This is a genomic window from Amycolatopsis keratiniphila subsp. keratiniphila (assembly GCF_001620365.2).
GTDB classification, from domain to species: Bacteria; Actinomycetota; Actinomycetes; order Mycobacteriales; family Pseudonocardiaceae; genus Amycolatopsis; species Amycolatopsis keratiniphila.
Genome location: NZ_LQMT02000012.1, coordinates 202060 through 246093, shown reverse-complemented (window position 1 = coordinate 246093; position 44034 = coordinate 202060). Strand labels below are relative to the sequence as shown.

General features: G+C 69.7%; 43 protein-coding genes and 1 tRNA gene. 19 read left to right on the top strand and 25 right to left on the bottom strand.

What is annotated here, in order from left to right; translation table 11 throughout:
- The first annotated feature begins 115 nt into the window (after positions 1-115).
- Positions 116-568 (top strand): hypothetical protein, encoded by a 453-nt coding sequence (locus AVR91_RS12815; protein WP_063275010.1) that lies wholly within the window; start codon positions 116-118, stop codon positions 566-568.
- Here AVR91_RS12815 and AVR91_RS12810 read toward each other — a convergent pair.
- On the bottom strand, positions 565-1026 hold the full coding sequence (locus AVR91_RS12810; RefSeq protein WP_063275009.1) for an Rv2732c family membrane protein: 462 nt from the start codon (positions 1024-1026) through the stop codon (positions 565-567). The genes AVR91_RS12815 and AVR91_RS12810 overlap by 4 nt on opposite strands.
- The gene (gene miaB / locus AVR91_RS12805; protein ID WP_016332724.1) at positions 1023-2537 is read right to left on the bottom strand and encodes a tRNA (N6-isopentenyl adenosine(37)-C2)-methylthiotransferase MiaB; all 1515 of its coding nucleotides are present in this window, start codon (positions 2535-2537) and stop codon (positions 1023-1025) included. Before miaB ends, AVR91_RS12810 begins: the two co-directional genes overlap by 4 nt.
- 16 nt (positions 2538-2553) lie before the next feature.
- On the opposite strand from miaB, the gene AVR91_RS12800 reads away from it, so the two are divergent.
- Positions 2554-3465, top strand: coding sequence for a TAXI family TRAP transporter solute-binding subunit (locus AVR91_RS12800; protein WP_063275008.1), 912 nt, complete (start codon positions 2554-2556; stop codon positions 3463-3465).
- On the opposite strand, the gene AVR91_RS12795 is transcribed toward AVR91_RS12800, so the two are convergent.
- Positions 3451-4851, bottom strand: a complete 1401-nt coding sequence (locus AVR91_RS12795; RefSeq protein WP_063275007.1) for a sensor histidine kinase — start codon at positions 4849-4851, stop codon at positions 3451-3453. The two genes, AVR91_RS12800 and AVR91_RS12795, sit on opposite strands and share 15 nt — an antisense overlap.
- 4 nt (positions 4852-4855) lie before the next feature.
- Positions 4856-5545 carry a response regulator transcription factor gene (locus AVR91_RS12790; RefSeq protein WP_063275006.1) on the bottom strand — a complete coding sequence of 230 codons (690 nt, stop codon included), beginning with the start codon at positions 5543-5545 and terminating at the stop codon, positions 4856-4858.
- A gap of 395 nt (positions 5546-5940) precedes the next feature.
- Here AVR91_RS12790 and AVR91_RS12785 point away from each other — a divergent pair, with 395 nt between their 5' ends.
- The 5 genes from AVR91_RS12785 to AVR91_RS12765 all read left to right on the top strand — a co-directional run bounded on the left by AVR91_RS12785 (position 5941) and on the right by AVR91_RS12765 (position 9829).
- Positions 5941-6669: an amino acid ABC transporter ATP-binding protein gene (locus AVR91_RS12785; protein WP_007029281.1), complete on the top strand. Its 729-nt coding sequence runs from the start codon at positions 5941-5943 to the stop codon at positions 6667-6669.
- 55 nt (positions 6670-6724) lie between these two features.
- A complete protein-coding gene (locus AVR91_RS12780; RefSeq protein WP_043847996.1) occupies positions 6725-7582 on the top strand; it encodes a glutamate ABC transporter substrate-binding protein in 858 nt (285 codons plus the stop codon).
- Positions 7583-7666: 84 nt separating this feature from the next.
- Positions 7667-8362: an amino acid ABC transporter permease gene (locus AVR91_RS12775; protein WP_016332719.1), complete on the top strand. Its 696-nt coding sequence runs from the start codon at positions 7667-7669 to the stop codon at positions 8360-8362.
- Positions 8359-9264, top strand: coding sequence for an amino acid ABC transporter permease (locus tag AVR91_RS12770; RefSeq protein WP_063275005.1), 906 nt, complete (start codon positions 8359-8361; stop codon positions 9262-9264). The genes AVR91_RS12775 and AVR91_RS12770 overlap by 4 nt, the downstream gene beginning before the upstream one ends.
- Positions 9265-9385: 121 nt before the next feature.
- Positions 9386-9829: a class I SAM-dependent methyltransferase gene (locus tag AVR91_RS12765; RefSeq protein ID WP_063275004.1), complete on the top strand. Its 444-nt coding sequence runs from the start codon at positions 9386-9388 to the stop codon at positions 9827-9829.
- A gap of 147 nt (positions 9830-9976) precedes the next feature.
- Here the strand turns inward: AVR91_RS12765 and AVR91_RS12760 are convergent.
- The 5 genes from AVR91_RS12760 to AVR91_RS12740 all read right to left on the bottom strand — a co-directional run bounded on the left by AVR91_RS12760 (position 9977) and on the right by AVR91_RS12740 (position 14206).
- Positions 9977-10048, bottom strand: a tRNA-Glu gene (locus tag AVR91_RS12760).
- A 326-nt stretch (positions 10049-10374) separates the two neighbouring features.
- Entirely contained in the window at positions 10375-11127 is a 753-nt protein-coding gene (locus tag AVR91_RS12755; RefSeq protein ID WP_005164720.1) for a succinate dehydrogenase/fumarate reductase iron-sulfur subunit, read from the bottom strand.
- On the bottom strand, positions 11124-13040 hold the full coding sequence (locus AVR91_RS12750) for a fumarate reductase/succinate dehydrogenase flavoprotein subunit (RefSeq protein ID WP_063275101.1): 1917 nt from the start codon (positions 13038-13040) through the stop codon (positions 11124-11126). Before AVR91_RS12750 ends, AVR91_RS12755 begins: the two co-directional genes overlap by 4 nt.
- 51 nt (positions 13041-13091) lie before the next feature.
- The gene (locus tag AVR91_RS12745; RefSeq protein WP_063275003.1) at positions 13092-13922 is read right to left on the bottom strand and encodes a hypothetical protein; all 831 of its coding nucleotides are present in this window, start codon (positions 13920-13922) and stop codon (positions 13092-13094) included.
- Positions 13919-14206, bottom strand: a complete 288-nt coding sequence (locus AVR91_RS12740; RefSeq protein ID WP_016332714.1) for a hypothetical protein — start codon at positions 14204-14206, stop codon at positions 13919-13921. The genes AVR91_RS12745 and AVR91_RS12740 overlap by 4 nt, the downstream gene beginning before the upstream one ends.
- A 264-nt stretch (positions 14207-14470) precedes the next feature.
- Between AVR91_RS12740 and edd the strand changes: the two genes are divergently transcribed.
- Positions 14471-16360, top strand: coding sequence for a phosphogluconate dehydratase (edd, locus tag AVR91_RS12735; RefSeq protein WP_063275002.1), 1890 nt, complete (start codon positions 14471-14473; stop codon positions 16358-16360).
- The gene (gene eda, locus AVR91_RS12730; protein WP_016332712.1) at positions 16357-16977 is read left to right on the top strand and encodes a bifunctional 4-hydroxy-2-oxoglutarate aldolase/2-dehydro-3-deoxy-phosphogluconate aldolase; all 621 of its coding nucleotides are present in this window, start codon (positions 16357-16359) and stop codon (positions 16975-16977) included. The genes edd and eda overlap by 4 nt, the downstream gene beginning before the upstream one ends.
- 45 nt (positions 16978-17022) lie before the next feature.
- Here the strand turns inward: eda and AVR91_RS12725 are convergent, their stop codons facing one another.
- From AVR91_RS12725 to AVR91_RS12695, 7 genes are all read right to left on the bottom strand, one after another.
- Complete coding sequence (locus AVR91_RS12725) at positions 17023-17460, bottom strand: GNAT family N-acetyltransferase (RefSeq protein ID WP_063275100.1); 438 nt, start codon at positions 17458-17460, stop codon at positions 17023-17025.
- 89 nt (positions 17461-17549) lie between these two features.
- Positions 17550-17990 (bottom strand): iron chaperone, encoded by a 441-nt coding sequence (locus AVR91_RS12720; protein ID WP_063275001.1) that lies wholly within the window; start codon positions 17988-17990, stop codon positions 17550-17552.
- 50 nt (positions 17991-18040) lie between these two features.
- A complete protein-coding gene (locus AVR91_RS12715) occupies positions 18041-18664 on the bottom strand; it encodes a VOC family protein (RefSeq protein ID WP_063275000.1) in 624 nt (207 codons plus the stop codon).
- 859 nt (positions 18665-19523) lie between these two features.
- Positions 19524-20051, bottom strand: a complete 528-nt coding sequence (locus tag AVR91_RS12710; RefSeq protein WP_143253998.1) for a regulatory protein RecX — start codon at positions 20049-20051, stop codon at positions 19524-19526.
- 79 nt (positions 20052-20130) lie between these two features.
- Positions 20131-21171, bottom strand: a complete 1041-nt coding sequence (recA, locus tag AVR91_RS12705) for a recombinase RecA (protein WP_005164741.1) — start codon at positions 21169-21171, stop codon at positions 20131-20133.
- 207 nt (positions 21172-21378) lie between these two features.
- Positions 21379-21573, bottom strand: coding sequence for a DUF3046 domain-containing protein (locus AVR91_RS12700; protein WP_016332706.1), 195 nt, complete (start codon positions 21571-21573; stop codon positions 21379-21381).
- Between the two features lie 96 nt (positions 21574-21669).
- Positions 21670-23580 carry an Hsp70 family protein gene (locus AVR91_RS12695; protein ID WP_063272633.1) on the bottom strand — a complete coding sequence of 637 codons (1911 nt, stop codon included), beginning with the start codon at positions 23578-23580 and terminating at the stop codon, positions 21670-21672.
- 172 nt (positions 23581-23752) lie between these two features.
- Between AVR91_RS12695 and AVR91_RS12690 the strand changes: the two genes are divergently transcribed.
- Positions 23753-28375 (top strand): ATP-dependent helicase, encoded by a 4623-nt coding sequence (locus tag AVR91_RS12690; RefSeq protein WP_211282705.1) that lies wholly within the window; start codon positions 23753-23755, stop codon positions 28373-28375.
- 37 nt (positions 28376-28412) lie between these two features.
- On the top strand, positions 28413-28916 hold the full coding sequence (gene def, locus AVR91_RS12685; protein ID WP_063272634.1) for a peptide deformylase: 504 nt from the start codon (positions 28413-28415) through the stop codon (positions 28914-28916).
- Between the two features lie 18 nt (positions 28917-28934).
- On the opposite strand, the gene AVR91_RS12680 is transcribed toward def, so the two are convergent.
- The 4 genes from AVR91_RS12680 to AVR91_RS12665 form a co-directional block, all read right to left on the bottom strand.
- Positions 28935-30020: a GNAT family N-acetyltransferase gene (locus AVR91_RS12680; RefSeq protein ID WP_063273796.1), complete on the bottom strand. Its 1086-nt coding sequence runs from the start codon at positions 30018-30020 to the stop codon at positions 28935-28937.
- A 95-nt stretch (positions 30021-30115) separates the two neighbouring features.
- Entirely contained in the window at positions 30116-30784 is a 669-nt protein-coding gene (locus AVR91_RS12675; RefSeq protein ID WP_063273795.1) for a VOC family protein, read from the bottom strand.
- A 153-nt stretch (positions 30785-30937) separates the two neighbouring features.
- On the bottom strand, positions 30938-31702 hold the full coding sequence (locus AVR91_RS12670; protein WP_063273794.1) for a maleylpyruvate isomerase family mycothiol-dependent enzyme: 765 nt from the start codon (positions 31700-31702) through the stop codon (positions 30938-30940).
- A gap of 24 nt (positions 31703-31726) precedes the next feature.
- Positions 31727-32209: an SAV_6107 family HEPN domain-containing protein gene (locus AVR91_RS12665; RefSeq protein WP_016332699.1), complete on the bottom strand. Its 483-nt coding sequence runs from the start codon at positions 32207-32209 to the stop codon at positions 31727-31729.
- 221 nt (positions 32210-32430) lie between these two features.
- On the opposite strand from AVR91_RS12665, the gene AVR91_RS12660 reads away from it, so the two are divergent.
- Complete coding sequence (locus tag AVR91_RS12660; protein WP_063273793.1) at positions 32431-32952, top strand: YbaK/EbsC family protein; 522 nt, start codon at positions 32431-32433, stop codon at positions 32950-32952.
- Entirely contained in the window at positions 32949-33512 is a 564-nt protein-coding gene (locus tag AVR91_RS12655; RefSeq protein ID WP_016332697.1) for a GNAT family N-acetyltransferase, read from the top strand. Before AVR91_RS12660 ends, AVR91_RS12655 begins: the two co-directional genes overlap by 4 nt.
- On the opposite strand, the gene AVR91_RS12650 is transcribed toward AVR91_RS12655, so the two are convergent.
- From AVR91_RS12650 to AVR91_RS12640, 3 genes are all read right to left on the bottom strand, one after another.
- On the bottom strand, positions 33509-34390 hold the full coding sequence (locus AVR91_RS12650) for a DMT family transporter (RefSeq protein WP_063273792.1): 882 nt from the start codon (positions 34388-34390) through the stop codon (positions 33509-33511). The two genes, AVR91_RS12655 and AVR91_RS12650, sit on opposite strands and share 4 nt — an antisense overlap.
- A gap of 291 nt (positions 34391-34681) precedes the next feature.
- Entirely contained in the window at positions 34682-36367 is a 1686-nt protein-coding gene (locus tag AVR91_RS12645; RefSeq protein ID WP_063273791.1) for a DUF885 domain-containing protein, read from the bottom strand.
- Between the two features lie 42 nt (positions 36368-36409).
- The gene (locus AVR91_RS12640) at positions 36410-37294 is read right to left on the bottom strand and encodes a methylenetetrahydrofolate reductase (protein WP_037343226.1); all 885 of its coding nucleotides are present in this window, start codon (positions 37292-37294) and stop codon (positions 36410-36412) included.
- Between the two features lie 136 nt (positions 37295-37430).
- Between AVR91_RS12640 and merB the strand changes: the two genes are divergently transcribed.
- Positions 37431-38108, top strand: coding sequence for an organomercurial lyase (gene merB, locus AVR91_RS12635; RefSeq protein ID WP_063273790.1), 678 nt, complete (start codon positions 37431-37433; stop codon positions 38106-38108).
- Here merB and AVR91_RS12630 read toward each other — a convergent pair.
- Both AVR91_RS12630 and AVR91_RS12625 read right to left on the bottom strand, forming a co-directional pair.
- Entirely contained in the window at positions 38105-38410 is a 306-nt protein-coding gene (locus AVR91_RS12630; protein ID WP_037343224.1) for an AzlD domain-containing protein, read from the bottom strand. The two genes, merB and AVR91_RS12630, sit on opposite strands and share 4 nt — an antisense overlap.
- Positions 38407-39075 (bottom strand): AzlC family ABC transporter permease, encoded by a 669-nt coding sequence (locus tag AVR91_RS12625; protein ID WP_063273789.1) that lies wholly within the window; start codon positions 39073-39075, stop codon positions 38407-38409. Before AVR91_RS12625 ends, AVR91_RS12630 begins: the two co-directional genes overlap by 4 nt.
- Positions 39076-39122: 47 nt before the next feature.
- On the opposite strand from AVR91_RS12625, the gene AVR91_RS12620 reads away from it, so the two are divergent.
- The 5 genes from AVR91_RS12620 to AVR91_RS12600 all read left to right on the top strand — a co-directional run bounded on the left by AVR91_RS12620 (position 39123) and on the right by AVR91_RS12600 (position 44017).
- Complete coding sequence (locus AVR91_RS12620) at positions 39123-39671, top strand: CGNR zinc finger domain-containing protein (protein ID WP_063273788.1); 549 nt, start codon at positions 39123-39125, stop codon at positions 39669-39671.
- A 68-nt stretch (positions 39672-39739) separates the two neighbouring features.
- The gene (locus tag AVR91_RS12615; RefSeq protein ID WP_063273787.1) at positions 39740-40831 is read left to right on the top strand and encodes a polyprenyl synthetase family protein; all 1092 of its coding nucleotides are present in this window, start codon (positions 39740-39742) and stop codon (positions 40829-40831) included.
- Positions 40831-42306, top strand: a complete 1476-nt coding sequence (gene crtI / locus AVR91_RS12610) for a phytoene desaturase family protein (protein ID WP_063273786.1) — start codon at positions 40831-40833, stop codon at positions 42304-42306. The genes AVR91_RS12615 and crtI overlap by 1 nt, the downstream gene beginning before the upstream one ends.
- Entirely contained in the window at positions 42303-43232 is a 930-nt protein-coding gene (locus AVR91_RS12605; RefSeq protein ID WP_063273785.1) for a phytoene/squalene synthase family protein, read from the top strand. Before crtI ends, AVR91_RS12605 begins: the two co-directional genes overlap by 4 nt.
- The gene (locus AVR91_RS12600) at positions 43229-44017 is read left to right on the top strand and encodes an LLM class F420-dependent oxidoreductase (RefSeq protein WP_063273784.1); all 789 of its coding nucleotides are present in this window, start codon (positions 43229-43231) and stop codon (positions 44015-44017) included. The genes AVR91_RS12605 and AVR91_RS12600 overlap by 4 nt, the downstream gene beginning before the upstream one ends.
- Positions 44018-44034: the final 17 nt, after the last annotated feature.

Genomic DNA, 44034 nt, shown 5'->3' with positions numbered 1-44034 from the left:
GGACCGTTCATGGCGTTCGGGGGCGGGCACGCGCGTCACTCCACTGTGGAGGGATGGCTAGCACCTTCGTGCGTATTCGAGCGCTCTCCGCGCTCGGCCGTGGTCGACTTCGATCATGAACCAGACACTGATTCCCCCAGTACGCCGGGCGTTCGCCGCCCTGGCGATCAGTTGTGCTCTGGTGGCCGGGCTCGCCCCGGCCGCGTCGGCGACGGCCGCACCGGCACCGGCCCCGGTCTCCGCCGAAGCGGGCAAGAAGAAGGTCAAACTCGACGCCTCGCTCAGCAAGAAGCAGGTCAAGGTCAACGAAAAGGTCACCCTCAAGGGGACTCTGCAGGCTCAAGAAGGCGGCGACGCGGCCGACAGCCTCGAAGCGATCATCGTGCAGCAGCTTCAGGGCAGCGTGTGGGTGAACATCGCCGACACGACCTGCCGGCCCAACTCGACGTTCTCCCTGAAGCTGAGCTTCTCCCTCAGCGCGGTGGTCACGCTGAGGGCCTACCACCCGGAAACGACGCTCTACGCGAGCGCGTACACGTCCAGCAACCTCACCCTGCGGGTCGGCTAGCTGCGGGAGAAGGCCGCACGCATCCAGTAGATGGCCAGCGCGACGGTGGCGATCCAGGCGACGATCAGCCCGAAGCCCGGACCGCCACCGGCCGCGCCGGTCGCGTTCGAGGACTGCTGTGACCAGATCGCGAGCATGCCGTCGACGGAGGCGAACCAGCCGCCCGCGGCGCAGACCCAGGCCAGCCACCAGCGCCGGGTCACCAGCGTGACGGCGCCGACGAACACCCCGATCCCGGTGGAGGTCGCGGCGAACAGCTGCGGGATCCCGCCGCCCCGGCCGAGCAGCACCTCCCAGCCGGCGTGCTCGCCGACCCAGGGCAGCAGCTGGGCGATCAGCAGCACGAACACCAGCACGGCGATGGTGAATCCACGCCTGCCGAGCTCGATCGTCTTGGCCGCGCGCTCACCGACCTCGTCGATCTCGGCGGCGAGTTCGTCGATCTTCGGTTCGGTCACAGTGCACACCCGCTCACCGGTTCCGGCGTGACGGCCGGGGCACCGAAGCCCGGCAGGCCCAGCGTCACGCCGTTGGTCTTCGGCCGCAGCCCGGCCTCGGAGTTGTCGCCCGCCTTGGTGCGGCGATGCGACAGCAGGTCGCCGTCGGCGACGAGATGGTGCGGAGCGCCGTAGGTCACCACGGTCTCGACGACGTCGCCGGGCCGCACCGACCGGTCCACGAGCGGTCCGGTCGGCGTGAAGTGGACGAGCCTGCCGTCCCGGGCGCGGCCGCTCATGCGCTGGGTCTCGGTGTCCTTGCGGCCTTCGCCGGAGGCCACCAGCAGCTCGACCCGCCGTCCGACGATCTTCTTGTTCTCGTCCCAGGAGATGTCGTTCTGCAGTTTCACGAGCCGCTCGTAGCGCTCCTGCACGACCTCCTTCGGCAGCTGCCCGTCCATCTCGGCGGCGGGCGTGCCCGGCCGGATCGAGTACTGGAAGGTGAACGCGCTGGAGAACCGCGCCTGCGCGACGACGTCGAGCGTCGCCTGGAAGTCTTCCTCGGTCTCACCGGGGAAGCCGACGATGATGTCGGTGGTGATCGCGGCGTCGGGCATGGACTCGCGCACGCGGTCGAGGAGCTTGAGGTAGCGCGCCGACCGGTACGACCGCTTCATCTCGCGCAGCACCCGGTCCGAACCGGACTGCAGCGGCATGTGCAGCTGGTGGCACACGTTCGGCGTCTCGGCCATCGCGTCGATGACGTCCTCGGTGAACGCCGCCGGATGCGGCGAGGTGAACCGGACGCGCTCCAGCCCGTCCACCGAACCGCAGGCGCGCAGCAGCTTCCCGAACGCGAGCCGGTCGCCGAATTCGACGCCGTAGGAGTTCACGTTCTGGCCGAGCAGGGTCACTTCCAGCACGCCTTCGGCGACGAGCGCCTCGACCTCGGCCAGGATCTCGCCGGGACGGCGGTCGCGTTCCTTGCCGCGCAGCGCCGGGACGATGCAGAAGGTGCAGGTGTTGTTGCAGCCGACCGAAATCGACACCCAGCCCGCGTACGCCGAGTCGCGTTTCGCCGGGAGCGTCGAAGGGAAGGTCTCGAGCGATTCGAGGATCTCGACCTCGGCCTCGGCGTTGTGCCGCGCGCGCTCGAGCAGCGTCGGCAGCGAACCGATGTTGTGCGTGCCGAAGACGACGTCCACCCAGGGCGCGCGCTTGACGATCTCGCCGCGGTCCTTCTGCGCGAGGCAGCCGCCGACGGCGATCTGCATGTCCGGCTTCGCGGTCTTCTGCGGGCGCAGATGGCCGAGGGTGCCGTACAGCTTGTTGTCCGCGTTCTCCCGCACCGCGCAGGTGTTGAACACGATCAGGTCGGGTGTGGCCTCGCCGTCACCCGGAACGTAGCCGGCGTCCTCGAGCTGCCCGGCAAGACGTTCGGAGTCATGCACGTTCATCTGGCAGCCGAAGGTGCGGATCTGGTAAGTGCGCGCGCTCATCTCGCCTTCGAGGGTACGCGGGCGGGGTTCCATGGCACGATCGACCCTCATGAGGAGACCAGGGGTGCTCGCGGCGGTGATCGCCGTGGTCTGTGCCCTGGTCACCGGGTGCGGGCCGGATCTGTCCGGGACGAAGGTGCGGATCGCGGCGGGCCTCAACGGGGGCGTCTACGACAAACTGGCCGAGGCGCTGGCCGACGCGTGGGCCGTGCAGCTGAACACCGAGCGGCCCGTGATCCAGGAGACCCAGGGCTCGCCGGACAACGTCGGACGGGTGCGGGCGGGGAAGGCCGACGTCGCGTTCGTGGCGGCCGACGTGGCCGCCGACGACACCGCCGGGCTGGCCGCGCTGGCCCGCGTGCACGACGACTACCTGCACGTCATCGTGCGGGCCGACTCGTCGATCAAGTCGTTCGCGCAGTTGCGCGGCCACAAGGTCGCGATCGGTTCGCCGGACTCGGGGGTCGAGTTCCTGTCGAAGCAGTTGCTGAAGGCGGCCGGGCTGACCGGCGCGATCGACCGGCGCAACCTGGGCCTTCCCGAGGCGCTGCCCGCGCTGGAGAACCGGCAGATCGACGCCGTCATCTGGTCGGGTGGCCTGCCGACGCCGTCGATCACCGAGAAGGTGCACACGGTCGGCCTGCGGCTGCTCGACATCACCGATCTCGCGGACGCGCTGCGGGCCACCAGCCCGGTGTACCGGACCGCGACCATCCCGGTGACCGCCTACAACCTGCCGTCGCCGGTGACGACGCTCGTGCTGCCGAACTTCCTGGTGGTGCCCACGTCGATGGGTGACGACGTCGCCGAGGCGCTGGTGCGCGGGCTGTTCGACGCGCGGGATCAGCTGGTCAAGGCGGCCGGGGCGGCGTTGTCGATCGACGTCCATCCCGCCATCGAGACCGCTCCACTGCCGCTGCACCCGGGCGCGTTGCGTTACTTCCGGTCACTCAAGGATTAGGGGCAGGGTCACGGTCACCTGAAGGCCGCCGCCTTCGGGTGAACCGAGCCGCAGCGAACCGTCCGACCGGGCCAGGATCTCGGTGACGATCGCCAGGCCGAGGCCGGAGCCGGGCACGTTCTGATGCGCGGTGCTGCGCCAGAACCGGTCCGCCGCGCGGTCCAGTTCGTCGTCACGCAGGCCGGGGCCGTGGTCGCGGACGGCGATGTCCACCTTCCCGTCCGCCGTGGTGACGTCGACCCGCACCTCGGTCCCCGGCTCGGTGAATTTGAGCGCGTTGTCCAGCAGCGCGTCGAGGACCACTTCGAGGCCGCGCGCGGGCGTGAGCACCCTCAGCCCGCCGCCCAGCCCGGACGCGACCAGCGTGATGTCGCGTGCCGCGCCGACGACGGTCCAGTCGGCGACCCGGGCGCCCACCATCTCGTCGAGGCCGACCGGGACCAGCTCGCCGCCCGAGGATTCGGCCCTGGCCAGCGAAAGGAGCTCGTCGAGGATCTGGTTGAGCCGTCGCGCGTCGACGAGGGCGGCTTCGAGATCCGCCGCGGCCAGGTCGTCGTCGACGTGCCCGTCGAGGTTGCCGAGCCGGATCTTCAACGCGGTCAACGGGTTCCGCAGCTGGTGGGAGGCGTCGGCGACGAACGCGCGCTGCGCCGACAGCGCCTCGTCGACGCTGGCGGCCATCCGGTCGAAGGAGCGTTCGAGCTGCCGCAGTTCCGGCGGGCCGCCCGTCTCCCCCACCCGTTTGACCTCGCGGCCGCTGACCACGGCGGCGACCAGCTCGCCGGTGGCGTCGTCGAGCCGCCGGACCGGGCGCAGGATCCAGCGCACCACCGGCACCGCGACCAGCAGCGCGAGGCCGAACGCCAGCACCGCGCCAGCCGCGATGAGCAGCCACCACCACAGCAGTTCGGTACGCGCCTTGTCCGTCGAGGACACGGTGATCACCGCGCCCCGCACCTCGCCGTCGATCAGGATCGGCTCGGCCAGCACCAGGGGCTCGGTGGCCCACGGCATCAGCAGCGGCCCGGGTTCCGAACGCCGCCCGGCCAGCGCCTGCTGCAGATGCGAGGCGATGACGGGATCCTTGAGGTCGATCCCGTCCGTTTCCCCCGGCCCCCTGGCGACGGATTCGCCGTCCTGGTCGACGATCGCCACCGGCACCCCGTACACCTCGGTGTAGCGGCGGAGCTCGTCCTCGATCAGGTCCGGCCGGTTCTCCACCAGCGGGCGCTGGGCCAGCGACGCGAACCGGGAGGTGTCGGTGAGCCGGTCGAGGAAGAGGTCGAGCTGCGCGCTGGCCGCCACGCTGAGCGAGAGCGGGATGCCGAGGCCGAACACGAGCGCCGCGACCAGCGTCAGCACGATCGCCTGGAGCCGGACGCGCACCGGCTCAGCCCTCCTCGGCCGGGCCGTAGGCGCCGCCGAGGCGGTACCCGACGCCGCGGACCGTCTCGATCAGCGCGGGCCTGCCCAGTTTGGTCCGCAGGGTGGCGACGTGGACGTCGAGCGACCGGCTCTCCGCCGGGCCGCGATGCCCCCAGACCTCGGTCAGCACGTGGTCACGGGCGCAGACCGCGCCGCGGGCGGTGACCACCAGCGCGAGCACCTGGAATTCCTTGCGGGACAACGAAACCGGCTGCCCGTCGACCTGCACCTCATGCCGCCCGATATCGACCGAGACGTCACCCGCCCGGATGACACCGGCCGGTTCGGGCGCGGCAGGCCGCTCCCCGCGGCGACGGCGCACGGCCTCGACGCGGGCGACCAGTTCGTCGACGTCGTAGGGCTTCACCAGATAGTCGTCGGCGCCGGACCGCAGCCCCTGGATCCGGTCGTCGACCTCGCCCCGCGCCGAAACGACGATCACCGCGACGTCGCTGACCGCGCGGATCCGGCGGCACAGCACGATCCCGTCGATATCGGGGAGCCCAAGGTCGAGCAGCACGACGTCGACCTCGTGCACCAGATCGAGCACCCCGGCGCCGGAGGCCAGGCGTTTGATCGTCAGGCCGCGCCGGGTCAGCGCGGGCGTCAAGGCGCCCGCGACCCGGTCGTCGTCCTCCACCAGCAGTACCCGCACCCGTGTTTTCCCTTTCACGCCGTCCCCGCACCGCGACGAGGTGAAGAACGACTCTATGGGGTGAGTCACCTCTCGCGCTGCCCGTACCGCTGGGCCGGATGGCCCTGTGAGCGACCGGCCGCAGGCGGTAATGGTCACGATGCGTCACAGATCTGCTGTGACCCCGGTTACGAGCCACCCCCGCTTTGTCTAGGCTGATCAGCGCCGGACGGCGGCGGATCGGGCCGTCCGGTGGCTTGAGAACGATACGGACTTGAAACCCTAAGTATTGGTCAAGCCGCCTTTACAAGCGGTCCGACGGGAGTAGGTTTCCGCCATCGCGTGGTGCCTGACCCCGCAGTCCCCTGCAAACGAACGCTCCTGGAGGCCAGATGACCGCGGAGGTGGCGGCGCCGATGATCAAGGCGGCCGCCGTGAACAAGTACTTCGGCGACCTGCACGTGCTCAAGGAGATCAACCTCGAGGTGCCGCGTGGGCAGGTCGTGGTCGTGCTCGGGCCGTCCGGGTCTGGCAAGTCGACGCTGTGCCGGGCGATCAACCGGCTGGAACCCATCAACTCGGGTGAGATCGCGGTGGACGGCGTTCCGCTGCCCGCCGAAGGAAAGGCGCTGGCCGCGCTGCGCGCCGACGTCGGCATGGTGTTCCAGTCGTTCAACCTGTTCGCGCACAAGACGATCGTCGAGAACGTCATGCTCGCGCCGATGAAGGTCCGCAAGGTCAACTCGGCCGAGGCCCGCAAGACCGCGATGGACCTGCTCGAACGTGTCGGCATCGCCAACCAGGCCGACAAGTACCCCGCCCAGCTCTCCGGCGGGCAGCAGCAGCGGGTGGCGATCGCCCGCGCGCTGGCCATGCGCCCCAAGGTGATGCTGTTCGACGAGCCGACCTCGGCGCTGGACCCGGAGATGGTCCAGGAGGTCCTCGACGTGATGACCACGCTCGCCAAGGACGGGATGACGATGCTCGTCGTCACCCACGAGATGGGCTTCGCGCGGCGCGCGGCGAACCGGGTGGTGTTCATGTCCGACGGCGAGATCGTCGAGGACTCCACCCCGGACGACTTCTTCACCAAGCCGAAGACGGATCGCGCCAAGGACTTCCTCGGCAAGATCCTGACCCACTGAGGTCTTCCCCGCCGGCCGGTATGGCTGGACAAGATTCGGAAGGAAACTGAGAACAATGCGGTTGAACCGAGTTCTGCGAATGAGCGCGGCCGTCGTGGCGGCCGGTCTCGCCCTCTCCGCCTGTGGCGGCGGCGGGTCGGACGCCGGCAGCGGCTCCAGCGGCGCCAAGAACGTGGTGGCGAAGGCCAAGAACGACAAGAAGCTGACCATCGGCATCAAGTTCGACCAGCCCGGTCTCGGCCAGAAGCAGGCGGACGGCACCTACGCCGGATTCGACGTCGACGTGGCGAAGTACATCGCCAAGGAGCTCGGCGTCGAAGAGTCGGGGATCACCTGGAAGGAAGCGCAGTCCGCGCAGCGCGAGGACCTGATCAAGAAGGGTGAGGTCGACTTCATCGTCGCCACCTACTCGATCACCGACAAGCGCAAGAACGAGGTCTCCTTCGCGGGCCCGTACTTCATCGCCCACCAGGACCTGCTGGTGCGCGCCGACTCCACCGACATCACCGGCCCGGAGTCGCTGACCGGCAACAAGAAGCTCTGCTCGGTCAAGGGTTCGACCCCGGCGCAGAACGTCAAGGAGAAGTACGCCAAGGACGTTCAGCTCCAGGAAGTCGGCAAGTACACCGACTGCGTCACCTCGCTGCTGAACAAGACCGTCGACGCGATGACCACCGACGACGTCATCCTCGGTGGCTACGCCGCGCAGCAGCCCGGCAAGCTGAAGCTGGTCGGCAAGGGCTTCACCGACGAGAAGTACGGTGTCGGCCTGAAGAAGGACGACGCCGAGAGCATCACCGCGATCAACAACGCGATCAAGAAGATGCAGCAGGACGGCGCCTGGAAGGCCGCCCTGGAGAAGAACGTCGGTCCGTCGGGCTACAAGATCCCGGAGCCCCCGGCCATCTCCTGACCCCAGGCTCGCTGAGCCGCTGAACTGAAGGAATCGAACGGTGCGCCGTGTACCGCGGCGCACCGTTCCCATACCGAGGCTGGGTTGAGCACCTTGTTCGATTTCCTCGACAATCCCAATTACGACTTGCTCGGCGCCTTCTGGATGACGATCAAGCTGACCTTCTTCTCCGCCATCGGTTCCCTGATCTGGGGCACCATCCTGGTGGGGATGCGGGTCAGCCCGGTTCCGATCATGCGGGCGTTCGGCACCGCCTACGTCAACATCTTCCGGAACACCCCGCTGACGGTGATCATCGTCTTCACGTCGCTGGGACTGTCCTCCACCCTGGGGATCAACCTGGCCTCGGCGGACTCGACGACGTCGTTGGACGACAACGCCTTCCGGCTCGCGATCCTCGGCTTCGTCGCCTACACCGCCACGTTCGTCTGTGAATCGCTGCGATCGGGTATCAACACCGTCCCGGTAGGCCAGGCGGAGGCGGCCCGCGCGCTGGGCCTCGGCTTCTTCCAGGTGCTGACGCTGATCGTGCTGCCGCAGGCGTTCCGATCGGTGATCGCACCGCTGACCAACGTGATGATCGCGTTGCTGAAGAACACCACGGTCGCGTCGATCATCGGTGTCGCCGAAGCGTCACTGCTGATGTCGGACATGGTAGAGAACGAGTCCGACTCTCTGCTGCTGGTCTTCCTCCTGTTCGCCGTCGGGTTCGTCGTCCTGGTCCTCCCCCTCGGCCTGCTGCTGGGCTGGGTCGCCAAGAAGGTCGAGGTCAAGCGATGAGCGCGCAGACCGTTCTCTATGACATCCCCGGGCCGAAGGCGCGGGCACGGAACTGGCTCTACACGGTTCTTTTCATCCTCGTCCTGGCACTGGCCGCGTACTACGTCTACGTGGGTTTCGACGAGAAGAACCAGTGGGCCGGCGCACTGTGGGATCCCTTCCTCAAGGGCTCCACCTGGTCCGAGTTCATCGTGCCCGGCCTGCTCAACACCCTGAAGGCCGCGGCGCTGTCGATCGTGATCGCGTTGCCGATCGGTGCCCTGCTGGGCATCGGCCGGTTGTCGGACCACAAGTGGATCCGGGTCCCGGTCGGCGCGGTCGTCGAGTTCTTCCGGGCGATCCCGGTGCTGCTGCTGATGGTCTTCGCCGCGGCGTTCTACGCGTTCTACACCGACATCGACGCCGACATCCGGCCCCTGTTCGCCGCGGTGACCGGTCTGGTGCTCTACAACGGTTCGGTCATGGCCGAGGTGTTCCGGGCGGGCATTCTTTCGCTGCCCAAGGGGCAGGGTGAGGCCGCGTCCGCGCTGGGCATGCGCAAGACCCAGATCATGATGACCGTCCTGCTGCCGCAGGCGGTCACCCTGATGCTGCCCGCGCTGGTGAGCCAGCTGGTGGTCATCCTGAAGGACACCGCGCTGGCCGGTCAGCTGACCATCGGCTTCAACGAGCTGATCCGGAGTACCGGGCCGCTCACCGGTCTCTACGGCAACACGATCCCGACGCTGATCGTCGTCGCGATCATCTTCATCGTGCTGAACCTGCTCCTGAGCTGGTTCGCGTCGTGGCTGGAGAACAAGCTGGCGCGGCGGAAGAAGGCGCCCAAGGGCGCCAAGCCGGTGCACGACGCGCCCGCGTCCGTCGTCGACGCCACCGACTTCAACACCGGTCGGTCGCTGTAGCTCCGTAAGTACATGAAGGCCCCCTTCCTTGCGCCCAGGTACAGGAAGGGGGCCTTCATGTACTTCGGGATAGGCCTCTTGGTCCTGTCGGGACAGCGGCCGCTCGGCTAGCGTCGGCCGTATGGCGGACCAGGCCGCGACGCTGCTCGAAGCGCTGCCGGACCTGGCGGGCAGGGCGGTCCTGGTCGTCGGGTGCGGCGATGGCCGCTATCCCCGCTTGCTCCGCAGCAAGGGCGCGCGCCGCGTGGTCGGCGTCGACGCCGACCAGGCCATGATCGCGGCCGCCCAACGCGAAGAGGAACGCGACCCCGTCGGGATCTCCTACGAGGTCCACCAGCTCGCCCGGCTGCCGGTGATGGGCGCCTTCGACATCGTGCTGGCTTTCCTGGACTCCGCCGCCCATCTCGGTCGCGTCGCCGCGAGCCTGGTGACGGGCGGGCTGCTGGTGGTCGTCGCCACGAACGGGCTCAACCTGGAAGAAGGACTGCGGGACAACGGTTTCCAGGACCTCGTTCTGCGCCGCCACGAGAGCGGCGACGTGCACAGCGCCCGCAAGACGGGCTGAGTCGCGCACCCTGGTGTCGAGCCAGGCTGGCCGGGGCTATGAATCCCGGCCGGTCGCCGGACCGTGCGCGTCTGGCGGTATGGGACACACGGACCCCACACCGCCGCACCGGTACGACGGAACAGGTTTCCCCGCCGTGCCGGGGCGTAGCGCGTGTGGGAGTCGAACCCACGTCACCGGGGTGAAAACCCGGTATCCCTTCCGCTGGACCAACGCGCCTTGGCCTGGAACACAGTCCGGCACGCATGCGCACCGGACTGCTTCGTTCCAGAAGTCAGGGTCACCGCAAAGAAAAAGCCGCCCGGTTCGGTTTCCCGAAGGGCGGCTCCACGTACGCGACATCCGGTTAGGACAGCGGCGTGGAGCCACGTTTCTCTTCCATGCCAAGGAACATAGCGTAACAACGTCGCGTCATGTGTCCTCCTTGGTCGGTGTGCGGTAAGTGTGCGACAGGCGAGTGAGTCGGGGCAACCGATTAAGAGTCGTGAAGGCCTCCTTCCCTACCCTCAGGGTAGGGAAGGAGGCCTTCACGGACTTCCTCGTGACTACTTGTCCCGCCGGAACAGTTTGTTCCCCAGCCACACGATGGGGTCGTACTTCCGGTCGGCGACGCGTTCCTTCATCGGGATCAGCGCGTTGTCGGTGATGTGGATGCCCTCCGGGCACACGTCCGAGCAGCACTTGGTGATGTTGCAGTACCCGAGCCCGTGCTCCTCCTGCGCCTCGTCACGCCGGTCGGCGACGTCGAGGGGGTGCATTTCGAGTTCGGCGATCCGCATCAGGTACCGAGGCCCGGCGAAGGCCTCCTTGTTCTCCTCGTGGTCACGCACCACGTGGCAGGTGTTCTGGCACAGGAAGCACTCGATGCACTTGCGGAACTCCTGCGAGCGTTCGACGTCCACCTGCTGCATCCGGTACTCCCCCGGTTTGAGTTCCGGGGGCGGCGTGAACGACGGGATCTCGCGGGCCTTGGTGTAGTTGAACGACACGTCGGTCACCAGGTCGCGGATCACCGGGAACGTCCGCATCGGCGTCACGGTGATGACCTCGTCCTCGGTGAAGGTCGACATCCGCGTCATGCACAGCAACCGCGGTTTGCCGTTGATCTCCGCCGAGCACGAGCCGCATTTGCCCGCCTTGCAGTTCCACCGCACCGCCAGATCCGAGGCCTGGGTGGCCTGCAACCGGTGGATGATGTCGAGGACCACCTCGCCTTCGTTGACCTCGACGCTGTAGTCCTGCAGCTCACCTGAATCGGCGTCGCCGCGCCAGACCCGGAAACTCGCCTTGTAGCTCATGCCGGACTCCCGGGGTGCGAAGCCAGTTCCTCGTCGGTGTAGTACTTCCCCAGCTCGGACAGTTCGAACAGCTCCAGCAGGTCCTGCCGCAACGGGACCTGGGCCTTGACCTCGATGCCGATCTCCGGCACCACCGGGTTGTCGCCCGGCGTGGCCGCGCAGACCAGGAGTTTGTTGCGCCACTGGGAATCCATGCCCGGGTGATCGTCGCGGGTGTGCCCGCCCCGGCTTTCGGTCCGCATCAGCGCGGCCCTGGCGACGCATTCGCTGACCATCAGCATGTTCCGCAGGTCGACGGCGAGATGCCAGCCGGGGTTGAACTGCCGGTGCCCTTCGACGGTGACCCGCTTGATCCGCTCGCGCAGCTCGCCGAGTTTCTCCAGCGCCCGCTCGATCTCCTCCGCCTTGCGGATGATACCGACCAGGTCGTTCATCGACTGCTGCAGTTCGGTGTGCAGGCTGTACGGGTTCTCCTCGACGCCGTCACCCGGCGAGTCGAACGGCGCGAGCGCCATCGCCGCGGCGGCGTCCACATCGGACTGACTGACCTTCGGGCGGTCCTTCAGGTCCGCGACGTAGGACGCGGCGCCGAGGCCCGCGCGGCGGCCGAAGACGAGCAGGTCCGACAGCGAGTTGCCGCCGAGCCGGTTCGAGCCGTGCATCCCGCCCGAGCACTCGCCGGCGGCGAACAGCCCCGGCACGCTCGACGACGCGGTGTCCGGGTCGACCTCGATCCCGCCCATCACGTAGTGACAGGTGGGGCCGACCTCCATCGGCTCCTTCGTGATGTCGACGTCGGCGAGTTCCTTGAACTGGTGGTACATCGACGGCAGCCGTTTGCGGATCTCCTCCGCGGGCAGCCTGCTGGCGATGTCGAGGAAGACCCCGCCGTGCGGCGATCCCCGGCCGGCCTTGACCTCGGAGTTGATCGCGCGAGCCACCTCGTCCCGCGGCAGGAGATCCGGGGTGCGCCGGTTGTTGTCGGCGTCGGTGTACCAGCGGTCGGCTTCTTCCTCGCTGTCCGCGTACTGCCCCTTGAAGACCTCGGGGACGTACTCGAACATGAACCGCTTGTCCTCGGTGTTCTTGAGCACCCCACCGTCACCGCGGACGCCTTCGGTGACCAGGATCCCCTTCACACTCGGCGGCCAGACCATGCCCGTCGGGTGGAACTGGACGAACTCCATGTTGATGAGCTTCGCCCCGGCTCGCAGCGCCAGCGCGTGCCCGTCACCGGTGTACTCCCACGAGTTCGAGGTGACCTTGAAGGATTTCCCGATGCCGCCGGTCGCCAGCACCACCGCCGGCGCCTCGAACAGGATGAACCGGCCGCTCTCGCGCCAATACCCGAAAGCGCCGGAGATCCGGCCGTCCTCGGTCAGCAATTCGGTGATCGTGCACTCGGCGAAGACCTTGATCCTCGCCTCGTAGTCACCGGTCTCCTTGAAGTCCTCTTGTTGCAGCGAAACGATTTTCTGCTGCATCGTGCGGATCAGTTCGAGCCCGGTGCGGTCGCCGACGTGCGCCAGCCGCGGGTACGTGTGCCCGCCGAAGTTGCGCTGGCTGATCCGGCCGTCGGCGGTGCGGTCGAACAGCGCGCCGTAGGTCTCCAGTTCCCAGACCCGGTCCGGCGCCTCCTTGGCGTGGAGTTCGGCCATGCGCCAGTTGTTGAGGAACTTCCCGCCACGCATGGTGTCGCGGAAGTGCACCTGCCAGTTGTCGTTCGAGTTCGCGTTGCCCATCGACGCCGCGCAGCCGCCTTCGGCCATCACGGTATGCGCCTTGCCGAAGAGCGATTTGCACACCACCGCGACGCTGAAGCCGCGTTCACGGGCTTCGATGACCGCGCGGAGACCGGCACCGCCGGCACCGATCACCACCACGTCGTAGTTGAGCCGTTCGACCTCGGTCATGAAAAGAGCCACCTCGAAGCTTGTCGCCGGGGACGGGAGATTCCCGCGCCGCTAGTTGATGAACCGCAGATCCGAAATCGCCCCGCTCGCCACGAGCATCACGTAGAGATCGGTCAGCACGAGCGTGCCGAGCGTCGTCCACGCCAGCGCCATGTGCCGGGTGTTGAGCTTCGTCACCTGGGTCCAGATCCAGTAGCGCACCGGATGTTTGGAGAAATGCTTGAGCCTGCCACCGGTCACGTGACGACACGAGTGGCACGACAACGTGTACGCCCACAACAGGATCACGTTGCCGAGCAGCACGATGTTGCCGAGCCCGAAACCGAATCCGCCGGTCTTGCCGTGGAACGCGGTGATCGCGTCGTAGGTGTTGACCAGCGAGACGACCACGGCCACGTAGAAGAAGTAGCGGTGGGCGTTCTGGATGATCAGCGGCAGCCGGGTCTCCCCGGTGTACTTCGTGTGCGGTTCGGCGACCGCGCAGGCGGGCGGCGAGAACCAGACGGCCCGGTAGTAGGCCTTGCGGTAGTAGTAGCAGGTCAGCCGGAAGCCCAGCAGGAACGGCAGGACCAGGAAGCCGAGCGGGATGAAGCCCGGCAGTTCGCCGATCCAGGCCCCGAAATGCCGGGAGCCTTCGACGCAGGATTCCGAGACGCAGGGCGAATAGAACGGCGTCAGGTAGTGGTACTCGGGCACCCAGTAGGCGGTGCGCACGAAGGACCTGATCGTCGCGTAGATGATGAAGGCGGAGAGGCCGAGGACGGTCAGCAGCGGGGACAGCCACCATCGGTCGGTGCGCAGCGTTTTCTCGACGATGAGGGCCCGCGACGGCGCGCGGACCCCCGTACCCCGTCCGGCCTCTTTGCCGGCGGGGGCGCTCACCGCTGGTCGCGCTTGTAGCCGCCGACGCCTTCGTCATCGGCGCCTTGCCACAGCGCCGGGTCGTAGGGCGTATCGGGAACTTGGACCCGGTCGGCTGCCTTCGCCTGGGCGGGCACCGCGTTCGGGGTCGTGTCGAGGTCCGTCGCGTCGATGTCGAGCCGCTCGACGTCGTTCGCCAGGCGCCGTACCGCCGAGGCGTCGCCGTATCGGGACCGCAGCGCGCCGACGCACTGCCTCAGCTGACCGATGGCTCGCCGAAGCTCGGCGATCTCTGTGGTGGACATCGGTACCTCCCGATGGTCGGTTCGGTTGGCCGCTTGAGCCTTCGAGGGCAAGCGATTCCTCGCCATCCCGACTCTGCCGCGCGTTGTGCAATGTGACAAGTAGCACAGTAGAACCTAGGGGCGTGACGGAGGTCACGCGAGTCGATCTTCTGTATCGATTTTGATTCGGGCTTTCCCCTGGGTTACTGTGGCCACTGTCACGACCCAGCGACGTCAGCGTTGCCGTCCCGCGGACCACCACGACCAGTGATCCGGAGCCGGACAATGAGCACCGCCCCGAACGTCCACCCCATCATCGCCGAAGTCACCGAGCGCATCGCCGCCCGCAGTGCCGAAACCCGCGCCGCGTATCTCGAGCGCGTCGCCGCCGCCCACGAAGAAGGACCGGTGCGGCGCGGCCTCGACTGCAGCAACCTCGCCCACGGCTTCGCCGCGATGGAAGGTGTCGACAAAGCGGCACTGCGCGCCGCGCGGGCGCCGGGCGTCGCGATCGTCTCGTCCTACAACGACATGCTTTCGGCGCACCAGCCGATGCAGGAGTACCCCGCGCTGCTGAAGGGCTCGGTCCGCCAGGCGGGCGGCGTCGCCCAGTTCGCCGGCGGCGTGCCCGCGATGTGCGACGGCGTCACCCAGGGCCGCCCGGGGATGGAGCTGTCGCTGTTCAGCCGCGAGGTGATCGCGATGTCGACCGCGATCGCGCTGTCCCACGACATGTTCGACGCGGCGCTGCTGCTCGGCGTGTGCGACAAGATCGTGCCCGGCCTGCTGATCGGGGCGCTGTCGTTCGGGCATCTCCCGGCGATCCTCGTGCCGGCCGGGCCGATGAACTCGGGCCTGCCGAACAAGGAGAAGGCGCGCGTGCGCCAGCTCTACGCCGAGGGCAAGGCGACCCGCGAAGACTTGCTGGACGCCGAAGCGGCTTCGTATCACTCGGCGGGAACGTGCACCTTCTACGGCACCGCCAACTCGAACCAGATGGTCGTCGAGGTGATGGGCCTGCACCTGCCGGGGGCCAGCTTCGTGCAGCCGAACTCGCCGCTGCGGCGGGTGCTCACCGAAGAGGCCGGACGTCGCGTCGTGAAGCTCTCGCGCGGCGAGGAGTACACCCCGGTCTCGCGCGTGATCGACGAGAAGGCCGTCGTCAACGGCGTCATCGCGCTGCTCGCGACGGGCGGCTCGACCAACCACACGATGCACCTCGTCGCGATCGCCGCCGCCGCGGGCATCCAGCTGACCTGGGACGACTTCTCCGATCTGTCCTCGGTGATCCCGCTGCTCGCCCGCGTGTACCCGAACGGCAGCGCGGACATCAACCACTTCCACGCCGCCGGCGGCATCCAGTTCCTGGTCGGCACGCTGCTCGACGCCGGCCTGCTGCACGAGGACGTCCAGACCGTCGCCGGTCCGGGCCTGCACCGCTACCGGCAGGAGCCGATCCTCTCCGAGGGCGAACTGGTCTGGCGTGACGTCCCGACGCGCAGCCTCGACGAGGACGTCCTGCGCCCCGTGTGGCGGCCGTTCGCCGCCGACGGCGGGCTGCGGATGGTCGCGGGCAACCTCGGGCGCGCGGTGATCAAGGTGTCCGCGGTGGCGCCGGAGCACCGGATCGTGCAGGCCCCGGCGCGGGTGTTCACTGACCAGAAGTCCTTCAAGGACGCTTTCGAGGCCGGCGAGCTGGACCGCGACGTCGTCGTGGTCATCCGCCAGCAGGGTCCCCAGGCCAACGGCATGCCGGAACTGCACGGGCTCACCCCGGCGCTGGGAGTGCTGATGGACCGCGGGCACCAGGTGGCGTTGCTCACCGACGGCCGGATGTCCGGCGCGTCCGGCAAGATCCCCGCGGCGATCCAGGTGACCCCGGAAGCCGCTGCGGGAGGCCCGATCGCACGGATCGCCGACGGCGACGTCGTCCGCCTCGACGCCAAGGCCGGGACGCTCGACGTCCTCGTGGGTGACGAAGAACTCGCCCGTCGTGAACTGGTGGACTCCCCGCCTTCGGAGGCATCCTGGACCGGCACCGGCCGGGAGCTGTTCGCGGCGCTGCGCCGCGCGGTCGGCCCCGCCGATCAGGGCGCGAGCGTGTTCGGACCGCTCACGCCGGAACACTTCGGCGCTCCGGCGCACACGTTGACCCCTGTGGAGGTAACCCAGTGACCACCGGCGCCGACCTGCTCGGCCTGTCCCCCGTGATGCCCGTCGTCGTGCTCGACGACGCCGCCGACGCCGTGCCCACCGCGCGGGCCCTGCTCGCGGGCGGGATCGGCGTGATCGAGCTGACCCTGCGCACCCCGGCGGCACTCGCCTCCATCGAGCGGATCGCCGCGGAGGTCCCGGAGATCGTCATCGGCGCCGGGACCGTCACGGCGCCCGAACACGCCAAGCAGGCGGCCGACGCCGGCGCGAAGTTCCTGGTGACCCCGGGCTGCACGGACGCCGTGCTGGACGCCGCGTTCGACACCGGCCTGCCGTTCCTGCCAGGTGCGAGCACGGTTTCGGAGGCGATGCGGCTGGCCGAACGCGGGCTGACCGCGCTGAAGTTCTTCCCCGCCGAGGCCAGCGGCGGCGTGGCGTACCTGAAGTCGATCGGCGGGCCGCTGCCCGGGCTGAAGTTCTGCCCGACCGGCGGCATCACCGTGAAGACCGCACCGGACTATCTCGCGCTGTCCAATGTGGGCTGCATCGGCGGTTCGTGGCTGACGCCGAAGGATGCCTTGGCCGCCAAGGACTTCGGGAAGATCGAAGCCTTCGCGGCGGAGGCTTCGAAGCTCTGATCCGTGTTGTGAAGGCCACCTTCGCGAAGGTGGCCTTCACTGCTTTCAGAGCGGGAGCTGGTACTGGATGAAGCCCCTGTTCACCGCGACCTGGTCGTACAGGCGGCGCGCGGTCGCGTTGGATTCCTTGGTGTGCCAGTAGACCCTGCCGCATTCGCGGGTGCGGGCCCAGTCCGCGACGGCCTCGATCAACGCCCGCGCGACCCCCTTGCCGCGGGCTTCCGGCGCGGTGAACAGATCTTGCAGGTAGCAGACATCGGTGAGCGCGGAAGTGCTGGGGTGCACCAGGAAATGCACGATCCCGGCGAGCTCGCCGCCCACGTGGGCACCGAGCGCGTGCATCCGCTCCCCTGTTCGGAACTCGCGCCAAGCCCGGTCGTAGACCTCTTGCGGCGCAACACGTTCGTAGAAGGCGATGTACGCGCGGAACAGGTGTTCCCAGGCTTCGCGGTCTTCGGGCTTCAAGGGCTCGATGGTGATCATGTCCGTCCTCCCGGTGATCACCCGAGCCTAGAGTTTCTCCGCCGTCCCGCGTGTGGCCACTCACGCGGTAAAACGGGCTGCCACTCCGGTCAGCTGACGGCTTGCTTCACCAAAGCGGCGACGCGCTTCTTCACCGCGGGGGTGGCCGCGGTCAGCGCGAACGCGGTCGCCCACATCGCGCCGTCGTCAAGCCGGGCTTCCTCGTTGAAACCGAGCGTCGCGTACCGCGTCTTGAACTTGGCCGCCGCCTGGAAGAAGCAGACGACCTTGCCGTCCAGCGCGTAGGCGGGCTGGCCGTACCAGAGCTTCGGCGCGAGCATCGGCGCGTTGGTCTTCACGACGGCGTGGACCAGCTCGGCCAGCACGCGGTCCTCATCGGACATCTCGGCGATCTTCGCGACCACGTCCTGCTCCGCCGCCGCGGCCTTGTCGGCGGCCGAGCCGCGGCGCGCGGCCTTCTTCATGTCCTGGGCATGTTCCTTCATCGCGGCCTTCTCTTCGGCCGTGAATCCTTCGTACGTGGTGCTCATCGTGGTTTCTCCTTGGTAAGCGGCGAGCGGGGGCATCCGGAAGTGGCACATCAGGACTGGGCGGCGAGCGCCGAGGTCTCCCAGGCGAACCCGTCCGGGTCGGTGAACGGGGCGGCGCCGCAGATCGCGATGCGGTGCGAGCCGGTGCCCTCAGGGGCCACGCCGGCGTCCTTCGCCAGCGACTTGCGCTTGTACAGCGCCAGCTTCACCGGGCTGGTACCGGCATCGAACTCGACGTACACGCGGCCGAAGCTCTTCCCGACGGCGAGGCCGTGCTCGACGTAGAACTTCTTGCTCGCGGCCACATCGGCGACGCCCAGCAGGAGGACGATGTCGTCGATCTCGCGGGAGGCGGGCGCGGTGTTCTTCTTCGCCGAGGTGGCGATCTTCCAGATCGCGCCGTCCGGCGCCTGGACTGTTCCGCCGTAACCCCACATCGACTTCGCGGCGGGCTTGATCACGGTCGCCCCGGCGGCGACGGCGGCCTCGATGAGCGCGTCGGCGTTGGCGGGCTGGGAAACCGTGAGGGAAAGGGTGTAGCCGCGAAAGCCGGTGGACGGCTCCTGCGACGCCCGGAAGCGCAGTTCCGAGCCGAGCCCGAAGGCGGTGGTGTAGAAGCGTTCGGCGGCCTCGGTGTCGGCCACTTCGAGGGTGATGGCGTCGATGAAGTTCATGCCGGTAACGCTATTTCCCGGCGGGCTTCCGGCGCTTCTCGATTCCTGATCGGTCGTATCGGCACTGTTCAGCGGCCTGCCGGAGGGCGATCCGGGTCGTTCGGGGGCACTCGGCCCAGGCTGCCGTGGCGGCAGGGGACGGCGCGTAGTCACCGGGGTCGTGAGTGGCGTTTGCCACTAGACGTTCTTCGCCAGCTTCAGACGGGAAAGAAAGCCCATGCGACGTGAGTCCGGACTGGCGATGCAGACACTCCTGATCGGGCATCCAATTGATACCTTTATGTCCGTTTCCGGACGGGGTCGTGAGTGATAATGAGGGTTAGAACCGCCCAAATCACTCACGACCCCTGCGCAAAGTGACCAAATCGGGCATTTTACCTCCGAATGTGTCTCTTGTGGACAGTCAAGGGCGCGCCAGGTCTCCGTGGTGAGCATGCTCTCGCCACCAACTCCATCACGCCATGCTTGACTTACCTCTCGTTAGAACCCGAAACGCCACTCACGAGGTTTGCAGGGCCGGGGCTCGGCTTGCGCGGTGATCTCGGTTGAAACTCGACGGTGCTTCAGGCGCGTTGGTGACGCAGCACCGCACTCACGTGATTGAGGCCGGAACTCGCGTGATCGGAGGCGGAACACCGAGTGCGGCGCCTAGGCGGCACCTTCGCGTGACTGGGCGGACGGCGCGTGTGATCAGGTGGCCGACACGCGTGACTGGACGGACGACACGCGCGTAGCCGGGCTCTGTCCCGAGCCGTCCGTCTGGTCACGCGAAAGTGCCCGGCACTGCCAGGGAACGCGAAACGCCGGCCGCGCGGGCAAGGGTGCCTGCGCGGCCGGCGAGCGGCTCAGGTGAGGAAGCTCAGTCGAGGGTGGCGTCGTCCAGCAGTGCAGACTCGGCGCCGAACTCGCGGAGTTCGTCGCGGATCACGGTGTAGGCCAGCCCTTGGGGATAGCCCTTGCGGGCGAGGAAGCCCAGCAGGCGGCGGATCGCCGTCTGCTCGTCGACGTTGCCCAAGGAGCGCATGCGCTTCCGTACCAGCTCTCGGGCGCGCTGCTCCTCTGCCTCTCGATCCACCTCTTCGGCGGCCTGGACGGCGATATCCCCATCGATTCCTTTGCGTTTGAGTTCGGCCACGAGGGCGTTCCGTGCCAGGCCCATGTTGGCATGACGGGAACGCACCCACATCTCGGCGAACTCGGCGTCGTTGATGAGCCCTGCCTTGTCCAGCTTACCGAGCAGGGTCTCGATCGTCTCCTCGTCGAAGCCCTTGCGCTTGAGGGCCTGACGCAGTTCCTCCGTGGAACGCGGGCGCGCGGCCAGGAGATCGAAGCAGATCTCCTTGGCCTTCTTCCTCCGCTCGTCCGGCGGCAGCTCCGCCGGATCCACTTTGGGCGCACGCATTCAGCTCTCACTCCAGTCGAAACGGTCGATCGGTGACTTCACCCCTGGCGGGGCTGTGAGGAACTCAGAAGTCGACCGGCGCGGGGGCGGCTTCGGCGTCGACGGCGGCACCGATGCCGAGCTTCTCCTTGATGCGCTTCTCGATCTCGTTGGCGATGTCCGGGTTGTCCAGCAGGAACTTGCGGGCGTTCTCCTTGCCCTGGCCCAGCTGGTCGCCCTCGTAGGTGTACCAGGCGCCGGACTTGCGCAGGATGCCCTGGTCGACACCCATGTCGATCAACGAACCCTCGCGGGAGACACCCTTGCCGTAGAGGATGTCGAACTCGGCCTGTTTGAAGGGCGGCGCGACCTTGTTCTTCACGACCTTGACGCGGGTGCGGTTGCCGACGGGCTCGCCGCCGTCCTTCAGCGTCTCGATCCGGCGGACGTCCAGGCGGACCGACGCGTAGAACTTCAGCGCCTTACCACCGGTCGTGGTCTCCGGGGAGCCGAACATGACGCCGATCTTCTCGCGCAGCTGGTTGATGAAGATCGCGGTGGTGCCGGAGTTGTTCATCGCACCGGTCATCTTCCGCAGCGCCTGGCTCATCAGGCGGGCCTGCAGACCGACGTGGTTGTCACCCATCTCGCCCTCGATCTCGGCGCGCGGCACGAGCGCGGCGACCGAGTCGATGACCAGGATGTCGAGCGCGCCCGAACGGATCAGCATGTCCGCGATCTCGAGCGCCTGCTCACCGGTGTCCGGCTGGGAGACCAGCAGCGCGTCGGTGTCGACGCCGAGCTTCTTGGCGTACTCCGGGTCCAGCGCGTGCTCCGCGTCGATGAACGCGGCGATGCCGCCGTTCTTCTGCGCGTTGGCGACCGCGTGCAGGGCGACGGTGGTCTTACCGGAGGACTCCGGACCGTAGATCTCGATGACGCGGCCGCGGGGCAGGCCGCCGATCCCGAGCGCGACGTCGAGCGCGATGGCGCCGGTGGGGATGACCTCGATCGGCGCGCGGCCCTCTTCGCCGAGGCGCATGACCGAGCCCTTGCCGTACTGCTTGTCGATCTGGGCGAGGGCCAGTTCGAGCGCCTTGTCCTTGTCGGGTGCTGCTGGTGCCATGGAGTCCACCTCGTTGGTTGAGCCGGGTAGGGCTTGATTCAGTTCTGAGCTGTCGGGTCCGACGCTACGGGCGACCACCGACAATTCCAGGCCTCGCGCCCAAGCTGTGGATCGCTGACCCCGTTGTGGACAACACCATAGACGAACGTGTGTTCGAGGCCGTCGCCGACACGCCGTTGCGCTAGGGTTCTTGCCCGTTCTTCGAGGTCAGCGCCGCTCGGGTGGGATCTCGAAGGCGTCGCAGACCGCCCGCCAGACGTCCTTGGCCGAGGTTCCCGCGTCGAGGGCTTGTTCGACGGTCCGGCCCCCGAGTTCGCCGAAGACGTGATCCCTGGAGAGGGTTTCCGCACGTCCGGGACCGAATTCGTCGGCCATCAGCCGCCGGAAGACCGTGATACGCATCGGGCGGAGTCTAGCCCGGGCACCAGGCGGGAAACGCGTGAAGGCCCCCTTCACGCGGCTGAGCCGAGGGAAGGGGGCCTTCACGCGCGAAAAGGGCTACTCGCCCGGCTGGACGCTCTTCTCGAAGTAATCGGCCAGCTCACCAGGCGTCGGGGTCTGTCCTTCGGCGGGCACCTGGTAGATGAAGCCGACCAGCGGCCGGTCGGTCACGGTGAACACCAGCACGGCGGCGTTCCGCCCGGCGGCCGAGGAGTACTGGCCTTCCAGCGCGTTGCCGCCCCATTTGGCCTCGGTGCGGTCCCCGCCGGCCGCTTTGAGCAGTCCGTCGGTGTAGGCCTTGAGCTTCTCCGCCGAGTCGCTCTGCAGATAGGTCACCTGGGTCCCGGCGCGGCCCGGCGCGGAGCAGGTCGACGTCACGCCGAGGTCTTCCGCCGGTTTCGCCGGCCCGTTGCCCATGCCGGGTTTGCAGTCCCCGGTGTCGGCGATCTTCCCCGCGAGCTGGCGAAGGCAGCCGGTGAGGCCCTTGTCGTCGGCCGCGCCGGGCACCTTGCACTCGTCGGCCGTGTAGGTCGTCGACGAAGAGGACGTCAGGAAGAACGTGAGCCCGGCGGCGAGCAGCACGACGACGGCCACGATGGCGCCGATGACGAGCGGCTTCTTCTTGCTCGCGGGCGCCTTCTCGGCGGTGGTCTGCCCGGCGAGGGAGTACGTCGGGAAATTCGTCGGCGCGGGCTGCTGCGCCGGCTGCGGGCCGCTGTTCGGATAACCCGACTGAGGGAAACCGCCGGACTGGCCGGGGGCCCCGCCCGAGTAGCCGGGGATCGACGCGACCTGCTGCGGCGGCGCGTACGGGCCCGTCGCGCCGGGGCCGACCTGATGCGCCCCGGTTCCCGCCGCGACCTGCCCTTCGACGCCCTGTGTACGCGAGCTGATGCCGTCGGAAGCGACGTGCTGGGCGCCGAGCGCGACCGCGGTCTCGGGCTGGTCGAGGCTGCCGGGGACGACGCCGAGCTTCTCCGCGATCAGGCTGCCGACCAGCGGGAGACGGCTCGAACCGCCGACGAGGTAGATACCGGCGAGCCGGTCCGGGGTCATCCCGGCCGAGCGGACCACCCGCGACATCAGCTCGACACTGCGCAGCATCGACGGCCGCACCAGCGCTTCGAGTTCGCCTCGCGTGACGAGGACGTCCTCGAACGGCTCCGGCATCGGGACCTCGGTCTGCGGGTGCCGCGAAAGGGCTTCCTTCGCCGCCTTCACGTCCTCCTGCAGCGCGCGCCGCGTACGACGGTCCGGAGTGGACTCGGGCCGCAGGACCCGCTGCCAGCGCTGAGGGTCCCGGTGCGAGACCTCGCGGCCGACGTGCACCAGCAGCGCCTGGTCGACGTCGAGACCACCGAGGTCGGGAAGGCCGTCTTCGGCGACGACGGTGAAGCCGCCGTTCGGGGTGGCGCCGACGATGGCGACGTCGAAGGTGCCGGCGCCGAGGTCGTACACGGCGAGCGCCTGGCCCGGCGCGAGCGTCTTGCCGGGGAACGACGCGAAATGCGCGGCCGCGGCGACCGGCTCGGGGACGAGCACGATGTTGCCGCCCATCCCGGCGAGCCGGGCGGCGGACAGCAGCACGTTGCGGCGGGTCTGCCCCCACTGCGCGGGGTGGGTGAGCCGGACCTCGTCGGGCAGTTCGCCGCCGAGCTGGCGGGTGGTCTCGTCGAGGACGCGGCGCAGGATCGCGGCCAGCACCTCGGTGACCGGGATGACGTCCGTGCCCAGCAGGAGCGTCTGCTCGTCGATACGGCGTTTGGGGTTGGGCTCGAAGCGGGTCGGGTCGAGCCGGGCCCGGCGTTCGGCGTCGCGGCCGACCATGATCGTGCCGTCCTCGGTGGCGAACACCGCGGACGGCATGTTGGCCGAACCGTCGACCTCGACCACCCGCGGCGGCCTCCCGTGCGCCGATAGGACGGCCACGGTGTTGGAAGTCCCGAGGTCCACCGACAGGATCCGCACAGCTCATACCCCTTCACAGACGAACGGCGACCGCCCCAAGTACCGATCCGGCCGCGCTGGCCGTGATGCTCCCATGAGCGAGGTCACCGCACGTGCGGAACCCGCCGATCTCGTCCCGACCGGGTGCCTCGTCACAGCCCTCGGAGCGAAACTGTCGGTGGTCCGGCGCACTATGGAGGGCGTGGCAGACGTACTCGACCTCTTCTCCCCCGCGACCAGGGACTGGTTCACCGGGGCCTTCGCCGCGCCCACCCGCGCGCAGGAAGGGGCGTGGCGTGCCGCGCACGCCGGGGAACACGCGCTGGTCGTGGCCCCGACGGGCTCGGGCAAGACGCTGTCGGCCTTCCTCTGGGCGCTGGACAGGCTGTCGGTCGAGCCGCCGCCGTCCGAGCCGCGGAAACGCTGCCGCGTCCTCTACGTCTCGCCGCTGAAGGCGCTGGCGGTCGACGTCCAGCGCAACCTGCGGGCGCCGCTGGCGGGCATCTCGCAGGCGTCGCGACGGCTGGGCTTGCCGGTGCCGGACATCGGCGTCGGCATGCGCACGGGCGACACCACGGCCGCCGAGCGGCGCTCGTTCGGCAAGACCCCGCCGGACGTGCTGGTCACCACGCCGGAGTCGCTCTTCCTGATCCTCACCTCCTCCGCCCGCGATTCGCTGCGCGGCGTGGAGACGGTGATCATCGACGAGGTGCACGCGGTCGCGGGCGGCAAACGCGGCGCGCATCTGGCCTTGTCCCTGGAGCGGCTCGACGCCCTTCTGGAAAAGCCAGCCCAGCGGATCGGGCTGTCGGCGACGGTCCGGCCGATCGACGAGGTCGCCTCGTTCCTGGCGGGCGGCAGACCGGTCACCATCGTCCAGCCGAAGCTCGCGAAGACGATCGAGGTCCGCGTCGAGGTCCCTGTCGAGGACATGTCCAATCTCGACGGTCCTCAGGGGCCGAAGCAGAACGAAGACCTCGACGCGGGCCTCGCGCGTTTGCCCGGCTCGCTGGAGGACATCGACGGCGCGCCGCGGCGGCCGTCGATCTGGCCCGCGGTGGAGGAGCGGGTCCTCGAACTGATCCAGGCGCACCGGTCGACGATCGTGTTCGCCAACTCGCGGCGGCTCACCGAGCGGATGACGGCCCGGCTCAACGAACTCGTCGCGGAACAGAGCGAGCTGGAGCCGGATCAGCGGTATCCGGCCGAGGCGATCGGCCAGTCCGGGCTCACCACGGGCGCGGCGCCGGTGATCGCGCGGGCCCACCACGGCTCGATGTCGCGTGAGCAGCGCACCCACGTGGAAGAGGAGCTCAAGTCCGGGCGGCTGGCGTGCGTCGTGGCGACGTCCTCTTTGGAACTGGGCATCGACATGGGCGCGGTCGATCTCGTCGTACAGATCGAGGCACCGCCGACGGTCGCCTCGGGGCTGCAGCGGGTCGGCCGGGCCGGGCACCAGGTCGGCGCGGTGTCGAGCGGGGTGATGTTCCCGAAGTTCCGGGGCGACCTCGTCTCCTGCGCGGTGGTGGCGGAGCGGATGGCGTCCGGGGCGATCGAGGCGGTGCGGTATCCGCGGAATCCGCTGGACGTGCTCGCGCAGCAGGTCGTGGCGATGGTGGCGCTCGAATCGTGGACGGTCGACGAACTGGCCGCCCTGGCCCGTCGCGCGGCGCCGTTCGCGTCCCTGCCGGACGACGCGTTGCTGGCCGTGCTCGACATGCTCGCCGGCCGGTACCCCAGCGAGGAGTTCGGCGAGCTGCGCGCCCGGATCACCTGGGACAGGGTCACCGGCGAGCTGCACGGCCGCCCGGGTTCGCAGCGGCTGGCGGTGACGTCGGGCGGCACGATCCCCGATCGCGGCCTGTTCACCGTCATGACGCCGGGCGGCGACGACAAACCCGGGTCGCGGGTGGGCGAGCTCGACGAGGAGATGGTCTACGAGTCCCGCGTCGGGGACACGATCCTGCTCGGCACCTCTTCCTGGCGGGTCACCGACATCACCCATGACCGGGTGATCGTGGTCCCCGCGCCGGGTGAGCCCGCCCGGATGCCGTTCTGGAAGGGCGACGCCCCCGGCCGTCCGCTGGAACTGGGGCGGGCGCTGGGCGCGTTCGTCCGTGAACTGTCCACTTCGGAGCCGTCGGCGGCCAGGGAACGCGCCGCCGTCGCCGGGCTGGACGAGTACGCGTGCGACAACCTGCTGGCGTACCTCGAAGAGCAGAAGTCGGCCACCCGCCATGTGCCGAACGACAAAACCGTGCTCCTGGAACGGTTCCGCGACGAGCTGGGCGACTGGCGCGTCATCCTGCACTCGCCGTTCGGCGCGCAGGTCAACGCGCCGTGGGCGCTCGCGATCGCGGCCCGGTTGCGGGAGAACCGCGGGGTCGACGCCCAGGTGGCGCATTCCGACGACGGCATCGTGCTGCGGCTGCCCGAGGCGCTGGACATGGACGGCGCCGAGGTCACCATCGGAGTCGAAGACGTGCTGCTCGATCCGGAGGAGGTCGAGCAGCTGATCGTCGCCGAGGTCGGTGGCTCCGCGCTGTTCGCCGCACGGTTCCGGGAATGCGCGGCGCGGTCGCTGCTGCTCCCCCGCCGGGATCCGCGCCGCCGCACCCCGCTGTGGCAGCAACGGCAGCGCGCGTCCCAGCTGCTTTCGGTCGCGGCCAAGTACGAGCGGTTCCCCGTGGTGCTCGAAGCGATGCGGGAAGTGCTGCAGGACGTGTACGACGTCGGCGGGCTGCGCGAACTGATGACCGACGTCCGGTCGCGGAAGGTCAAGCTGGTCGAGGTCGAGACGCCGTCCGCGTCCCCGTTCGCGCGCAGCCTGCTCTTCGGCTACGTCGGGATGTTCCTGTACGAGACGGACGCCCCGCTCGCGGAACGGCGCGCGGCGGCGCTGGCGCTGGATTCGACACTGCTCGCCGAACTGCTCGGCACCGAGGCGATCCGGGAACTGCTGGACGCCGAGGTCGTCGCCGAGGTCGAGCGCTCCCTGCAACGCCTCGACCCGGACAGGCACGCCCGCAACGCCGAGGACGCCGCGGATCTGTTGCGGTTCCTCGGTGATCTCTCGATCGAGGAGGCCGCCGCGCGCGGTATCCAGCGGGAATGGCTGGAGGAGCTGGAAGCCGCCAGGCGGGTGATCCGGGTCCGCATCGGTGGCGGTGAGCGGTTCATCGCCATCGAGGACGCGGGCCGGGTGCGGGACGCGCTGGGCACCGCGCTGCCGGTCGGCGTGCCGGAGGCGTTCACCGAACCGGTCGAGGATCCGGTCGGAGATCTGCTTTCCCGCTATTCGCGAAGCCGTGGCCCGTTCAGCGCCCGTCAGGCCGCCGAGCGGTTCGGGCTCGGGACGGCCGTGGTCACCGGCGTGCTGGACAGGCTGACCGCGCAGGGCAGGCTGGTCCGGGGCGAGCTGAGCCCGGTCGGGCATCCGGAGACCCACGGCGTCGGCATCGAGTTCTGCGACGCGTCGGTGCTGCGCAGGCTCCGGCGGGCGTCGCTGGCCCGGCTGCGGGCCGAGGTCGAGCCGGTCGAACCGGCGGCGCTGGGCCGTTTCCTGCCGTCGTGGCATGGCATCGGCGCACGGGTGCGGTCGGCGCCGACGGCGGACGACGTGCTGTCCGTGGTCGAGCAACTGGCCGGCGCCCCGCTCCCGGCGAGTGCGGTCGAGTCGCTGATCCTGCCGAGCAGGCTGCCCGGCTACACCCCCTCGCTGCTGGACGAGCTCACCACGGCGGGCGAGGTCACCTGGTGCGGCTGCGGTTCCCTGTCCGGTGGGGACGGCTGGCTGGCGCTCGCACCCACGGACGTCGCCGATCTGCTGTTGCCGGATCTCGACGACGATCTGCCGTCCGGTCCGCTCCACGAAGCCATTCTGTCCACTTTGGAGGGTGGCGCGCAGTTCTTCCGCCAGCTCGTGGACCGGGCGTCGCCGTTGGTCGAGACCCCGCCCAACGACGGCGAAGTCGTGGCGGCGCTGTGGGATCTCGTGTGGGCCGGGCTGGTCACCGGGGACACGCTGGGCCCGCTGCGGGCACAGGTCTCCGGTTCCGGCGCGGCGCACAAACCACGGCGGCAGGCTCCTCGCGGGCGGTACGCGCGGCTTCGGGCAGGGCGCCCGGCGATGCCTTCGCGCACCGGGCCGCCGACGGTCGCGGGACGCTGGGCCCTGACCCCCGCTCGCGAACCGGATCCGACCAGGCGCGCGCACGCGCGGACCGAGGCCTTCCTGGAGCGGCACGGCGTCCTCACCCGCGGAGCTCTCGACACCGAGCGCGTGACGGGCGGCTTTTCCGGGATCTACAAGGTTTTGCGCGGGATGGAGGATTCGGGCCAGGTCGTCCGGGGGTACGTGGTCGAAGGGCTCGGCGCGGCGCAGTTCGCGGCGAAGGGCGCCGTCGACAGGCTGCGCGCGCAATCCGGGAATCAGCGCACGACCACCGAAGGCGCCGTCGTACTCGCCGCCGCGGATCCGGCCCAGCCTTACGGTGCGGCGTTGCCGTGGCCTGCCGCGACGGGTGACACGAAGCACCGTCCGGCAAGGAAAGCGGGCGCGCTGGCGGTGCTCGTGGACGGTGTCCCGGCGATGTACGTCGAACGCGGCGGCCGGTCGCTGCTGAGCTTCACCGAGGATCAGGAGACGTTGCGGTCGGCCGCGCGGGCGCTGTCCACGGCGGTGCGGGAGGGCTGGCTCGGGCAGCTCGCGGTGCAGAAGGCCGACGGCGAGGTGGCGCTCACCTCGGAGCTTTCGGCCGTCCTCCAGGAGGCGGGATTCCGGGCGACTCCCAAGGGTCTGCGCCTGCGGGCCTAGAATCACCGCTCAGGCCTGCGGAAAAGGACGTTCGAACATGGTGATGCGCGACCTGCGCTATTTCGGGGATCCCGTGCTCAAGACCGTATGCGACCCGGTCACGACCTTCGACAAGAAGATCGAGTCGCTGGTGACCGATCTGATGGACGGGGTGAAACCGGCCGGGCGCGCCGGGCTCGCGGCGCCGCAGATCGGGGTCGGGCTGCGGGTGTTCAGCTACGACGTCGGCGGGCTGAGCGGGTACGTGATCAACCCGGAGATCGTCGAACTGTCCGAGGAGACACACGAGATCGGCGAGGGCTGCCTCTCGGTTCCGGAGCTGTGGTTCCCGGTCGTGCGCGCGAAGCACGCCGTTGTGCGCGGTGTCGACCTGCGCAACGAGCCGGTCGAGGTCGAGGGTGTCGACGTGCTCGCCCAGTGCCTGCAGCACGAGACCGATCACCTCGACGGCAAGCTGTACCTGGAGCGGCTCACACCCGAGCGCAAGAAGCGCGCGCTGGGCGAGGCCCGGGGCAAAGACTGGTTCTGGAACCGCGTTTAGTCCTCCGTATCCAGAGGACTAAACGCGGGGGTCGGGGAGCGTGAAGCGCAGGGTGCCGGAGTCGCCGGCGACGCGTTCGGGGCGGAGCCCCACGCGGACGGCGGTGCGGTACAGGGAATCGTCGCCAGGCAGGCAGACGGCGGTGAGTTCGCGCTCTCCCTTGGCCGTGGCGAGTGTGGCGAGCCGGGTCAGCAAAGCCGTGCCGATGCCTTGGCGCTGCCAGGAATCCTCGACCAGGAGCGAGACTTCGGCCGCGCCGCCGTCGGCCGACGGGATCAGCTGACCGAGGCCGATCACGTCGCGGCCGCAGACCGCGAGCAGGCTGATCCCGCGCGGCGGCATCAGGAGCCGGTGCAGCCAGCGACGTGGCACGGCACGCATTCCGGTGTGATAGCGGTGGAAGAGCGTCGTCATCGAGCATCTCTGGTGCAGCGCGGACACCGCTTCCGCGTCACCGGGGACACCCTTGCGCAGGACGATGGCGGCGCCGTCGGCCCGGTCGAGCACGATCGGACCGGTCACGTTGTCGCGGACGGCGGCGACCAGGCCGGTCAGCGCGACGGCACGGCTGAGTTCCAGCTCGACGAACGGCGACCACCGCCGGCGGGCGACGAACGCGGCGCCGTCCCCCGCGGGGAAGACCGCGCGGTGCCCGCCTTCCGTACGAGCCGGGTTCGACTCGATCGAGGGGACCTTCGTGACGACGTCGGCCGCCAGGATGCCGCGCAGCACCTCCGCGAGGCCACCTGGTTCCTCGACGGCTCGTTTGGCCGCGGTGAGCGTCGCGGTGGCCGGATCGACCAGTTCCGCCAGGTCCGCGTCGACGACCGCGGAGCATTCGCATCCTTCGTCGCGGATCGCGTCGATGAGCAGCTGCCGCGGCAGGCCGGTGGCCGGACGCAGGACGATCTCGTCGAGCACGCCGCCGGGCACCGGCAGCACCGACAGCCCGAGGATGTTGCACTCGAGGTCGGCCAGCCGGATCGCGATCCTGGCCAGCGTGCCTGGCCGGTCGTCCACGCGGATCCGGACACGCCAGGCCGAAGCGGCCGCCGTCTCTTCGCCGGGATGGACCAGGGTGGGGCGGGCTCGATAGGTCTCCATGACGTCAACGGTCCCGGCCGGTTGTTGCCTGCCCACGGCGCGGGTGTTTCGCTCAGGTCAGCGTTCGACGCCGCCGCGCAACGGGGGCGAAACACTCAGCGGGGCGGGAGCACGCTGAACTCGTTGCCCTCCGGATCCACCATCAAGTCGCCGTTCCGCCCTGTCGCGCCCAGCTCCCTCAGGCGCCGGACCTCGGCCGCCCGGCTTCCACCCCGCCGTGGCGCGATCTCGAACCGCTGCCGGTTCGGGTGCCGCTTCTCCTCTTTCGTGCGGAGGAACTCCACCCACGGGCCGCGACCGTCCGATGGCCGCAGACCGACGATCGCCTTGTCCCGTACACCGATCTCCCAGCCCAGTGCGGCCGCCCAGAACCGCGCGAGCCGCTCCGGGTCGATCGCGTCGGTGACGACCGACGCGACCGCGCCCGTGCCCTGGTACCGCTCGCGGGGATTGAGGACGCAGAACTCGTTGCCCTCGGGGTCCGCGAGCACCACCCACGGCACCCGCTTCTCCTCCGGCGGCCCCTGACCGATGTCAATGTGCCGTGCGCCGAGGGACAGCGCACGGTCCACCAACTCGGCCTGGTGCCCGGGCGAGCGGCTCGCCAGATCCAGATGCAACCGGTTCTTGCCCCGTTTCGGGCCCGCCTCGGAACGGAACGCCGGCTCGAACGGGGCGTCCCAGCTGAACAGCCCTTCCCAGAAACCCGCCAGATCTCTGGGAAGGGCCGAGTCGAAGACCAGGTTCACCAGTTGTGCCACCACACCGGCGAACCTAGACGGCACCACCGACACTTTCCCTGCCGTAGGTGAACCCGCGATCAACGGCAGCCGGGGGTTCACGTGTTCGGTCGCTCTGCAGGCACATCTTCAGCTCCGTCGACCGACTCTGACCGGTTTGGCTTCCCCACCGACCGGTCATCGGGTCGCGAGCCGCAGAAGGGCCCAGAGTTGTCCCGCCATGTCCTGGTCTCCGCTGACCGTCACCGCCGTCGGACCCGCCCGGCCCCAGAGCCAGCGGTAGATCTTGTCCGGCTTCCCGGTGATCAGATCGTCCGCACGCTGGGCTTCCTCGGCCGAGCACCGCCAGGCGACCGTCTCCGAGGGCCCGGCCCTGGCGATCCAGGCGTGGCCCGCGGTGCGGACACCGACCGATCCGGTCTTGGTGCCGGACAATCCGAGCAACGGCAGCCGCTGGCCGAACCACAGCACCAGGGCCTCGTCGATCCCGTCGACCGCCACGTCTTCGGGGATCTCCGAGACCTCCCGGCCGGCCGCGCTTTCCGCGTCGATCCGGTGGATCGTCGTCTCGTGCGCCATCCGGCGCCGCCAGAACCCGTAACTGCGGTCCGCGGGCCACCAGGTCGGCGCCAGTTCGTCCGGATCGTGCGCGGACAGTTCGGCGACGAGCTCGTCCCGGCCCTCGCGGAAGTACTCCTCCAGGCCCTGCCCCGGCCCCGGTTTGCGCTGCCAGTGCTCGGGACGCCGCCCGTCGGTGATCCAGCGGCGGGTGACCCGGTACACGCTGCCCACGTGCCGGAGGACCTCACCGAGTGTCCAGCCGGGGCAGGTCGGGACCGGCGCGTCGGCGGACGCGGTGTGCGCCACCTGAGCCATCAGCTCGGTTTCGGCGCCGATCACCTCCAGGAACCTGCCCTGGTCGATCATGGCCTGCCCGGCCATCGGGCACCCCCTCTCCCCGGCCGCTCAGGCCACATACGCCGAATCACCCATCGGCAGCCCGTGCACCACCCGTCGCACCAGTTCCAGGAACACCGTGGCGGCCCGCGTCAGCTCGTCCGCCAATTCGACGGTGACCTTGCCGGTGATACCCGCCTGCGCGGCGGCCCGCGTCGCCGAGTTGGCCGCGAAGAACGCCGCCCATTCCTTCAGCTCGGGCGCGACGGAGTCGAGCAGCACCCAGCCGCTCGCCGGCCGGGCACGGCCCCGGTGCGGACGGCCGCGGGCCTCCAGTACCGCCGCGGCGCCCCGCAGCGCGGCGAGATAGGCCCCGATGAACCGCTCCGCGGGATCGCTTTCCCGCTCTGCTTCGGCGAGCCCCCGCCTCGCCTGTGCGTACAAGGAGACCGCCGCGGGTGGTGCCGGCGGGCGCAACGACATGGGCAGGGCGGGCTGCGCGGTGCCCCCCGGCCTCTCGGCTTCGTCGGGGGACACGACCGAAACGGACATGACGACCCTCCTCCTGTACGTGAGCGACGGCCGGTGCCCGGCGCCGAGGCGCTTCCCCCGCCCCCGCGCCGGGCACCTACCGGTGCGCGCTCACCGAATGTCGAACGTCTGTTCGAACAAGTCCAATGTAACCCTGAAGTGCCCACTTCTTCAACCCTGTAGCGGGGTGATCGCCGCATGTGGTGCGGGACACGGCATCGGCCACGTGATCTCATAGGCGTATGAGCACCATCGACCATCCCTCGGTGGCCAAGGTCGCGGCCGCGCTCGCCGAGGCGGGCCAGCAGGCCGCGGCGGACGGGATCCGGATCCTCCCCGCCGAAGTCCGCACGGCCGCCCAGGCCGCCGAAGCGCTCGGTGTCGAGGTCGGCGCGATCGCGAACAGCCTCGTCTTCCGAAGCCGCACCGGCGACGCCGAAAAGGCCCTGCTCACCCTGACCTCCGGCGCGCACCGCGCCGACACGGGCCTCCTCGCTTCGCTGACCGGCGCCGACGAGATCGGCAAGGCGGACGCGGATTTCGTCCGCGCGCACACCGGGCAGCCGATCGGCGGCGTCGCCCCGGTCGGTCACCCGAAGGCGTTGACCACCCTGGTCGACACCGCGTTACGCGCCCACGAGGTCGTCTGGGCGGCCGCCGGGCATCCGAAGTCGGTGTACCCCACGACGTTCGACGGCCTCGTCGCGCTGACCGGGGGCACTCCCGCGGACGTCGCGGGCGACGGGCAGGATGGGCGCCCGTGACCGCGATGTCCTCGGAATGCACCCGCTACGTCCAGCTGTCCGCGGACGAGTTCCGCGCCCGGCTCCCCGAGGCGCTGACCATCTACGTCAACGCCATGCGATATCCCGAAGGCACGGCCGAGCAACGCGCGCCGATGTGGCTCACGCACGCGCTGCGCGAAGGCTGGCGCTGCATGGCCGCGCTCGACGCGGACGGCGTCCTGCTCGGGCTCGCCTACGGCTACAAGGGCCGCGGCGGCCAGTGGTGGCACGAACAGGTCCGCCACGGCCTGACCCGGCGTGAGGGCCAGGCCGCCGCCGAGCACTGGATGTCCGACTACTTCGAGCTCACCGAGATCCACGTCAGCCCCGAAAGCCAGGGGAAGCGGATCGGCGAGGACCTCCTGCGACGGCTGCTCGACGGCGTGCCCAGCGCGCATGTCCTCCTTTCCACGCCGGAAGGCACCAGCCGGGCCTGGAACCTGTACCGGCGCGTCGGATTCGTCGATGTGCTGCGGGACTACCACTTCGCCGGGGATCCGCGGCCCTTCGCGATCCTCGGCCGGACGCTGCCGCTCTAGGGTTTCGAATAGGCGACGGCGAGCGCGGCGATGAGCACCACCGCGCCGCACCAGCCCACGGCGCCGAGCCGATCCCCGAGCACGGCCATGGACAGCAGCGCGGCGGTCAGCGGTTCGAGCAGGGCGGACAACGCCGCCAGTACGGGATGCGCGCTTTCGAGGCCGCGGAAGTACGCGGCGTACGCCAGCGCCGTGGGCACGACGCCGAAGTAGACGACGAGCGCGAGCACGTCGGCCTGAAGCGGCACGGCCATCCCGAACCACAAGGCGGCGGGAGTGAGCGCCGCACCGCCGATCAGGCAGCCGAAAGCCGTGGTGGGCAAGGGATCGAGGCCTTCGACACGGGTCGCGGTCACCAGTGTCAGCGCGGCGAACCCGGCCGCGGCGAGCAGGGCGAACAGCACTCCGGCGACGTCGACCTCCTGGCCGGGCGTCCACTGCAGCAGCGCGAGCCCGACGAGGGACCCGGCCACGGACACCGCCGTCCACGCTCCGGGAAGGCGGCGGGTCTTGACGGCCGTCGCGACGGCGAGCAGGACGGGCGCGCTGCCGATGGTGGTCATCGTCGCGACGCTCACCGAACTCAGCGAGACCGAGGCGAAGTAGCTGGTCTGGAAGAGGGCGAACAAGCCGCCGACCGCCAGGAGGCGACGGCGGACCTGGGGCGTGCGGGGAAAGCCGCGAAGGCCTCCAGTGAGCCAGAGATAGCCGGTGGCGATCACGCCGCCGATGAGCAGCCGGTACGCGGCGACGCTCAGGGGATGCAGTCCCGCGCGGGAGGCGAGCAGGGATCCGGCGAGGCCGCCGGTCCCCCAGAGGACTCCGGCGAGGACGAGCGCGGCCGACGATCGGGCGCGCGTGGGTACGGCAACGGACATGGGGAAACGCTCCTGCGTCTGTGTCTGTCGGAAAGGACGTCGACGACGCGGGGTGCTTCAGTGCAGCACGGATCGGCCGGGCGGCTGGAACGCCGCGCGGCCGGAGACACCCCGCTCAGGAGGCGGGCGGTGGGGTGACGAGAAAGATCCGGTGCACGGGAGGGAACGTATCAAGCTCGCCGTAGCGGGGGCACGTGAATTACGGCACGCGGAGGGCCCCTCCGGATGCAATGAACGGTCCTTTCCTTGCAAATTTCGCAAGGAAAGGACCGTTCCTGGCACGGGCCGGGGTCAGTCCAGGGCGGCCAGCATCTCCCGCAGCGTGTCCAGCCCCATCCCGCCGAGCGCCAGCGCCCGCGTGTGGAACTGCTTGATGTCGAACGCGTCGCCCTGCCGCGCGCGGGCCTCCTCGCGGGCGGTGAGCCAGAGCCGTTCGCCGAGCTTGTACGACGGCGCCTGCCCCGGCCAGCCCAGGTAGCGGTCGATCTCGTCGTGCACGTGGGCCGGGTCGGTGACGGTCCGGGTGAGCATGAACTCCAGGCCCAGCTCGGGCGTCCACCGCTCACCCTCGTGGAAACCGGTGCCCGCCGGGATCTCCAGTTCCAGGTGCATGCCGATGTCGACGATCACCCGCGCGGCGCGGAACAGCTGCTCGGACAGCATGCCGAACAGTTCGCCGTCGTCGGTGAGGAACCCGAGGTCCTCCATGAGCCGCTCGGAGTACAGCGCCCAGCCCTCGGCGTGCCCGGAGGTGAACGCGAGCAGCCGCTGGTACTTGTTCAGCGACTCCGACTGGTCGACCGCGGTCGCGATCTGCAGATGGTGACCCGGCGCGCCCTCGTGGTAGACGGTGCTGACCTCGCGCCAGGTGGTGAACTCGTCCCGGCCCTGCGGCAGCGACCACCACATGCGGCCGGGGCGGGAGAAGTCCTCGCTCGGGCCGGTGTAGTACGCGCCGACGGTGCCGCCGGGCGGGGCGATCTTGCACTCCAGCGCCATCACCCGGTCGGAGATGTCGAAGTGCTTGCCGCGCAACGACTTCAGCGCGTTGTCGGACAGGTTCTGCATCCAGGCCTGGAATTCCGCCCGGCCGCGGACGAGGTACTTGGGATCGGCGTCGAGGGCGGCGGCCGCCTCGGCGAGGGTGGCGCCGGGCTTGATCCGGCCGGCGACCTCGCGCATCTCCGTTTCGAGGCGGGTGAACTCGGCCCAGCCCCAGGCGTAGGCCTCGTCCAGGTCGAGGGTGGCGCCGGTGAACACCCGGGACCACAGCTGGTAGACCTCGGCGCCGACGGCGTCCTTGACCGGTGCCAGCGGGGCGAGCTCGGCGCGGAGGAACCCGGCGAACTCCGCGTACGCCTCCTGGGCGGCGTGAGCGGCCTGGCCGAGTTCGGTGCGGAGCTTGTCGTCGACGTCCTTCGCGTCGGAGACGAGGGTCTCGAAGAAACCGGTCTCGTCCTTCAGCCCGGCCCAGGTTTCGGCCTGTTCGGCGACCTTGCCGACCTGCCGCAACGCCGACACCCGGCCCGCGTCGGCGGCCGCGAGCAGCGAAGTACGGAGGCCGTCGAGTGCTTCGGGCACCCTCGCCATCCGAGCGGCGATCGTCGCCCAGTCCTCCGCGGTCTCGGTGGGCATGTAGTCGAAGACCATGCGCAGTTCCTGCACGGGGCTTTCGATCACGTTCAGCGCCGCGAGGTCGAGGCCGGCTTCGTGGATCTCGAGATTCAGCGCGATCCGCTCGATGAACACGGCCTTGGCCGCGCGTTCACCGTCGTCGACCGGTTCGGCCGCGGTGATCTCGGCCAGTGCGCGCGTGGCGATCGCGGCCCTGGCCGCGTGCCCGGCGGGCGAATAGTCGGTCAGCTGGTCGTCGTATCCGGAGATACCGAAAGTCGTCGCGGCGACCGGGTCGGCCGCGGCGTACTCGTCGACGTACCGGTCACAGATCTCGTGCACACTTCGCGCGGTTGAAGCCATGACCGGCACGCTACCGGGATCGAAGGCGACTTCGGTACGGAGTTACGCCCGGGCGGGGACCAGCCCGAGCCTGCTGACCACTTCACGCGTGGCCTTGGACCGGTTGAACGTGTAGAAGTGCAGGTCGGGGACGCCTTCGGCGATGAGCCGTTCGCCCAGTTCGGTCACCGCGTCGATACCTGCGGCGCGGAAGGCCTTCGGGTCGTCGGCCAGCGGCTCCAGCCGGTCCAGCAGCCGCCGCGGCGCGGGCGCGCCGGACAGCTTGATGGACGTGTGCAGCGTCCGCGGCGTGGTCAGCGGCATGATGCCGGGGATGACCAGGGCCTCACAGCCGGTGGCCGCCACCCGGTCACGCAGGCGGAGGAAGTCCTCCGGCTCGAAGAACAGCTGCGCGATCGCGAAATCCGCGCCCGCGCGGAGCTTGCGCACGAGGTACTCGGTGTCGGCTTCGAGGTTCGCCGACCGCGGGTGGCCATAGGGGAAGGCCGAGACGCCGACGCAGAAGTCGCCGAGCGAACGCACCAGTTCGACGAGCTCCTCGGCGTAGTTCAGCCCGTCCGGATGCGGGACCCAGTCGCCGTAGACGTCGCCCGGCGGGTCGCCACGCAGCGCGAGGATGTTCCGCACGCCGACGGCGGCGTACCAGCCGATGACGTTGCGCAGTTCCGCCACCGAGTGATTGACGGCGGTGAGGTGCGCCATCGGCACGAGCGTGGTTTCGGTGGCGACGCGGGCGATGCTGCGGATCGTGCCGTCCCGGCTGGAGCCGCCGGCGCCGTAGGTGATCGACATGTACGCCGGGTCCAGCGGCTCGAGTTCCCGGATCGACTTCCACAGCACGGCCTCGTCGGCCGCGTCCCGGGGCGGGAAGAACTCGATGGAGAACACGGGTCCATCACCCTGCAACCGCTCGACCACCGACGTCATACGGCCATGTTAGGGGGGATTGTCCGCTGGTCGGGAGCCCCCTCTCAGGCTATGGACGTGCGATCTGAGCCACGTACGAGCGGTTGCCGAGCGGTGCCCGGCTGGGGAGACTCGGTGGTGAGCACAGGGAGCCGCCATGAGCGCCGAAACCGACACCAGCTGGGATGAGGACGTCCGCGTGGCGGTCTACCGCGCGTTCGCCGAGCACGGGAGGCCGCCGACGGCGCCGGAACTGGCCGACGCCGCCCACGGCTCGCTCGCGGTGGCGAAACAGGCCTTGCACCGGCTCGCGGAGCGGCGGCATCTCGTGCTCGACGAATGCGAGCACGTCGTGCTGGCGCATCCGTTCGCGGCGATCCCGCTCGGGTTCTCGGTGATGGGCGAGCGCACGTTGTGGTGGGGCGGCTGCGCGTGGGACGCGTTCGCGATCCCGCATCTGGTCAAGGCCGAGCCCGAGGTGCTGGTGTCGACCCGCTGCCGCGGCTGCGGCGAACCCGAGGCGCTGATGGTGAACGACCGGACCCCGCCGAAGGGTGACCTGGTCGCGCACTTCCTGGTCCCTGTGGCGCGGATGTGGGACGACGTCGTGCACACCTGCGCCAACCAGCGCCTGTTCTGCGGCGAGTCCTGTGTGGACGAATGGCTGGCGGAAACGGGGCAGGACAAGGGTTACGTCATGGATCTGGCGACGCTGTGGCGGCTCGCGGCCGGCTGGTACGACGGCAGGCTCGACCACGGCTACACCCGCCGGGACCCGGCCGCCGCGGCCGCGTACTTCGAACAGGCCGGGCTGAGCGGCCCGTTCTGGCGTTAGACGAGGAACCGCAGCACGGCCGTGACGACCACCCCGCAGAGGATCGCGGCGAGCACCGGCACGCGCAGCACGTAGGTCACCGCGATCGCGGCGAGTCCGGCGCAGAGCGTCCAGTCGAGCCCGGACCAGGCCGGACCGGTCACGTCCGTGAGCACGAGCCCGGCCAGCAGCGCGGGCGCGAGCAACGCGATCACCCCCGCGAGCCGCGGCGGCAGCGTCCGGTCGCCGAGCAGGACCGGCCCCGCCGCCTTGAACCCGATGCTGACCAGCGCCACCAGGACGATCGCGAGCCAGAGCGTCATCGCCGCACCCCCAGTCCGAGCAGCGCGGCGGCCGAAGCGCCGATCAGCGCGAGCCCGACCGGGACGAACAGCACCAGGATCCCGGCGAGGCAGGCGGCGAGCGCCGCGGTCAGCACCGCCTGGCGCGAACGGCGCAGTTCGTCGATGAGCAGGACCAGGAAGAAGCCGGGGAACACGACGTCGAGCCCGAACCGCGAGACGACGTCCGGTGGCGGCGCGGCCAGGACCCCGAGCACCGTCCCCAGCACCCACGCGGGCAGCTGGACGAGCGTGCAGCCGATGAGTTTCTCGCGGTCGAAGCGCCCTTCGCCGAGGTGTGCGGCCACCCACGAACCGTCGACGACGGCTTGGCCTTCCCACGCGCGCCGCAGGCGTCCGCCGCGCAGGTCGGCGGCGACGGCGGCGCCCATCGGCAGGAACCGGGCGTTGATCAGGGCCGCGGCGCCGACCGCGACCGCGAGGTTGCCGCCGCCCGCGAGCGCGGTGGCCATCGCGAACTGGGCCGAGCCGGAGAACACCACGATCGAAGCGACGATCGGGGCGGCGATCCCCCAGCCGAGGGTCTGGCTGTACGCGCCGAAGGTGACACCGAGGACGAAGGTCGCGACACCCAGTCCGAGCCCGACACGGGCGCCGGCCAGATAGTTGCGCCGGAGCGTTGTCATGGTTCGACCCTAACAAGCTAAACTCGTTTTGACCATTAGGAGGACGCGTGGACGGCCATTGGGACGGGTACGACAGCATCGGCGGGAGCGTGCCGTTGGACCTGGTCAACACCGTTTCCTGGCGGCGCGATCCGGCCCGGCGGGAAGACCGGCTTTCGGCCCCGGAACGGCTGTCCGAGTGGGTCGTCCTGGTCGGCGCGGGCACCGAGCGGCTGGAGATCTCCGAGGCCGTCCTCGATGTGGTGAAGGACTTCCGCGAGACGCTGTACCGCGTGCTGGTGTCGGATCCGCCGGACGTCACGGCGTTGCGCAAACCGTTGCTGGCGGCGTACCGGCACGCCGAACTCGCGCCGTCCCTGCCACTGCGGTGGACGGTGCCGCTGGTCGACGGCACCGCGTTGCCGCACTTCCTCGCCCTGGCGGCCGAAGAGCTGCTCCGGTCCGGGGAGCTGGAGCGGATCCGGGAGTGCGAGGGCCCCGGCTGCGGCTGGATCTTCACCGACCACACGCGCAACCGGTCGCGGCGCTGGTGCAGTTCGTCGGACTGCGGGAACCGGGCGCGGGCGAAGCGGCACTACGACAAGACCCGCGGCTGACGTCTCGTTCGCCACATTCGAAGGCACCCGACTGGGTCACGACGACATCCTTCCCGGAGGATGTGCTCATGGACACGTCCGCCTACGACGCCGATCTGCCCGCCCACGTCGAGCGGGCGCTGGCCGGGTTCCTCGAGCGCGCCGGTGCCGAAATCCGCCGCACCGAGCCGACGGTCGGGGCCGGGATCGACGCGCTGGCCGGTTTCGTGCTGGGCGGCGGCAAACGCCTGCGCCCGACGTTCGCCTGGTGGGGCTGGCGCGGCGCGGGCGGCGACCCGGGCGGGCCGGACGTCGAAGGCGTGCTGCAGGCGGTGGCGAGCCTGGAGCTGATCCAGGCGTGCGCGCTGATCCACGACGACCTCATCGACTCCTCCGATTCGCGCCGCGGTTCGCCGACGGTGCACATCGCGGGCGCGAAACTGCACGCCGACAGCGGCTGGCTGGGTTCGCCGAGCACGTTCGGGCTCGCGACCGCCGTCCTGGTCGGCGACCTCGCGCTGGCCTGGGCCGACGACATGTTCGGCGAGGCCCCGCTCCCGCCCGCGGCCCTCGCGGCGGCGCGGCCGGCGTGGCGCGCGATGCGCACCGAGGTGCTCGCCGGTCAGTACCTCGACGTCCGCACCCAGGCCACCGGCGACGCCTCCCCCGAGGCGGCGCTGCACATCTGCAAGCTCAAGACGGCCGCGTACACCGTCCAGCGCCCGCTGCACCTCGGTGCCGCGCTCGGCGGTGCCGACGAGGCGCTGATCGCGACGCTGCGCGAGTTCGGCGACGAGGTCGGCGTGGCGTTCCAGTTGCGGGACGACCTGCTCGGCGTGTTCGGCGACCCGTCGGTCACCGGCAAACCCGCGGGCGACGACCTGCGTGAGGGCAAGCGGACGCTGCTGGTCGCGCTGGGTCTCCAGCGCGCGGCCGAACAGGGCAAGGACGCGGCGGCGAAGGTCATCTCCGACGCCATCGGCGATGCGCACCTGTCCGAAGACGCCGTCGAGACCGTGCGTGAGGCGCTGCAGGACGTGGGCGCCGTCGACGCGGTGGAACGCCGTATCGACGAGCTCACCGACTCCGCGATGGCCGCGCTCGACCGCGCCCACCTGGCCGAACCCGCTCCCGCCGCGCTGACCGGACTGGTCGTCAAGGCGACCCAGCGGACGTACTGATGCGCACTGTCACCGGTCCGAGTGACCACGTGGTGGTGATCGGTGGCGGGCTCGCCGGGCTGTCGGCGGCGCTGCACCTGCTCGGCGCCGGACGCCGGGTGACCTTGCTGGAGCAGGACAAGACCCCCGGTGGCCGAGCCGGACAGGCGGATTTCGGCGGCAACACCGTCGACACCGGCGCCAGCGTGCTGACCATGCCCGAGCTGCTCGACGAAGCCTTTTCCGCCGTCGGCGAGTCCCTGGCGGACAACCTGACGCTGACCCGGCTCGACCCGGCCTATCGCGCGAGGTTCGCCGACGGCAGCACGATCGCCGTGCACACCGAGGCGGCGGCGATGGAGGCCGAGATCCGCGAAGCCGCCGGTCCGGCCGAGGCCGAGGGCTACCGGCGGCTTCGCCGCTGGCTGACCGAGCTGTACGCGGCGCAGAAGGACCACTTCATCGGCGCGAACTTCGATTCGCCGCTCGATCTCGTGCGCCCGGAGCTGGCGAAACTGGCCGTACTGGGCGGTTTCGGACGGCTCGGCCCGAAGATCGGCGGTTTCCTGCGCGACGACCGGGTGCGCCGGCTGTTCTCCTTCCAGGCGCTCTACGCGGGACTCGATCCGGCGCGCGCGATCGGCGCGTACGGCGTCATCTCCTACATGGACACCGTCGGCGGGGTCTACTACCCGTCGGGCGGCATGGGCGAGATCGCGCGGGCGATGGCGAACGCGGCCGAACGCGCCGGCGCGGAGCTGCGCTTCGGCACCGAAGCCGCTTGGCTGGAAAGGGTTTCCTCGCGGGTGCGCGCGGTGCGGACCCGCACGGGTGAGCGGATTCCTTGCGACACGGTGGTTCTCGCGACCGAACTCGGCACCGCGTACCGGCTGCTCGGCGCCCGTCCCCGGCGTCCGCTGCCGCTGCGGTACTCGCCGTCGGCCGTCGTCCTGCACGGGCACGCGCCGAAGTCGTGGCCGGATCTGGGCCACCACACGATCTTCTTCGGCCGCGCCTGGGAGAAGACGTTCTCCGAGATCATCCGCGAAGGCAAGCTGATGAGCGATCCCTCGCTGCTGGTGACCCGGCCGACGGCGACCGAACCGGCCCTCGCCCCCGGCGGCGACCAGGTGATCTCGGTACTGGCCCCCGCGCCGAACCTCGGCCGCGGCAAGATCGACTGGGACCGCGTCGGCCCCGCGTATCGCGCGGAACTCCTGCGCACGCTGGAAAACCGCGGCCTCACCGGTTTCGCCGACGACTTCTCCGTCGACGAGATGATCACCCCCGCGGGCTGGGCGGAACGCGGGCTCACCGCGGGCACGCCGTTCTCGCTCGCGCACACCTTCGCCCAGACCGGCCCGTTCCGGCCGGGGAACCTGATGCGGGCGGTGGACAACGTCGTCCTGGCCGGCTGCGGGACCACGCCGGGCGTCGGCATCCCGCCGGTGGTGATCTCCGGCAGGCTCGCGGCGGGAAGGGTCACCGGCCGATGAGCGAACTCGACGCCGCGGGCATCACCGAGCCGGCGTTGCGGGCCGCGTACACCGAATGCCGCCGCATCAACGCGCACTACGGCCGCACCTTCTTCCTCGCGACCCGGCTGCTGCCGTCGCGGACGCGGCCGTTCGCGCACGCGCTGTACGGCTTCGCTCGGATGGCGGACGAAGTGGTCGACAATCCCGCCCCCGGCACCGATCCCGCGGTCGCGCTGGACGAGGTCGCCGCCATGGTCGCGCGGGTCTTCGAGGGCGGCACGCCCGCCGATCCGGTGCTGACCGCGCTCGCCGACACCGTGCGGCGCCACGACCTCGACCGCGGCCTGTTCGACGCGTTCCTGCGGTCCATGGCGATGGACCTCAAGATCACCGAGTACGCGACCTACGCCGACCTCAAGGAGTACATCCACGGTTCGGCCGAGGTGATCGGCCTGCAGATGCTGCCGATCTTCGGCACGGTCGTCCCGGCCGAGGAGGCGGTGCCCGGTGCCGCCGCGCTGGGCGAGGCGTTCCAGCTGACCAACTTCCTGCGCGACGTCGGCGAGGACCTCGACCGTGGGCGGCTGTACCTGCCGACCGACGAATTGGCCGCGTTCGGCGTCGACCGCGAGCTGCTCGAATTCTCCCGCGCCCGCGGCCTGCCCGATCGTCGCGTCCGGCGCGCGCTCGCCGTCGCGGTGGCGCGCAACCGCGCCGTGTACCGCCGCGCCGAAGCGGGCATCCCGTTGCTGCGCGCGGAATCCCGCGAATGCGTGCGGACCGCGCTCGTGCTCTACAAAGGCATCCTCGACGAGATCGTGGCCCTCGGGTACGACGTGCTGAACACCCGCGCGGTCGTCCCCCGCCGCCGTCGGCTGGGGGTCGCTCTGCCGAGGCTGCTGGCGAGCACGTGGAGCAACTCCAGGCTTAGGCTGCGGTCATGACCTCTGCTTCGAACAGGAAGATCCGGATCGGCGTCCAGCTTCAGCCCCAGCACGCCGAATACAAGGCGATCCGCCGGGCGGCTTCGGAGGCCGAAGAGCTCGGTGTGGACATCGTCTTCAACTGGGACCACTTCTACCCGCTCTACGGCGAGCCCGAAGGACTGCACTACGAGTGCTGGACCATGCTGGGCGCCTGGGCGGAATCGACGTCGCGGGTCGAGATCGGCGCGCTGGTGACGTGCAACAGCTACCGCAATCCCGAGCTGCTCGCCGACATGGCCCGCACCGTCGACCACATCTCCGACGGACGGCTGATCCTCGGCATCGGCTCCGGCTGGTTCGAGAAGGACTACGACGAATACGGCTACGAGTTCGGCACCGCGGGCGGCAGGCTCGACGATCTGGCCGAGGCGCTCCCGCGTATCGAGAGCCGGTTCGGCAAGCTGAACCCGGCGCCGACCCGGAAGATCCCGGTGCTGATCGGTGGCGGCGGCGAGAAGAAGACACTGCGCCTGGTCGCGAAGCACGCCGACATCTGGCACGGCTTCGGCGACCCGGAGGTGGTGGAGCGCAAGGTCAAGATCCTCGACCAGCACTGCGCCGACGTCGGGCGCGACCCGAAGGAGATCGAGCGTTCGGTCGCCGTCGACGGTGAGCCCGAGGAGCTGGGCCCGAAGCTGCTGGAGCTGGGTGTCTCGCTGTTCACCGTGGCGACCGGCGGGCCCGACTACAACCTGGACAAGCTGCGGTCCTGGATCGAGTGGCGGGACAAGCAGCAGTCCTGACCCGCTTTCAAGCGCTA

Coding starts and splice junctions, on each gene's coding strand:
- AVR91_RS12815 (WP_063275010.1), top strand. CDS start 116: ATGAACCAGACACTGATTCCCCCAGTACGCCGGGCGTTCGCCGCCCTG.
- miaB (WP_016332724.1), bottom strand. CDS start 2,537: ATGGAACCCCGCCCGCGTACCCTCGAAGGCGAGATGAGCGCGCGCACT.
- AVR91_RS12800 (WP_063275008.1), top strand. CDS start 2,554: ATGAGGAGACCAGGGGTGCTCGCGGCGGTGATCGCCGTGGTCTGTGCC.
- AVR91_RS12785 (WP_007029281.1), top strand. CDS start 5,941: ATGATCAAGGCGGCCGCCGTGAACAAGTACTTCGGCGACCTGCACGTG.
- AVR91_RS12780 (WP_043847996.1), top strand. CDS start 6,725: ATGCGGTTGAACCGAGTTCTGCGAATGAGCGCGGCCGTCGTGGCGGCC.
- AVR91_RS12770 (WP_063275005.1), top strand. CDS start 8,359: ATGAGCGCGCAGACCGTTCTCTATGACATCCCCGGGCCGAAGGCGCGG.
- AVR91_RS12765 (WP_063275004.1), top strand. CDS start 9,386: ATGGCGGACCAGGCCGCGACGCTGCTCGAAGCGCTGCCGGACCTGGCG.
- AVR91_RS12755 (WP_005164720.1), bottom strand. CDS start 11,127: ATGAGCTACAAGGCGAGTTTCCGGGTCTGGCGCGGCGACGCCGATTCA.
- AVR91_RS12750 (WP_063275101.1), bottom strand. CDS start 13,040: ATGACCGAGGTCGAACGGCTCAACTACGACGTGGTGGTGATCGGTGCC.
- AVR91_RS12740 (WP_016332714.1), bottom strand. CDS start 14,206: ATGTCCACCACAGAGATCGCCGAGCTTCGGCGAGCCATCGGTCAGCTG.
- edd (WP_063275002.1), top strand. CDS start 14,471: ATGAGCACCGCCCCGAACGTCCACCCCATCATCGCCGAAGTCACCGAG.
- AVR91_RS12725 (WP_063275100.1), bottom strand. CDS start 17,460: ATGATCACCATCGAGCCCTTGAAGCCCGAAGACCGCGAAGCCTGGGAA.
- AVR91_RS12720 (WP_063275001.1), bottom strand. CDS start 17,990: ATGAGCACCACGTACGAAGGATTCACGGCCGAAGAGAAGGCCGCGATG.
- AVR91_RS12715 (WP_063275000.1), bottom strand. CDS start 18,664: ATGAACTTCATCGACGCCATCACCCTCGAAGTGGCCGACACCGAGGCC.
- recA (WP_005164741.1), bottom strand. CDS start 21,171: ATGGCACCAGCAGCACCCGACAAGGACAAGGCGCTCGAACTGGCCCTC.
- AVR91_RS12700 (WP_016332706.1), bottom strand. CDS start 21,573: ATGCGTATCACGGTCTTCCGGCGGCTGATGGCCGACGAATTCGGTCCC.
- AVR91_RS12690 (WP_211282705.1), top strand. CDS start 23,753: ATGGAGGGCGTGGCAGACGTACTCGACCTCTTCTCCCCCGCGACCAGG.
- def (WP_063272634.1), top strand. CDS start 28,413: ATGGTGATGCGCGACCTGCGCTATTTCGGGGATCCCGTGCTCAAGACC.
- AVR91_RS12680 (WP_063273796.1), bottom strand. CDS start 30,020: ATGGAGACCTATCGAGCCCGCCCCACCCTGGTCCATCCCGGCGAAGAG.
- AVR91_RS12670 (WP_063273794.1), bottom strand. CDS start 31,702: ATGGCCGGGCAGGCCATGATCGACCAGGGCAGGTTCCTGGAGGTGATC.
- AVR91_RS12665 (WP_016332699.1), bottom strand. CDS start 32,209: ATGTCCGTTTCGGTCGTGTCCCCCGACGAAGCCGAGAGGCCGGGGGGC.
- AVR91_RS12660 (WP_063273793.1), top strand. CDS start 32,431: ATGAGCACCATCGACCATCCCTCGGTGGCCAAGGTCGCGGCCGCGCTC.
- AVR91_RS12650 (WP_063273792.1), bottom strand. CDS start 34,390: ATGTCCGTTGCCGTACCCACGCGCGCCCGATCGTCGGCCGCGCTCGTC.
- AVR91_RS12645 (WP_063273791.1), bottom strand. CDS start 36,367: ATGGCTTCAACCGCGCGAAGTGTGCACGAGATCTGTGACCGGTACGTC.
- AVR91_RS12640 (WP_037343226.1), bottom strand. CDS start 37,294: ATGACGTCGGTGGTCGAGCGGTTGCAGGGTGATGGACCCGTGTTCTCC.
- merB (WP_063273790.1), top strand. CDS start 37,431: ATGAGCGCCGAAACCGACACCAGCTGGGATGAGGACGTCCGCGTGGCG.
- AVR91_RS12630 (WP_037343224.1), bottom strand. CDS start 38,410: ATGACGCTCTGGCTCGCGATCGTCCTGGTGGCGCTGGTCAGCATCGGG.
- AVR91_RS12625 (WP_063273789.1), bottom strand. CDS start 39,075: ATGACAACGCTCCGGCGCAACTATCTGGCCGGCGCCCGTGTCGGGCTC.
- AVR91_RS12615 (WP_063273787.1), top strand. CDS start 39,740: ATGGACACGTCCGCCTACGACGCCGATCTGCCCGCCCACGTCGAGCGG.
- crtI (WP_063273786.1), top strand. CDS start 40,831: ATGCGCACTGTCACCGGTCCGAGTGACCACGTGGTGGTGATCGGTGGC.
- AVR91_RS12605 (WP_063273785.1), top strand. CDS start 42,303: ATGAGCGAACTCGACGCCGCGGGCATCACCGAGCCGGCGTTGCGGGCC.
- AVR91_RS12600 (WP_063273784.1), top strand. CDS start 43,229: ATGACCTCTGCTTCGAACAGGAAGATCCGGATCGGCGTCCAGCTTCAG.